The sequence below is a fragment of the Geodermatophilus africanus genome, assembly GCF_900107105.1.
In the GTDB taxonomy this organism is placed as follows: Bacteria; Actinomycetota; Actinomycetes; order Mycobacteriales; family Geodermatophilaceae; genus Geodermatophilus; species Geodermatophilus africanus.
On record NZ_FNOT01000012.1, the window covers coordinates 1 to 56433 of the forward strand.

The 56433-nt window shown below is 73.8% G+C and carries 60 protein-coding genes, 2 tRNA genes and 2 pseudogenes; 44 read left to right on the forward strand and 20 right to left on the reverse strand.

The features are described 5' to 3' along the window. Positions 1-230: 230 nt before the first annotated feature. The 3 genes and pseudogenes from BLW63_RS18715 to BLW63_RS28100 form a co-directional block, all read left to right on the forward strand. Positions 231-1346, forward strand: a complete 1116-nt coding sequence (locus tag BLW63_RS18715; protein WP_091159631.1) for an IS110 family RNA-guided transposase — start codon at positions 231-233, stop codon at positions 1344-1346. Between the two features lie 16 nt (positions 1347-1362). Next, positions 1363-1599: pseudogene (locus BLW63_RS28095) on the forward strand (integrase core domain-containing protein); the annotation flags it as partial. A gap of 11 nt (positions 1600-1610) precedes the next feature. Beyond that, positions 1611-2045: pseudogene (locus BLW63_RS28100) on the forward strand (relaxase domain-containing protein); the annotation flags it as partial. 138 nt (positions 2046-2183) lie between these two features. On the opposite strand, the gene BLW63_RS18730 reads toward BLW63_RS28100, so the two are convergent. Continuing rightward, positions 2184-2822, reverse strand: a complete 639-nt coding sequence (locus BLW63_RS18730; RefSeq protein ID WP_139263669.1) for an Asp23/Gls24 family envelope stress response protein — start codon at positions 2820-2822, stop codon at positions 2184-2186. Positions 2823-2827: 5 nt separating this feature from the next. After that, complete coding sequence (locus tag BLW63_RS18735) at positions 2828-3400, reverse strand: RNA polymerase sigma factor (RefSeq protein ID WP_091159637.1); 573 nt, start codon at positions 3398-3400, stop codon at positions 2828-2830. Between the two features lie 160 nt (positions 3401-3560). On the opposite strand from BLW63_RS18735, the gene BLW63_RS18740 reads away from it, so the two are divergent. From BLW63_RS18740 to BLW63_RS26975, 9 genes are all read left to right on the forward strand, one after another. Continuing rightward, positions 3561-4028: an Asp23/Gls24 family envelope stress response protein gene (locus BLW63_RS18740; protein WP_091159640.1), complete on the forward strand. Its 468-nt coding sequence runs from the start codon at positions 3561-3563 to the stop codon at positions 4026-4028. After that, positions 4025-4366 (forward strand): hypothetical protein, encoded by a 342-nt coding sequence (locus BLW63_RS18745; RefSeq protein ID WP_139263671.1) that lies wholly within the window; start codon positions 4025-4027, stop codon positions 4364-4366. The genes BLW63_RS18740 and BLW63_RS18745 overlap by 4 nt, the downstream gene beginning before the upstream one ends. A gap of 317 nt (positions 4367-4683) precedes the next feature. Further along, on the forward strand, positions 4684-4869 hold the full coding sequence (locus BLW63_RS18755) for a hypothetical protein (protein ID WP_091159642.1): 186 nt from the start codon (positions 4684-4686) through the stop codon (positions 4867-4869). Then, on the forward strand, positions 4866-5315 hold the full coding sequence (locus tag BLW63_RS18760) for an Asp23/Gls24 family envelope stress response protein (RefSeq protein WP_091159645.1): 450 nt from the start codon (positions 4866-4868) through the stop codon (positions 5313-5315). Before BLW63_RS18755 ends, BLW63_RS18760 begins: the two co-directional genes overlap by 4 nt. 22 nt (positions 5316-5337) lie before the next feature. Further along, the gene (locus BLW63_RS18765; RefSeq protein ID WP_091159647.1) at positions 5338-5865 is read left to right on the forward strand and encodes a DUF6286 domain-containing protein; all 528 of its coding nucleotides are present in this window, start codon (positions 5338-5340) and stop codon (positions 5863-5865) included. Further along, positions 5865-6437, forward strand: coding sequence for an alkaline shock response membrane anchor protein AmaP (gene amaP / locus BLW63_RS18770; protein ID WP_091159650.1), 573 nt, complete (start codon positions 5865-5867; stop codon positions 6435-6437). Before BLW63_RS18765 ends, amaP begins: the two co-directional genes overlap by 1 nt. 247 nt (positions 6438-6684) lie before the next feature. Continuing rightward, positions 6685-7134 (forward strand): PGPGW domain-containing protein, encoded by a 450-nt coding sequence (locus tag BLW63_RS18775; RefSeq protein WP_091159935.1) that lies wholly within the window; start codon positions 6685-6687, stop codon positions 7132-7134. 273 nt (positions 7135-7407) lie between these two features. Continuing rightward, positions 7408-7629 carry a hypothetical protein gene (locus BLW63_RS18780; protein ID WP_091159652.1) on the forward strand — a complete coding sequence of 74 codons (222 nt, stop codon included), beginning with the start codon at positions 7408-7410 and terminating at the stop codon, positions 7627-7629. A gap of 29 nt (positions 7630-7658) precedes the next feature. Next, complete coding sequence (locus tag BLW63_RS26975) at positions 7659-7835, forward strand: hypothetical protein (protein ID WP_170856857.1); 177 nt, start codon at positions 7659-7661, stop codon at positions 7833-7835. Between the two features lie 622 nt (positions 7836-8457). Here the strand turns inward: BLW63_RS26975 and BLW63_RS18785 are convergent. Further along, positions 8458-8530: transfer RNA gene (locus tag BLW63_RS18785), tRNA-Lys, on the reverse strand. Between the two features lie 177 nt (positions 8531-8707). Here BLW63_RS18785 and BLW63_RS18790 point away from each other — a divergent pair. The 4 genes from BLW63_RS18790 to BLW63_RS18805 all read left to right on the forward strand — a co-directional run bounded on the left by BLW63_RS18790 (position 8708) and on the right by BLW63_RS18805 (position 11816). After that, positions 8708-9883, forward strand: coding sequence for a L,D-transpeptidase (locus BLW63_RS18790; RefSeq protein ID WP_091159655.1), 1176 nt, complete (start codon positions 8708-8710; stop codon positions 9881-9883). Between the two features lie 63 nt (positions 9884-9946). Beyond that, positions 9947-10387: a hypothetical protein gene (locus BLW63_RS18795; protein WP_244522666.1), complete on the forward strand. Its 441-nt coding sequence runs from the start codon at positions 9947-9949 to the stop codon at positions 10385-10387. A gap of 68 nt (positions 10388-10455) precedes the next feature. Next, on the forward strand, positions 10456-11532 hold the full coding sequence (locus tag BLW63_RS18800; RefSeq protein ID WP_091159657.1) for a WD40/YVTN/BNR-like repeat-containing protein: 1077 nt from the start codon (positions 10456-10458) through the stop codon (positions 11530-11532). 2 nt (positions 11533-11534) lie between these two features. Next, positions 11535-11816: a MoaD/ThiS family protein gene (locus BLW63_RS18805; RefSeq protein WP_091159660.1), complete on the forward strand. Its 282-nt coding sequence runs from the start codon at positions 11535-11537 to the stop codon at positions 11814-11816. Between the two features lie 81 nt (positions 11817-11897). On the opposite strand, the gene BLW63_RS18810 is transcribed toward BLW63_RS18805, so the two are convergent. Next, positions 11898-12143, reverse strand: coding sequence for a hypothetical protein (locus tag BLW63_RS18810; protein ID WP_091159662.1), 246 nt, complete (start codon positions 12141-12143; stop codon positions 11898-11900). A 158-nt stretch (positions 12144-12301) separates the two neighbouring features. Here BLW63_RS18810 and BLW63_RS28640 point away from each other — a divergent pair, with 158 nt between their 5' ends. The 6 genes from BLW63_RS28640 to BLW63_RS18840 all read left to right on the forward strand — a co-directional run bounded on the left by BLW63_RS28640 (position 12302) and on the right by BLW63_RS18840 (position 18054). Then, positions 12302-13639 (forward strand): methyl-accepting chemotaxis protein, encoded by a 1338-nt coding sequence (locus tag BLW63_RS28640; protein WP_091159665.1) that lies wholly within the window; start codon positions 12302-12304, stop codon positions 13637-13639. Positions 13640-13800: 161 nt separating this feature from the next. Beyond that, positions 13801-13998, forward strand: coding sequence for a ferredoxin reductase domain-containing protein (locus BLW63_RS18820; RefSeq protein WP_244522667.1), 198 nt, complete (start codon positions 13801-13803; stop codon positions 13996-13998). A 299-nt stretch (positions 13999-14297) separates the two neighbouring features. Beyond that, positions 14298-14987 carry an ANTAR domain-containing protein gene (locus BLW63_RS18825; RefSeq protein ID WP_170856868.1) on the forward strand — a complete coding sequence of 230 codons (690 nt, stop codon included), beginning with the start codon at positions 14298-14300 and terminating at the stop codon, positions 14985-14987. A gap of 474 nt (positions 14988-15461) precedes the next feature. Continuing rightward, positions 15462-16445, forward strand: coding sequence for an ATP-binding protein (locus BLW63_RS18830; protein WP_091159669.1), 984 nt, complete (start codon positions 15462-15464; stop codon positions 16443-16445). Positions 16446-16553: 108 nt separating this feature from the next. After that, the gene (locus BLW63_RS28645; RefSeq protein WP_170856858.1) at positions 16554-17258 is read left to right on the forward strand and encodes a GAF and ANTAR domain-containing protein; all 705 of its coding nucleotides are present in this window, start codon (positions 16554-16556) and stop codon (positions 17256-17258) included. 64 nt (positions 17259-17322) lie between these two features. Continuing rightward, a complete protein-coding gene (locus BLW63_RS18840; RefSeq protein WP_211517180.1) occupies positions 17323-18054 on the forward strand; it encodes a GAF and ANTAR domain-containing protein in 732 nt (243 codons plus the stop codon). 374 nt (positions 18055-18428) lie between these two features. On the opposite strand, the gene kdpC is transcribed toward BLW63_RS18840, so the two are convergent. Genes kdpC through kdpF form a run of 4 tightly spaced genes read right to left on the reverse strand, consistent with a single transcriptional unit; the run spans position 18429 to position 22830 of the window. After that, positions 18429-19037 carry a potassium-transporting ATPase subunit KdpC gene (kdpC, locus tag BLW63_RS18845; RefSeq protein WP_091159678.1) on the reverse strand — a complete coding sequence of 203 codons (609 nt, stop codon included), beginning with the start codon at positions 19035-19037 and terminating at the stop codon, positions 18429-18431. Beyond that, the gene (gene kdpB, locus BLW63_RS18850) at positions 19037-21079 is read right to left on the reverse strand and encodes a potassium-transporting ATPase subunit KdpB (RefSeq protein ID WP_091159681.1); all 2043 of its coding nucleotides are present in this window, start codon (positions 21077-21079) and stop codon (positions 19037-19039) included. Before kdpB ends, kdpC begins: the two co-directional genes overlap by 1 nt. Positions 21080-21082: 3 nt before the next feature. Beyond that, positions 21083-22741 carry a potassium-transporting ATPase subunit KdpA gene (kdpA, locus tag BLW63_RS18855; RefSeq protein WP_091159684.1) on the reverse strand — a complete coding sequence of 553 codons (1659 nt, stop codon included), beginning with the start codon at positions 22739-22741 and terminating at the stop codon, positions 21083-21085. Then, positions 22738-22830, reverse strand: coding sequence for a K(+)-transporting ATPase subunit F (gene kdpF / locus BLW63_RS26270; RefSeq protein ID WP_139263673.1), 93 nt, complete (start codon positions 22828-22830; stop codon positions 22738-22740). Before kdpF ends, kdpA begins: the two co-directional genes overlap by 4 nt. 336 nt (positions 22831-23166) lie before the next feature. On the opposite strand from kdpF, the gene BLW63_RS18865 reads away from it, so the two are divergent. The 7 genes from BLW63_RS18865 to BLW63_RS18895 all read left to right on the forward strand — a co-directional run bounded on the left by BLW63_RS18865 (position 23167) and on the right by BLW63_RS18895 (position 29761). Then, complete coding sequence (locus BLW63_RS18865) at positions 23167-25704, forward strand: sensor histidine kinase (protein ID WP_091159938.1); 2538 nt, start codon at positions 23167-23169, stop codon at positions 25702-25704. Continuing rightward, a complete protein-coding gene (locus BLW63_RS18870; RefSeq protein ID WP_091159690.1) occupies positions 25701-26375 on the forward strand; it encodes a response regulator in 675 nt (224 codons plus the stop codon). Before BLW63_RS18865 ends, BLW63_RS18870 begins: the two co-directional genes overlap by 4 nt. 155 nt (positions 26376-26530) lie before the next feature. Further along, positions 26531-26734 carry a hypothetical protein gene (locus BLW63_RS18875; RefSeq protein ID WP_091159693.1) on the forward strand — a complete coding sequence of 68 codons (204 nt, stop codon included), beginning with the start codon at positions 26531-26533 and terminating at the stop codon, positions 26732-26734. 76 nt (positions 26735-26810) lie between these two features. Next, entirely contained in the window at positions 26811-27197 is a 387-nt protein-coding gene (locus tag BLW63_RS18880; RefSeq protein ID WP_091159696.1) for a DUF6394 family protein, read from the forward strand. Positions 27198-27585: 388 nt separating this feature from the next. Beyond that, positions 27586-28887, forward strand: coding sequence for a TrkH family potassium uptake protein (locus BLW63_RS18885; protein ID WP_091159941.1), 1302 nt, complete (start codon positions 27586-27588; stop codon positions 28885-28887). Further along, entirely contained in the window at positions 28880-29542 is a 663-nt protein-coding gene (locus tag BLW63_RS18890; protein ID WP_091159698.1) for a potassium channel family protein, read from the forward strand. Before BLW63_RS18885 ends, BLW63_RS18890 begins: the two co-directional genes overlap by 8 nt. A 27-nt stretch (positions 29543-29569) precedes the next feature. Then, positions 29570-29761 (forward strand): hypothetical protein, encoded by a 192-nt coding sequence (locus BLW63_RS18895; RefSeq protein WP_091159700.1) that lies wholly within the window; start codon positions 29570-29572, stop codon positions 29759-29761. Positions 29762-30470: 709 nt separating this feature from the next. Here the strand turns inward: BLW63_RS18895 and BLW63_RS18900 are convergent. The 3 genes from BLW63_RS18900 to BLW63_RS18910 form a co-directional block, all read right to left on the reverse strand. Further along, positions 30471-30932 (reverse strand): hypothetical protein, encoded by a 462-nt coding sequence (locus BLW63_RS18900; RefSeq protein WP_091159702.1) that lies wholly within the window; start codon positions 30930-30932, stop codon positions 30471-30473. A gap of 126 nt (positions 30933-31058) precedes the next feature. Next, positions 31059-31307: a putative antibiotic biosynthesis monooxygenase gene (locus BLW63_RS18905; RefSeq protein WP_211517182.1), complete on the reverse strand. Its 249-nt coding sequence runs from the start codon at positions 31305-31307 to the stop codon at positions 31059-31061. Positions 31308-31375: 68 nt separating this feature from the next. Beyond that, entirely contained in the window at positions 31376-32371 is a 996-nt protein-coding gene (locus BLW63_RS18910) for an NAD(P)/FAD-dependent oxidoreductase (RefSeq protein ID WP_211517183.1), read from the reverse strand. A 92-nt stretch (positions 32372-32463) separates the two neighbouring features. Between BLW63_RS18910 and BLW63_RS18915 the strand changes: the two genes are divergently transcribed. The 7 genes from BLW63_RS18915 to BLW63_RS27450 all read left to right on the forward strand — a co-directional run bounded on the left by BLW63_RS18915 (position 32464) and on the right by BLW63_RS27450 (position 39979). After that, positions 32464-33057, forward strand: a complete 594-nt coding sequence (locus BLW63_RS18915; protein ID WP_091159707.1) for a helix-turn-helix domain-containing protein — start codon at positions 32464-32466, stop codon at positions 33055-33057. Positions 33058-33201: 144 nt separating this feature from the next. Further along, the gene (locus BLW63_RS18920) at positions 33202-35967 is read left to right on the forward strand and encodes a winged helix-turn-helix domain-containing protein (protein ID WP_091159710.1); all 2766 of its coding nucleotides are present in this window, start codon (positions 33202-33204) and stop codon (positions 35965-35967) included. A gap of 139 nt (positions 35968-36106) precedes the next feature. Continuing rightward, positions 36107-36367, forward strand: a complete 261-nt coding sequence (locus BLW63_RS18925) for a hypothetical protein (RefSeq protein ID WP_091159713.1) — start codon at positions 36107-36109, stop codon at positions 36365-36367. 29 nt (positions 36368-36396) lie between these two features. Further along, complete coding sequence (locus tag BLW63_RS18930) at positions 36397-37149, forward strand: DUF4386 domain-containing protein (RefSeq protein WP_091159715.1); 753 nt, start codon at positions 36397-36399, stop codon at positions 37147-37149. Further along, positions 37146-38171: an NAD(P)-dependent alcohol dehydrogenase gene (locus BLW63_RS18935; protein WP_091159718.1), complete on the forward strand. Its 1026-nt coding sequence runs from the start codon at positions 37146-37148 to the stop codon at positions 38169-38171. The genes BLW63_RS18930 and BLW63_RS18935 overlap by 4 nt, the downstream gene beginning before the upstream one ends. Beyond that, positions 38168-39124, forward strand: a complete 957-nt coding sequence (locus BLW63_RS18940; protein ID WP_091159721.1) for an ABC transporter ATP-binding protein — start codon at positions 38168-38170, stop codon at positions 39122-39124. The genes BLW63_RS18935 and BLW63_RS18940 overlap by 4 nt, the downstream gene beginning before the upstream one ends. A gap of 333 nt (positions 39125-39457) precedes the next feature. Next, complete coding sequence (locus BLW63_RS27450) at positions 39458-39979, forward strand: ABC transporter permease subunit (RefSeq protein ID WP_211517184.1); 522 nt, start codon at positions 39458-39460, stop codon at positions 39977-39979. Here BLW63_RS27450 and BLW63_RS18950 read toward each other — a convergent pair. The 3 genes from BLW63_RS18950 to orn form a co-directional block, all read right to left on the reverse strand. Further along, positions 39922-40368 (reverse strand): hypothetical protein, encoded by a 447-nt coding sequence (locus BLW63_RS18950; protein ID WP_091159724.1) that lies wholly within the window; start codon positions 40366-40368, stop codon positions 39922-39924. The genes BLW63_RS27450 and BLW63_RS18950 overlap by 58 nt on opposite strands. 205 nt (positions 40369-40573) lie before the next feature. Then, positions 40574-40649: transfer RNA gene (locus BLW63_RS18955), tRNA-His, on the reverse strand. Positions 40650-40716: 67 nt separating this feature from the next. Then, positions 40717-41394 (reverse strand): oligoribonuclease, encoded by a 678-nt coding sequence (orn, locus tag BLW63_RS18960; protein ID WP_091159727.1) that lies wholly within the window; start codon positions 41392-41394, stop codon positions 40717-40719. Positions 41395-41540: 146 nt separating this feature from the next. Between orn and BLW63_RS18965 the strand changes: the two genes are divergently transcribed. Beyond that, on the forward strand, positions 41541-42731 hold the full coding sequence (locus BLW63_RS18965) for a hypothetical protein (protein ID WP_091159729.1): 1191 nt from the start codon (positions 41541-41543) through the stop codon (positions 42729-42731). A gap of 108 nt (positions 42732-42839) precedes the next feature. Beyond that, on the forward strand, positions 42840-44723 hold the full coding sequence (locus tag BLW63_RS18970; RefSeq protein ID WP_091159732.1) for a hypothetical protein: 1884 nt from the start codon (positions 42840-42842) through the stop codon (positions 44721-44723). A 109-nt stretch (positions 44724-44832) separates the two neighbouring features. On the opposite strand, the gene BLW63_RS18975 is transcribed toward BLW63_RS18970, so the two are convergent. Next, on the reverse strand, positions 44833-45426 hold the full coding sequence (locus tag BLW63_RS18975; RefSeq protein WP_091159734.1) for an SACE_7040 family transcriptional regulator: 594 nt from the start codon (positions 45424-45426) through the stop codon (positions 44833-44835). A 57-nt stretch (positions 45427-45483) separates the two neighbouring features. Here BLW63_RS18975 and BLW63_RS18980 point away from each other — a divergent pair, with 57 nt between their 5' ends. Beyond that, positions 45484-47097, forward strand: coding sequence for a carboxyl transferase domain-containing protein (locus BLW63_RS18980; RefSeq protein ID WP_091159736.1), 1614 nt, complete (start codon positions 45484-45486; stop codon positions 47095-47097). Between the two features lie 4 nt (positions 47098-47101). Here BLW63_RS18980 and BLW63_RS18985 read toward each other — a convergent pair whose 3' ends face one another. Next, positions 47102-47626, reverse strand: coding sequence for a ferritin (locus tag BLW63_RS18985; protein WP_091159739.1), 525 nt, complete (start codon positions 47624-47626; stop codon positions 47102-47104). Between the two features lie 98 nt (positions 47627-47724). Here BLW63_RS18985 and BLW63_RS18990 point away from each other — a divergent pair, with 98 nt between their 5' ends. The 4 genes from BLW63_RS18990 to BLW63_RS19005 all read left to right on the forward strand — a co-directional run bounded on the left by BLW63_RS18990 (position 47725) and on the right by BLW63_RS19005 (position 52203). Continuing rightward, positions 47725-47910, forward strand: a complete 186-nt coding sequence (locus BLW63_RS18990) for a hypothetical protein (RefSeq protein WP_091159741.1) — start codon at positions 47725-47727, stop codon at positions 47908-47910. 28 nt (positions 47911-47938) lie between these two features. After that, on the forward strand, positions 47939-49939 hold the full coding sequence (locus BLW63_RS18995) for an acetyl/propionyl/methylcrotonyl-CoA carboxylase subunit alpha (RefSeq protein WP_091159743.1): 2001 nt from the start codon (positions 47939-47941) through the stop codon (positions 49937-49939). Beyond that, positions 49939-51093 carry an acyl-CoA dehydrogenase family protein gene (locus BLW63_RS19000; RefSeq protein ID WP_091159746.1) on the forward strand — a complete coding sequence of 385 codons (1155 nt, stop codon included), beginning with the start codon at positions 49939-49941 and terminating at the stop codon, positions 51091-51093. The genes BLW63_RS18995 and BLW63_RS19000 overlap by 1 nt, the downstream gene beginning before the upstream one ends. Positions 51094-51348: 255 nt before the next feature. Next, on the forward strand, positions 51349-52203 hold the full coding sequence (locus tag BLW63_RS19005) for a cyclase family protein (RefSeq protein WP_091159749.1): 855 nt from the start codon (positions 51349-51351) through the stop codon (positions 52201-52203). Between the two features lie 31 nt (positions 52204-52234). Here BLW63_RS19005 and BLW63_RS19010 read toward each other — a convergent pair whose 3' ends face one another. From BLW63_RS19010 to BLW63_RS26980, 4 genes are read right to left on the reverse strand one after another with little or no spacing between them, the layout of a single operon-like run. Then, on the reverse strand, positions 52235-53362 hold the full coding sequence (locus BLW63_RS19010) for a glycerate kinase (protein WP_091159751.1): 1128 nt from the start codon (positions 53360-53362) through the stop codon (positions 52235-52237). A gap of 12 nt (positions 53363-53374) precedes the next feature. Next, positions 53375-54388 carry an NADPH:quinone reductase gene (locus BLW63_RS19015; RefSeq protein WP_091159754.1) on the reverse strand — a complete coding sequence of 338 codons (1014 nt, stop codon included), beginning with the start codon at positions 54386-54388 and terminating at the stop codon, positions 53375-53377. A gap of 41 nt (positions 54389-54429) precedes the next feature. Further along, positions 54430-54825, reverse strand: a complete 396-nt coding sequence (locus BLW63_RS19020) for a VOC family protein (protein ID WP_091159945.1) — start codon at positions 54823-54825, stop codon at positions 54430-54432. A 36-nt stretch (positions 54826-54861) separates the two neighbouring features. After that, on the reverse strand, positions 54862-55461 hold the full coding sequence (locus BLW63_RS26980) for a hypothetical protein (protein ID WP_170856859.1): 600 nt from the start codon (positions 55459-55461) through the stop codon (positions 54862-54864). 99 nt (positions 55462-55560) lie between these two features. Between BLW63_RS26980 and BLW63_RS26985 the strand changes: the two genes are divergently transcribed. Continuing rightward, positions 55561-56406, forward strand: a complete 846-nt coding sequence (locus tag BLW63_RS26985) for an ATP-grasp fold amidoligase family protein (RefSeq protein WP_170856860.1) — start codon at positions 55561-55563, stop codon at positions 56404-56406. The last annotated feature ends 27 nt before the right edge of the window (positions 56407-56433 follow it).

Sequence of the window (56433 nt, forward strand, 5' to 3'; positions counted from 1 at the left end):
CTACGACTGTGAGCATGAAGGGGTCGCTGCGGCGGCGGTCTGACCCCTGTTACGACCGGCCCTGTGGGTGCCTTCGCGTTGACGTGTCGACCGCCGTTGCAGCGACCCCCGGACCACTGGCCGGGCGGCCGTGACCTGATAGGAGCCTGATCGCAGCAGGTCCCATCGCAGTCCTGTCCGTCCCGCCCGACCAGCGGGATGCGACCGCGATCTGTGAGGAGACCTCGGCCATGACCAGGATGACCCTGCGCGCCGACGATGTCGTCGTCGGCGTGGACACACACAAGGACGAACACGCCGCGGTGCTGCTGGACGGGCACGGCGGCAGGCTCGCCGAGCTGATGCTGCCGGCCACCGCGGCCGGATTTGCCCAGGTGTTGACTCTCGCCCGCGGGCACGTCGGGCCGGCCGGGCGGCTGGTGGGCTTCGGCGTGGAGGGCACCGGCTCCTACGGGGCGGGGATCGCCCGCTACCTGCGCCGGCACGGACAGCAGGTGCACGAGGTCAACCGGCCTCCGCGTAAGGGAGAGCGGCGGCTGTCGGGCAAGAGCGACCTCATCGACGCCGAACACGCCGCCCGCCAGGTCCTCGCCGGGCTCACCCTCGCGGTCCCCAAGACCGCCAACGGGCAGAGCGAGTCGCTGCGGTTGCTCAAGATCGCTCGGGACACCGCGGTCAAGGCCCGCACCGCCGCCATGATCGCGCTCAAGGCCACGCTGGTCACCGCCGAGGAGGAGCTGCGCGCCCGCCTGGAACCGCTCACCGACGCCAAGCTCATCGCCGCCTGCGCGGCGCTCGACCCGGCGGGCGACCTGCGCGGACCGGACGCGGCGATGCGCCACGTGCTGGCCTCACTGGCCCGCCGGTGGCTGGCGCTGCACGAGGAGATCGCCGCGCACAGCCGCCACCTCAAGCAGCTCACGCAGGCCGCCGCCCCGCGGATGCTCGAGCTGGTCGGCGTCGGCTTCGACATCGCCGCCGAGCTGCTCGTCACCGCCGGCGACAACAGTGACCGAGTGCGCTCCGAAGCCGCCTTCGCCAAGATGTGCGGCGCCTGCCCCATCCCCGCCGGCTCCGGGCGCACCAACAGCCGCCACCGCCTCTACCGTGGCGGCAACCGGCAGGCCAACGCCGCCCTCTACCGGGCGGTCATCGTCCGCATGCGCTGGCACCAGCCGACCATCGACTACGTCACCCGCCGCACCGCCGAGGGCCTGTCCAAGCGGGAAATCATCCGCTGCCTCAAGCGCTACCTCGCCCGCGAGATCTACCGACGACTGCCACCTTCCGACATCGACCCAGTGCCCGTCACGAACCCCGACTCGACCGACCTCCGCGCCGCTTGACAGCTAAAGGAGCTTCAACGTCGCCGCCGAGTCCCTCATCGGCCTGTACAAGACCGAGCTCATCCGCCGCCGCGGCCCCTGGCGTGGCCTCGACGACGTCGAACTCGCCACCCTGGAGTACGTCGACTGGTTCAACCACCGCCGGCTGCACTCAGCCTGCGGCGACATTCCGCCCGTCGAGTGCGAGGACACCTACTACCGTTCGATCGCCGGCCTCACCGAGGACCTTCCGACAGAACCGAACCTCCACTGAACCCGGGGCGGGTCAGGGCGTTCAGTGCCCGGTCGGCGCAGATTGCCCGCAACCTGGACCGCTACGAATTCGCGTGGACCGCGGCGCATCCTGGTGAACGACCCGGGCCGGCGCTGCGGCGGGCCTGGGATGCTCGGGCGTGGGCCGACGACCGACCGGACAAGGTCGTCCCGCAGCCTGGCGAGGACATCACCACCCGGTGGCTCGGCGAGCTGGCCGCCCTCGGCTACCGCGATTGCGACCGAGCCGTCGACCTGATCCCCACCCCGATCGGCGCGTTGAACCGAGACGCGGCGGCGGAGCGGGTGCTGACCCGGCTGGCCGCCGGCCGCTCCGCCTGGAACGCCGCCGACGTCCGCGGTGAGGTGGAGCAGCTGATCGCCGCCGACGGGATCATCGCCGACCCGGCGCCGCGGACCGAGCTGGCCGAGGACCTCACTGGTCAACTCGGTCTGCTGCGAGATCGCGCCCGAAGCCGGCGACCGGCAGCTGCTCCGCACCGACGGGATCACTGAGGACTGGACCCCGGGACGGGGAGTACTCCGGCGGGCAGTGGCGGGCCGACTTCACCCGTGCCGCCGTGGTCAGCGACCCGGCATCCGGGTCCTGCCCGGTGGTGGCCGGACGTCGACGACAGTGACGTTCACCTGGGTTGTGACCAGGCCGGTCTGTTCGGCGATGTGGCGTGTGATGCGGTCGCGGACCGCGGCGGCGACCTGTTGTATGGGTGCTCCGAGGTCGACGGCGATCTGGACGTCGACGACGACGTGGTTGCCGGCGATCCCGATGTCGGTGGCGGCCTCCCCTGAGGTGCCGGCGACCAGGGCGGGGTCGGCCGCGGTCCCGGTCGGCGTCGCCACTCGTCCGCCGCCGAGGGCCAGGGTGACGTGCGGCACGGACTCGGCGGCCAGGCGGGCGACGGCGCCGACGACCCGTGCGGCGATGCGTGTCTGGCCGGTCGGGTCGGACATTACGGCGGACCAGTTGTTCCGGGACAGGTCGCGGATCTGGGCCATCACCGCCTGCAGCAGCCCGGCCGGGGCTCGCACGTCCTCGGCCGCGAGCTCGCGGACCGGCGCCCACAGGTCCTCGAGCTCGGCCAGGGCGGCGCGGCAGTGCGGGCAGGTCCGCTGGTGGGCGGCGTCGCGCGGGGCAGTGCCCTCGGCGACCTGGGCGAGCAGGTCGTCGAGGAGCACCCCGCAGGGGAGACGGTCACCGGACACCGGGGTCACCTCCATTCCTGCAGGGCGGTCGCCAGGGCCCTTCGAGCCCGGTGGGCCCGGACCTTGGTGGCGCTCTCGCTGAGGCCGAGGATGCGCCCGGTCTCGGCGTGGGTGTATCCGCTGAAGGTGCTCAGGACCAGAGGAGCACGTTGGTCGATCGGGAGGGACAGCAGGGCCTGGCGGACGGCGTCGCGGCGGTGTGCGGCGACGGCGAGGGTCTCGGCGGCCGGCGTGGAAGGCATGCCCGCCGCCTCCGCCTCCGGTAGTGGGTCGGTGGGGCGGCTGGCGCGGTGCGCGTTGTGGCAGCGGTTGATCAGGATGCGGGTGATCCAGGTGGAGAACCGGGCCTCGCCGTGGAAACCGGGCAGGTGCTGCCACGCCTGCAGGAAGGCCTCCTGGACGGTGTCCTGGGCGTCTTGCGGGTCCCCGGTCATGCGCACCGCCACCCGGTAGAGCTGGTCTTGGTACTGGCGGACCAGGGCGGCGAAGGCGTTCTCATCCCCCGCACGGGCCAGGTCGACCCAGCGGGTCTCCACGGGGTCGGCTGACCGGTCCGCGCTGACCGCCGCCTGGCTCACCGCACGGTCGCGTTGTGCGGGATCAGATTTTCCAAGATTAGCTGTAACCCTTCACGCTGCCCCCGTGTCGAACAAGGTGTGGGTCCGCACGGACGGCAGTGATCCTCGCCGTTGTCGACGACCTGTGCACGTCACCCCATCCAGGAGAAGAGGTTCAACCGTGACTCAGCCCTCCAGCAACACCGGCGGCAGCGCATCGTCGAGCGCCGTGGCGCAGGCGGTCCCGTCCGCGCTGCAGAGCAACCAGGGCACCACCACGATCGCCAACGACGTGGTGCAGAAGATCGCCGGTCTCGCGGCACGGGAGGTCGCCGGCGTGTATGCCCTCGGTGGCGGCACCGCGCGGGCCATCGGCGCACTGCGCGAGCGGATCCCGGGCGCTTCGCAGGCGATCGGCCAGGGCGTCACGGTCGAGGTGGGGGAGAAGCAGGCCGCGGTGGACCTGGACCTGGTCACCGAGTACGGCGTCCCGATCGCGGACCTGGCCCGTTCGGTTCGGCGGAACGTCATCGCCTCGGTCGAGGGGATGACCGGGCTGCAGGTCACCGAGGTGAACATCTCGGTCAACGACGTCCACCTGCCCTCCGACGACGACGAGGGCCCGCAGGAGTCTCCCCGGGTCCGGTGAGCACTCCGCCGAGCGTCGCGGCGGCCGAGGTGCTGGTGGAGGCCGGGACGGCAGACGCCATCGCCGCGGCCGTCGCGGCCTGCCCGGCCGTCAATTCCCTGCACGGTGGGGGACTCCGTCGGACGGCGACCTACCTGCCCGGGCGCATGGTCGAGGGCGTGCACGTCGACGAGGACCGTGTCCGCGTCTCCGTCGTCGCCGTCCAGGAGGTCCCGGTCGGCGTCGTGGCCGAGCAGATCCGCGCCGCCGTCGCGCCCCTCGTGCCCGGCCGGGCGGTCGACGTCCACATCGCCGACCTGCACCTGACCGAGCCGTCGCCGGCAACACCGCCGGCCTGATCGGCGTCCCGGGAGCCCGTGTTGCCGTCGTCCCCCCACCCTGCTGAGCGCCGCCGGCGCCGTGCCCTCCTCCGGGCCCACCACCCGGACCTCGGGGGTGACCCGGAGGCGTTCATCCGCGTCCTGGCGGAGCTGGAGACCGGTCGGAGGACGGCCCCACCGGCTCCCGGGGACGAGGTGCGCTTCGTCCGCCGGCCGCGTGGGCTCGCCCGTGTCGCCGCCTGGTGGGCGCACCGGCGGCGTCGGCGCCGGGAACCCCCACGCGTGATCTGACCTAGCGCTTCTGCTTCCCGTCCCGTTCTGTTCTGGAGGAACTCATGCCCCCCACCGTCGTCGGCTTGTTCAGCGGCCTGCTGCTCGGCCTGGCCTGGGTCATCGGAGGCTTCGACGCCTTCGTCGGTACCGCCGTGCTCGGTGTGATCGGGTTCGTGATCGGCAAGGTCGTCTCCGGTCAGCTCGACCTCACCCCCTACCTCGGCGGCGGCGGCCGCGGCTCCCGGTGAGCACCGCCGTCACCAGGGCACCCGACGACGCACCGATCGGCGCACCGCTCGCCGCCGAGGTCGGCAGTGCCTACCCACAGCTGGGTGACCCCGCGGAGCGGGGCAGCCTGACCATCGCCGACCGGGTCGTCGAGCGCGTCGCCGGATACGCCGTGACGCGGGTCGAGGACGTCAGCGCCGCCCCCCGCCGGCTGCTGGGGGTTCGTGTCGGAGGCGCTCGCGCCGACGAGGAGGCCTCCGTGGACGCTCGCGTCGACGGACACACCGCCACGGTCGACGCCACGATCGCCGTCGGCTGGCCCGCCTCCGTCCGCGCCGTGACCGCGCGGCTGCGCCAGCAGGTCCGCGAGGACGTCGAACGCATCACCGGCGTACGCGTGGCCCACATCGACATCGACGTGGTCAGCATGATCGCGCCGGCGGCCCGACGCCGCCGCGTGCAGTGACCGGGCGAGAGAGGAAGCGCACATGCACGTCGTGAACCGAGTTCTCGCCACCCTGCTGGCGCTCGCGCTGTTCCTCGGCGGGCTGCTGGCCATCGTCGAGATCATCCTGGCCGCCCTGGACCGCCCCGCCTGGCTCGTTCCCCACGAACAGTGGAGCAGCTGGGCGGCCGGGCAGACGTTCACCGACGGCATCATCCGCGCCATCCTCATCGGGCTCGCGATCCTGGGCCTGGTCCTGCTCACGATCGCACTGCGCCGGGGCAAGCCCGGCTCGCTGAGACTGCCCGCCCGCGCCGAGGGCGTCCGCGTCAGCGCGTCACGCCGCGGCATCGAGCGGTCGGTGGCCACAGCCGCACGACGTACCGACGGAGTGCGCTCCGTCAGTGCCAAGGCCGGACGCCGGGCCGTGCGGGTCACGGCGTCGACCGCGCTGCGCTCCACCGGGGACCTGCGGGAGCCGGTCACTGCCGCGGTGACCGAGCGGCTGGAGCAGCTCGGCCTCACCGGCGTCCTGCGTCCCAAGGTCTCCGTCTCCCGGAAGGGGTCGTGATGAGCTCACGCGTCAACGCGGTCAACCGCACCGTCGCCGCCCTGCTCGGCCTCGTGCTGCTCGCCGCAGGCGGGCTCGGCCTCGCGGTCAGCTTCGGTGCCTTCGGCAACAGCCGGCAGCCGGTCATCCCGCAGCCGATGCGGGACTACGCGAAGGACCAGTCCTGGTTCTGGTGGGCCGTCGCCGCGGTCTGCCTGCTCCTGGCCCTGCTCGGCCTGCGGTGGCTGCTGGCCCAGCTGCAGACCGACCGGGTCAGCCGCCTCGACCTCACCACCGACGACCGGGACGGCCGGACCACCGTCCACACCAGCGCGCTGACCGACGCGGTCGAGGCCGAGGTCGAGAGCCTGCGCGGCGTCTCCGGCGCCTCGGCCCACCTGCTGGACCGACGTGGTCAACGGCTGACCCTGGCCGTCGACCTGACCGACTACGCCGACATCGCCGAGATCCGGCATCTCCTGGAGGACCGGGTCGTGGGCCACGCACGCCAGGCCATCGACGACCCGGACCTCCCCGTCGACATCGAACTGCGCCCCGGCAGGACCCGCTCCGCCGGCCGCGGCGTCCTCTGACGACGTCTCCCAACGTCCGTGCGGTCGTGCCCGCTGGGCCGCGGACGGCCAGCGGTGGCGGGTGTGCCCCTGTTCCCGTGGGGTGGCCGAGGGTGCAGGCACCGGCACGGGCACCCCGCGCAGGGCCTCGTCGAGTCCGCTGCAGCCCCGTCCCGGCTGGGGCACGCCGCTGACGCTGCGGGCGGTCCCCGACACGTGGCCTGGCCGATGCCGCATGACAGCTCGGTGAGTGGGGCACCACCCAGTGGTGAAGACCGCTGTGGTCGCCGTCCTCGGCGGCTTGCTGACCCTCGCCGGGATCGCGCTGCTCGTGCTGCCCGGCCCCGGCTTCGTGTTGGTCGCTGTCGGTCTGGCGGTGCTGGCCACGCGGTTCTCCTGGGCGAAGAAGCCGCTGGACTATGCCAAGGACAAGGCGCAGCAGGGCGTCGAGGAGGTCGCCCAGAGCCTTTGGCGTGCCGCCGGGGCGGTGCTGGCCGCGCTGGTGCTGGTCGCGCTCGGCGTGCTCGCCCTGGCCGGGGTGGACCTGCCGTTCGTCAATGCGTTCACCGCAGTGGTGCTCATCTTGTCCGGACTCTTCCTGGTCGGGACGGTCGTCTTCGCACGTCGTCAGGAGAAGCTGGAGCAGGCCCGGGCGCACCGCCCGGCAGGTGCGCGGGGCACAGCCGGCGCCTACCGGGCCGCGTCACACGGCGACTGAGCACCGCCACTCAACCCGGTGGGGGACGGCGGCGAGCAACCCGGTCGCCACCTGCTCGACGGCGTGCCCGACCTTGAGCCGCCGATCGGCCCGCGGCGACGACCTGGGGGCTCACCGGCAGCCCGGCGGCGGTGGAGCGTTCATCGAGGAGGGCGGATGGCGCGGCGGTCACGCCCGGTGTGTAGCCCGGAGGGGTGGTCGGACACGGTCGGTGACTCGGCCGAGTGACACGCCGTGACCAACGCGTCATCGGCCTGGAGAAGCCTCTCAGCCGTGAGATACCGAGCGGCAGCGGCGCTGCCGTACTCCGACACGGCGCGAGCGACGGCCGGGCTCCGCGGGCGGCTGCGCATCATGGCCCGAGCCGACGGTGCCGCCCCTGACTGGTCCACCCTCATGGTGAAGGGCCCCGTGGAGGTCCCCGACCTCCGCGGCCGGGCCTGGTTCGAGTGGACGGCCACCGTGGAGGCGGACGCGTCTCACGGGTCGCCGTGAGCGCCGACCGATGTCCCGCGCATGTCACCGTGGCTCCCGGCCGGCGGGTGCGCTGCACCGGGCCCGTGGGGCACGGGCCGGCCGAGGACATGCACCAGGGGCTGCTGCGGGTGACGCTGCCCGACGGTCGCGAGCACGCCGCGTCGCTGGTCTGGAGCACGTCGCCGAGCCCCTGGGATGACGAGATCCTCGAGCGGGCGACGTAGCCGCCACCCGCGATGCCACGCTGCTCGGGGCCGCATCCTCGAGTGGGTGACTGTCGGGCTGCCCCCCGCAGTCGTCGACAGTCGTGCTTCAGGTGTTCATGCGCTCCAGGCAGGGGCAACCCCGGCTCGCCAGCCCGGGGGTGACGCTGGCTGGCAGGGGCCTCGGCTCGAGAAGTGGGCTGGGGCCCTCCCCACTGCCGGCGACCGTTGGTCGTGGTGGTGGGGGAACCGATGAGTGATTGGGTGACCTGGGAGGTCTGCCCGGGCTGCGGACGGACCGATGCCGTGGGATGGATCGACGACCGACTCGTCGAGTTCGAAGGCACCGCGGGGTGCCGATTGACCGCCGCACAACTGTCCAGCCTCGCTCAGCGGCGAGTCCCAGGCCCCCGGCATCCTGATGCGGGCGGGGAGCGGCAGAGGGTGGCCACGGTCACAGCTCCCGAAGCGGTTGCAGGAGCGCTGGTCCTCACAGGTTGCGCGTCCGAGGGTCTCGGGGTGCGCCGCTGAGGAGGCAGAGTTCTCCATGGGTTTTCCATGGCCTGGCGCGACGGTCGTAGCCAGTCGGCATGCCCAGGAAGCCTGTAATCGCAGGTCAAACGGTGGGTACGTGGGGAGTGGGTGCGCCATCAGGGACTCGAACCCCGAACCCGCTGATTAAGAGTCAGCTGCTCTGCCAATTGAGCTAATGGCGCGTGTCTTCCGGTTGCGCCGGGCGACAGCCGAGAACGATACCAGCGCCCTCCGGTCGGCCGGCGAGGTGGTCCCGCAGCTGCACGGCCGCTCCTGTCGCGACAGCGACGTGGACACTGGTGGGTCGTGCAACCGGTCGTCGCGGGATGACGGCTGCCTAGGACGCGGAGGACATTGCGATGCGGAGGACGTCTGCGCTAGTCACGGCGACGGCGCTGGTCCTGCTGGCCGGCTGCCAGGGTGGCGGTGACGACGCGGTCGCGGCGGCGCCGACCACCGCCGAGGCGCGCCTTGTCGCGGTGCAGGTCTCACCGGCCGACGGCGCGGTCGATGTCTCACCGCGGATCCCACTGGAGATCTCCGTCACGGACGGCGGGCTGACCGACGTGAGCGTCGTCGACGGCGCCGGGGCCGAGGTGCCGGGCTCGGTGGCCGACTCGGCCGAGGACCCCGCCGTCGACGTCTGGACGCCGGAGACCCCGCTCGACTACGGCGCCCGCTACACGCTGACCGCCACCGCCGCGGGGGAGGGCGCGGAGACCGCCGAGGCCGCGACCACCTTCACCACGGTCACCCCGCGGGCGCAGTTGACGCCGGCCATCGGCCCGCTCGACGGCCAGACGGTCGGCGTCGGCATGCCGATCCGCGTCTACTTCGACGAGCCGGTCGTCGACAGGGCCGCCGTCGAGCGCAGCCTCCGGGTGACCAGCTCGACCCCGACCGACGGCGTCTGGAACTGGTTCAGCGACACCGAGGTGCACTTCCGGCCATCGGAGTACTGGCCGGCCGACACCGACGTCACCCTCGACGCCGAGCTCTACGGCGTCGACCTCGGCAACGGCGTGTGGGGCGAGACCGACCGCACGATCTTCTTCTCCATCGGGGCGCGGCACGTGTCGATCGCCGACGCGGACACCCACCAGATGGAGGTCTACGACGGCGACCAGCTGGTGCAGACCTTCCCGATCAGCGCCGGCAGCCCGGACACCCCGAGCTACAACGGCGCGCACGTGGTCACCGAGCTGAACCGTCACCGGGTCATGGACTCCAGCACCTACGGCGTCCCGGTCGACAGCCCCGACGGCTACCGCACGCCGGTCGAGTACGCCGTGCGCATCTCCGACAGCGGCGAGTTCGTGCACGCGGCGCCGTGGTCGGTGCCGCAGCAGGGACGGGAGAACGTCTCGCACGGCTGCATCAACCTCTCCACCGAGAACGCCCGCTGGTTCTTCGACTTCTCGCAGCCCGGCGACGTCGTGGAGATCCGCGGTTCCGATGCCGGCACGCTGCGCTCGCCCGTCGACGACTGGACCCTCCCGTGGGAGGAGTGGCGGGCCGGCAGCGCGCTGACCTGAGCCGTTTCCCTGCGCCAGCCCTGGGGAATGATCACCTCGTCCCCCGAGCGCGAGGAGAGTGCCGTGGACACCTGGGTGATCGTGCTGATCGTCGTCGTCGTGGTGGCGCTGCTGGCCGCGCTGGCCCTGGCCATGGCCAAGCGCAACCGCATCAACGGCGCCCGCAAGCGGGAGCAGGCCCGCGACCACCTGCGCGAGGCAGAGCTGCGCAGGGCGCAGGCCGAGAAGGAGCAGGCAGCCGCCGAGGAGCAGGCGGCCCGCGCCCGGCGCGAGCGGGCCGAGGTCGAGGAGCGGACCCGGCTGGCCGAGCAGGAGGCGCAGGAGCGTGCGGCCCGGGCGGGCGAGCACGCCTCGGCAGCCGAGCAGCTGCGCGCCAAGGCCGAGAAGCTCGCGCCCGGTCTCGCCGACGGCCACCGCGACCGCTCCGCCGGCCCGGCCGGTCCCGACCAGCCCGCGGGGCCGGCCGGTCCCGACCGGCCCGCGGGCGGCGCCACCCGCCGGTGAGTTCCGGCTCCTCGGACGGTCTGACGTCCGAGGGGCCGACCGACGCCCCGCCGACCCGGAGGGGCGCCATGACCGACCTGCTCGCCATCGGCACGCGGAAGGGCCTGTGGCTGGCCCGCAGTGACGACGACCGCCGCACCTGGACGCTCGGCGAGCCGCACCTGCTCGCCCAGGAGGTCGCGGCCGTCTCGATCGACACCCGCGACCCGGTGCCGCGTGTGCTCGCCGGCATCCAGTACGGCCACTGGGGCCCGACCGTGATGCGGTCGGACGACCTCGGCGCCAGCTGGCAGGAGACCGAGACCGGCGCCATCCGCTTTCCGGAGGACACCGGCGCGGCGCTCGCCCGGGTCTGGCAGCTGCGCCCGGACGCCGCCGACCGGCCCGGCGTCGTCTGGGCCGGCTGCGAGCCGCACTCGCTGTGGCGCAGCACCGACGGCGGCTGCAGCTTCGATCTCGTCCGCGGGCTGTGGGACCACCCGCACCGGCCGACCTGGGAGCCCGGTGCCGGGGGAGGGGCGGTGCACACCGTGCTGCCCGACCCCGCCTCGGACCGGGTCACCGTGGCGATGAGCACCGGCGGCGTCTACGTCAGCGGAGACGGCCGGACCGGCTGGGCACCCCGCAACTCCGGCATCAGCGCCGTCTTCCTGCCCGAGCCGCCCGAGTACGGCCAGTGCGTGCACAAGGTCGCCGTCGACGCGGCCGGGCCGGACCGGATGTACGCGCAGAACCACTTCGGCGTCTTCCGCACCGACGACGCCGGCGGCACCTGGACGTCGATCGCCGAGGGGCTGCCCGCCGACTTCGGCTTCCCGGTCGTCGCCTCGCCGTCCACCCCGGGCACCGCCTGGGTGGTGCCGCTGGTCGCGGACGTGCAGCGGGTGCCGCCGGCGGGCCGGCTGCGCGTGCACCGCACCCGGGACGCCGGGGGAACCTGGACCGAGCTCGGGGCGGGACTGCCCGACGGTTGCTGGGCGGCCGTGGTGCGCGACGCCCTCTGCGCCGACGCGGGCGACCCGACCGGGCTCTACGTCGGCACCCGCGACGGCTGCGTCTACGCCAGCGCCGACGAGGGCGACACGTTCACCCAGGTCGCCGACCACCTGCCCGACGTGCTCGTCGTCCGCGCCGCGCGGATCTGACGGTGAGCGTCGAGGTGGTGCTGCCCGGCGTGCTGGCCGACCTCGCCGGCGGCACGCGGCACCTGCAGGTCGACCCCGGCGGCGGCACGCTGGCCGAGCTGCTGGACTCGCTGGCCGCCGTCCACCCGTTGCTGGAGCGGCGGATCCGGGACGAGGCCGGCGCGCTGCGGCGCTTCGTGAACGTCTACGTGGACGGCGACGACGTCCGGTACACCGGCGGGCTGGGGGCGCCGGTGGCCGACGGAGCCGTGGTCCAGGTGCTGCCGTCGGTGGCCGGCGGGTGAGCGGACAGGGGCGGGAGCCCGTCAGCGAGCGCCGGCGAGCGAGGAGCGGAGCCCCCCGCGGGGGCGAACGGGGTCGCTGGGTCAGAGGACGGCGAGCGCTGCGCACTCCGCGCACAGCTGCGAGTCGTCGTGCTCCGCCGGCGGCCACACGGTCTGCTCGTCCACCGCGACGTAGGCGCCGCACAGCGCCTTGCGGCTGCGGCCGTTGACCTTGCCGATGGTCGCGTGCGCCGGCCCGATCTGCCGCGGGACGAGGCCCTCCGCGCTGCCCACCGAGCCGACCATCACGACGGCGTGAGCGGTCCCGTAGGAGTAGGCGAGAGTCATGGCCCCAGCGTCGCCAGCGGGGGCCGGGTCGGGCCAGCACCCGGGGACCGCGTGTCCGGTGCACCCGTCCCACGGGTCGCTGCCGTCACACGGGTACGGCTCCCGGATCCGGGACCGGTTCGACTCAAGACCACCCGGTCAGGGACCGAAGAGGCGTCGTGACCACCACGGAGCCGCCCACGACGCACCTCGACGACGACGTCCGCAGCGGGGTCTGGGCGGCCGTCCCCCGCGGTGCCCAGCTCGACGCCCGCAGCTTCGCCGCCCGCCACCGCGTGACCACCGGGGTGCTCGCCGCCCACGTGCCCGCGCTGGTGCTCATCGGCCTGGCCCGCGGCGTGGGCGGGTGGCTGCTGTGGGGCCAGCTCGCCGTGATCGTCGTCCTGACGGTGCTCGGCCTGGTGCTGCGCGGCCAGGGCGCCCGGGCCGCTGCCGTGAGCCTGGGGCTGATGATCGGCGCCGACGTGCTGCTGCACGTCGGCGGCGGCCTCACCGACCTGCACATCTGGTTCTACGTGCTGCTGGCGCTGGTCGCGCTGTACCAGCTGTGGACGCCGTTCCTGCTGGCCGTCGCCTTCGTCGCCGTGCACCACACCGTCACCGGCATCTGGCTGCCGACCTCGGTGTCCACCACCCACCAGGCGCACGAGCACCCGCTGCTCTTCGCCGCCCTGCACGCGGCGTTCCTCCTGGTCGAGGCGACCTTCCTGACCTACGGGTGGCGGTTCGCCGAGCAGGCCGAGGCCGGGCGGCGGGCGCAGCAGCGGCGGGCGGAGGAGCAGCAGGTCGCCCAGGCCCGCGCGGAGGTCGAGCTGGCCGAGGAGCGGGCGCGCGCCGCCGACGAGGCCGCCCGGCAGGCGCAGGTGGCCGAGGAGCGCGCGCTGCGGCTCGGAGAGCGGATCTCCGGGCTCGTGGACGCCGGGCGCCGTCTGGACGGCAACGTCGCCACCGCCACCGAGGTGATGGAGGGGCTGCGCTCGGCGATCGCCGAGATCGCCGCCGCGGCCAGCGGGGCGAGCACCACCGCCCGAGAGGCGAGCGCGCGGTCGCGCACCGGCGCGGCGACCGTCGACCGGCTGGCCGGGACGATGGCCGAGATCGACCAGATCGCCGGCAGCATCTCCGCGATCGCCGACCAGACCAACCTGCTCGCGCTCAACGCCACCATCGAGTCGGCCCGCGCCGGCGAGGCGGGCAAGGGCTTCGCCGTCGTCGCGGGGGAGGTCAAGGACCTCGCGCTGGAGACCGCCCGGGCGACGGAGCGGATCCGCACCGTCGTCGACGCCGTCCGGCACGAGGTCGACACGGCCGGGACCGCGCTGGGCAGCGTCGAGGACGTCATCCGCGGCGTCGTCGACGCGCAGAGCACCATCGCCGCCGCCGTCGTGGAGCAGAGCGCGGCCACCGCCCAGGCGCAGGAGGCCATCGCCGGCGCCTCGCTCGAGGCCGCGCGCATGGCCGCCGACCTGCACCGGATCGTCGCCGACGAGCACTGAGCTGCCGGACCCCGCGCCGGGACGGACCCCGGCGGGCGCGGCTGTCCGGGCGGGCGCGGGATGGGCGGCGGGCGGCCGAGCAATGCAAGGGCCGTTGCGGGTGCGACACCAGGGGAGTGCTTCGTGTTGTCCGATCGAGCCCGGCGCTGCCGGTCGACGGCGTGCACGCCCGGACGATGGACGTCGGCGCGATCGACCTGCCCGGCGGGGCGGCCTACCACCTGTGCGGTCCGCTGCCCTTCATGCAGGCGGTGCGCAGCGCCCTGATCGACCGTGGGGTCGCGCCGAGGGACATCCAGTACGAGGTGTTAGGGCCCGACCCTGCCGTGCCGGTGAGGCCTGACCTGCGGAGCGGCTGATGCACCTCACTGGCTGCCAGCGGACGGTACGTGGCATCCCTGTGATCGGCTGTGATCGGGGCTGCGGGTGACACGTTCATGGCGCCGGCCGTCGAAAGGCGCGTACGGTCCACTCAGGCGCCGGGGGATGACCGCGCGTCGATTGTGCGTCAGACAGCGGCGTGCCCAACGCGGACCGATGAGGGGCCGCTACCGAGGTCACCAACCCCCGGTGTGATGAGACCGGAGGGCCCGCCGTGGCCGACAGCGACAACCCGCGACCCGCAGACCCCGTCGAGGCACTCGAGCGCCTGGGGCGGATGTCGCTGCGCGAGCTGTCGATGGAGAGCCTGCTGCAGACCGTGGCCGACCTGACCAAGGCGGTGATGCCCGGCCAGCCCGAGGCGTCGGTCCTGCTGCTGGTCGAGGACGAGCCCACCACGGTCGTCTCCACCGGCCAGCTCGCCACCGACCTGGACGAGAGGCAGTACGACCGGGGGGACGGTCCCTGCCTGCACGCCGCCCGCACCGGCGAGCTGACGGAGATCGCCGACACCCGCACCGACGACCGGTGGACCGACTACCTGGCGCGCGCCGTCGAGCGCGGCAACCTCAGCTCCCTGTCGATCCCCCTGTCCATCGACTCCGACGAGCAGGTCAGCGGCGCGCTGAACATCTACGCCCGCCGTCCGGACGCCTTCGACGCCGACAGCAGGTCGGTGGCCACCCGGTTCGGCCCGTACGCCGCGGTCGCCACCGGCAACCTGTACGCCTACCGGAGCGCCCGGGACACGGCAGACAACCTGCAGAAGGCGCTGGAGTCCCGAGCGGTCATCGACCAGGCGAAGGGCATCCTCATGGAGCGGTACAAGCTGACCGCTGACCGGGCGTTCCAGCTGCTGGCCCGAACCTCGATGAACAGCAACCGGAAGGTGCGCGCCGTCGCCGAGGACCTGGTGCACACCGGCCAGTACCCCAGCGTCGGCCTCCCGCCCAGCAGCAGCGCATAGCCGCCTCACCGGCTCCGAGCTGCGGGGCCCGTCAGCAGCCGCCAGGACCTCCCGGGGGGTCGTGGCGGTCAGGCCCCGCCGCTCCAGACCAGGGGCGGCGGGGCCGCCTCGTGAGGACCGGTCCGGTCGTCCGTCCCCAGTCGTCCGGTCCGTACCCACCGTGATGACCGCTGTCGGGAGGGGCCCCGAGCGCGTAGTGTCGGACGCTGGGAGCGGCGCAGCCGCTCGCGGGTGGCCCCGGACCCGGCGACCTCACCGGTTTCCTGGGGAGAACTCCGTGCGCGCCTCCGTCGACCTCGCCCCTGCTCGCGGCGAGGCGGGTCCACCGGTCCTCCGACACCGGGGTCGCTCGTCGCCGCCACGGGATGGTGGCAGCCCGTGGCGGCCCCCGCGCCGGCATCCGGACGCATTGCGGCTGCTCGACACCCACCGCGCCGACCGTCGCAGCGGAGCAGCGTCCGGCGTGAGGACGGCGTGATCACTCGGCAGCAGATCCGTGCCGTCCTGCACCACGGAGGACAGGTCATCGACCCCGCAGGCCACCCGGTGGGCCGCATCGTGGACGTGGTCCTGGGTGCGCAGACGAGCCAGCCGACGTGGGCGATCGTCGACTGCCATCTGTGCGGCGGGATCGAGGTCGCCGTCCCGCTCGCCCGGGCGCAACTCCTGGGCGGGTGCGTTCAGGTGCCCTACACGGCGGCTGACGTCTGCGGCGCTCCCCGCGCCAACGGGCCAGCCGGCCACCTCCACCTGCAGCCGGGGGAGGAGCTCGACCGGTACTACGCCGACCTGGACGACGGCGCCCCGGTGATGCCGCACCACCATGCCGACCGAGGCACGGCCGCGGCTCCCGTGCACACCACGGCCGGTCCTGGCGCGCCGGTGGTGGCCACCGACGGCCATCGGCGTGCGGACGGCGCGTCACCCGGATCCCTCCTCGTGGACTCCGGGGCCGACGCTCTCCCCGTCCTCCCCGGGCTCGACGTCCGCACCGGGAACGACGGACCCGCCGCCTACCCGGCGACCTCCTCCGGGCCCTGGCCGCCGGTATGGATCTCCTCGCCCGGACCACCGTGGTGGCACCGCCGGCACTGGCGCTGGCTGGCGGTCCCCGCGTCGATCCGGGCGATGCGCCTGGAGCTGCACCCCTTCCTCGACATGACCGGTCTCCCCGAGACCGAGCTCGACGACCTCGTCCTGGCCGCATCAGAGGCCGCCGCCAACGCCGTCGAGCACGCCCAGTTCTCCACCCTGCCCTTCTTCGACGTCCTCACGGAGGTCGGTGAGAACTCGGTCCGCATCGTCATCCAGGACCACGGTCGCTGGCGCACACCCACAGCCGCGGGCCACCGCGGCCGTGGTCTGCAGATGATGGGCGCTCTGGCCGACGCCACGCTCACCGTCGGGTCACGGGGCACGACGGCAGTCCTCCGCAACCGAACGAGGTCCCCCGGCTGACCCGCTGCCAGCGGTCGGCCGGGGCGAGGCGGCCGGGCCGCACCGGCCCTCTCGCGGACGGGCATGCTGATCGCCAAGCTGGCCTGGCACCGCGGGCAAGGAGGGGACGTGGCGTCGAGACGGGTGGCCGAGATCCTCCGGGCGGCCTGGGCCGAGTCCCCCGAGGGCACCGGCCTGCCGGCCAGCCTGGCCGCTGCGTGCGTCCGCTCCCTGTCGGTCAGCGGGGTGGGCATGGCGCTGATGACCGATCAGGGACCGGCGGGGATCATCGCCGCGACCGACGGCGCGGCGATGGAACTCGAGGAGCTTCAGTTCACCCTCGGCGAAGGGCCGTGCGTGGACGCCTCCCACAGCGGCCGCCCGGTACTGCAGCCGGACCTCGCCCGGACCGCGCCGCTGCGCTGGCCGGCCTTCGCCGGCGGCGCGCTGCAGGCCGGCGTCCGCGCCCTCTTCGCGTTCCCGCTACAGGTGGGCGCCATCCGGGTCGGCGTGCTCGACCTCTACCGGGACCGGGTCGGCCCGCTGTCGGCCGACGAGCTCATCGAGGCCCTGTCGTTCGCCGACGCAGCGACGCTGGTCCTGCTGAACGTGCAGGCCGGGTACCCGGTGTCGATGCCGGTCCCGGTCCTCGACGACCGGGCCGAGGTGCACCAGGCGACGGGGGTGGTCTCCGTCCAGGCCGGGGTCGGCCTGGCCGAGGCCCTGGTGCTGCTCCGGGCGCGGGCCTTCGCCGACGAGCGGCCCCTCGGGAACCTGGCGAGCGACGTCCTCGCGGGGACGGTGTCGTTCCGGAAAGATGACGACACTGGTTGACCGCAGGGTGTGGTGGCACGGACACGGGTTCGGACCCGGTCGACCGGGGCGGGAGGGAGTGACGGTGCGGGAACAACGCCTCGCGGAGGTCTTCGTCGAACTCGCCGACACCCTGGTCGAGGACTTCGACGTCGTCGACTTCCTGCAGACCCTCACCGAGCGCTGTGTCGAACTGGTCGACACCGACGCCGCCGGGTTGATGCTCGACGATCAGCGCGGCCACCTCCAGGTGGTCGCCTACACCGACGAGCCCACCCGACTGCTCGAACTGTTCGAGCTGCAGAAGGCCGAGGGTCCCTGCCTGGACTGCTTCGCCACCGGGCAGGTGATCGCGAACGTGGACCTGGCCGCTGTCAGGAGCCGGTGGCCGGTGTTCACACAGGCGGCCCTGCGGGAGGGGTTCGCCTACAGCCATGCCCTGCCGCTGCGGCTGCGGCGGCAGGTGGTCGGCGCGCTGAACCTGTTCACCGTCGAGCGGCGAGCGCTCAGCGAGGACCACCTGGCCGTCGCTCAGGGCATGGCCGACGTCGCCACGATCGGCCTGTTGCACGAACGGGCCCTGCGCGACCAGGTCGTCCTGGCCGAGCAGCTGCAGACCGCGCTGCACAGCCGGATCGTGATCGAGCAGGCCAAAGGGGTGCTGTCGGCTCGAGCCGGCATCGGCGTGGGGGAGGCGTTCACCCGCCTGCGGACCCACGCCCGGCGCACCGGTGAGCAGCTGACGGCCGTCGCGGAGGCCGTGGTGACCGGCACGCTGGACGACGGCGACCTCCGGCCGGTGATGGACCTGGCGTGAGCCGGAGGAGGCTGAACATCCCCATCACGCGGCTGTAGCTGGGGGTCCGCGAGGACCGGTTCCCCACCTGCGCGCCGGCGTCCTGCGTGGCGTCGCGTTCACTGCCGAGGACATCAGATGGATCGGCCGGATGCGGCCCGAGCTGATGGGAGGGCGCCGCGGCGGCCGTCAGATGGGTACACCGGGCGGGGTGGGGACGCCGGAGGGGCAGCAGACCGCTGCCGCCCCGGCCCGTCCCGAGCCGTCGGCGGAGATGATCGCCGGCTGGGCGCAGCTGAGCGCGCACCGGCCCGCACCCCGAAATGCGACGCGCCGCCACTGACCCTGACTGGTCGTCGACGACCAGTCAGGGTCAGCTGCGGCGGGAGCGGAACTCAGGCCTCGCCCAGTCCGTCCAGCGCCAGGTTGAGCTGGACGACGTTGACGTGGGGGGCACCGATGAACCCGAGGTCCCGGCCCGAGGTGTACTGAGCCACCAGGCTCGCCACCTCCGCGGCTGGCAGTCCGCGGATCGCGGCGACCCGGTCGACCTGGATGGCGGCGTAGGCCGGGGAGATGTGCGGGTCGAGACCGGAGGCCGAGGCGGTCACCGCGTCCGGCGGCACGTCGGCGGGGTCGACCCTGTTGAGGGCGGCCACGGCGGTGCGCCGCTCCTCGACCAGCGCGGCCAGCTCCGGTGAGTTCGGGCCGAGGTTGGAGCCGCCGGAGGCCGTGCCGTCGTACTCCGACGCCGACGGGCGGGGCTGGAAGTACTGCGGCAGCGGATCCTCGTCGGCGTCGCTGTAGGCCTGCCCGATGAGCGAGGAGCCGACGACCGCGCCGTTGGCCTTGACCAGCGACCCGTCGGCCTGGCCAGGTGCGAGCACCTGCGCCAGCCCGGTCACGGCCAGCGGGTAGACCAGGCCGAGCACGAGGGTGGCCAGGAGCAGGGCCCGAGCGGCGGCCACGTACTGCCGACCGGTGCGGGACAGGGGAGCGGACATCACGCGATCCCGGGGAGGAGGCTGACGAGCAGGTCGATGAGCTTGATCCCGACGAACGGCAGCACCGCGCCGCCGGCGCCGTAGACCAGCAGGTTGCGGCGCAGCATCGCCGAGGCCGACGCCGGGGTGTACCGGACGCCGCGCAGGGCCAGCGGCACCAGCGCCACGATGATCAGCGCGTTGAAGACGACGGCCGAGAGGATCGCCGACTGCGGCGAGGACAGCCGCATCACGTTGAGCGCGTCGAGCGTCGGGAAGGCGCCGGCGAACATGGCCGGCAGGATCGCGAAGTATTTGGCCAGGTCGTTGGCGATGGAGAAGGTGGTCAGCGATCCGCGGGTGATCAGCAGCTGCTTGCCGATCTCGACGATCTCGATGAGCTTCGTCGGGTTGGAGTCGAGGTCGACCATGTTGCCGGCCTCCTTCGCCGCGGTCGTCCCGGTGTTCATCGCGACCCCGACGTCGGCCTGCGCCATGGCCGGGGCGTCGTTGGTGCCGTCGCCGGTCATGGCGACCAGCCGGCCGCCGTCCTGCTCGCGCCGGATGAGGGCGAGCTTGTCCTCCGGGGTGGCCTCGGCCAGCACGTCGTCCACGCCGGCCTCGTCGGCGATCGCCCGGGCGGTGCGCTCGTTGTCCCCGGTGATCATGACGGTGCGGATGCCCATGCGGCGCAGCTGGTCGAACCGCCCGCGCATGCCCTCCTTGACAACGTCCTTGAGGTGGATGACCCCGAGCACCCGGGCGCCGGCGTCGTCGCACGCCGCCAGTGCCAGGGGAGTGCCGCCGGAGCCGGCGATCGCGTCGACGACCTGGCCGACCTCGGGCGCGACGGTCCCGCCCTGCGCGCGCACCCAGCCGGTGACCGCGGCTGCCGCGCCCTTGCGCAGCTGCCGCCCGTCCGGCAGGTCGACCCCGCTCATCCGGGTCTGCGCGGTGAAGGCGACGAAGCGAGCACCTGGGAGGTCTGAGCGCTCCCGCAGCCCGTAGGCCGTCTTCGCGAGGACGACCACGCTGCGGCCCTCGGGGGTGGCGTCGGCAATCGAGGCGAGCTGGGCGGCGTCGGCCAACTCCTTCTCGTCGGCACCGCCGACGGGCAGGAACTCGGTCGCCTGCCGGTTGCCCAGCGTGATGGTGCCGGTCTTGTCGAGCAGCAGCGTGCCGACGTCGCCGGCCGCCTCCACCGCGCGGCCGCTCATCGCCAGCACATTGCGCTGCACGAGCCGGTCCATGCCGGCGATGCCGATGGCCGACAGCAGCGCCCCGATCGTGGTCGGGATGAGGCAGACGACCAGCGCGATGAGGACGGCGGTGTCCTGCCGGGCGCCGGAGTAGATCGCCAGCGGCTGCAGGGTGACGACAGCGAGGAGGAACACGACGGTCAGCGAGCTGAGCAGGATGTTCAGCGCGATCTCGTTGGGCGTCTTCTGCCGGGCGGCGCCCTCCACCAGGGCGATCATCCGGTCGACGAAGGTCTCGCCGGGCCTGCTGGTGATCCGCACGACGATCCGGTCCGAAAGCACCGTGGTGCCGCCGGTGACGGCCGATCGGTCGCCGCCGGACTCGCGGATCACCGGGGCCGACTCGCCGGTGATGGCCGACTCGTCGACGCTGGCGATGCCCTCGACGACGTCGCCGTCGCCGGGGATGACCTGGCCGGCGACGACGACCACGGTGTCGCCGGGCTGCAGGCCGGCGGCGGGCACCTCACGGCCGTCGAGCAGGTGGGCGACGGTTGTCGTCCGTGCCTTGCGCAGCGTGGCGGCCTGCGCCTTGCCGCGCCCCTCCGCCACGGCCTCGGCCAGGTTGGCGAACAGCACAGTCAGCCACAGCCAGCCGGCGATCAACCAGCCGAACAGGGTCGGGTCGAGGACGGCCAGGACGGTGGAGAAGACCGAGCCGACCCAGACCACGAGGATGACCGGTTGGCGCACCAGGCCGCGCGGGTCCAGCTTGCGGACGGCACCGGCGACCGCCGGGCCGAGCTGGCCCGCACTGAGCAGGGACAGGGTGGACGCGGGGACGGGGCCCGTCGTGGAGGTCACTTCTCAGAGCCCTTCGGCGAGCGGTCCCAGCGCGAGCGCCGGGAAGAAGGTGAGGCCGACGACGACGAGCGTCACGGCGGTGAGCAGTCCGACGAACAGCGGGCGGTGCGTGGGAAAGGTGCCGGCGGTGACCGCGGTGCGGCCCTGCGCGGCCAGCCGTCCGGCCAGGGCCAGGACCAGCACGATCGGCAGGAACCGGCCGAACGCCACCGCCAGCCCGAGGGCCACATTGAAGAACGGCGTGTTGGCCGAGAGGCCGGCGAACGCCGAGCCGTTGTTGTTCGCCGCGGACGTGAAGGCGTAGAGCACCTCGGAGAGCCCGTGCGGGCCTTCGTTGAGCAAGGACGCCTGCCCGGCGGGCACCGCGATCGCCACCGCCGTGCCGATGAGCACCAGGGCGGGCGTGGCGAGCAGGTACAGCGAGGCGAGCGTCATCTCCCGCCGGCCCAGCCGCTTGCCGAGGTACTCCGGCGTCCGGCCGACCATGAGGCCGGCGACGAAGACGGCGACGACGGCCAGCACGAGCATCCCGTACAGACCCGAGCCGACGCCGCCCGGCGCGACCTCACCGAGCATCATGTTCAGCAGCACGACGCCGCCGCCGAGCGGGGTGTAGCTGTCGTGCAGCGAGTTGACCGCGCCGGTCGAGGTCAGCGTCGTCGCTGCTCCGAAGAGCGCCGACAGCGGCTCGCCGTAGCGCACCTCCTTGCCCTCCATCGCGGCCCCGGCGAGCTGCGTCGCCGTGCCGCCGGCCCGCGCCTCGAACCAGCTGACCAGCGTGATCGAGGCGGTGGCCAGCGTGGCCATCACGCCGAGGATCGCGTAGCCCTGGCGCTGGTCGCCCACCATCCGCCCGAACGTGCGCGGCAGCGCGAACGGGATCAGCAGCAGCAGGAAGACCTGGAACAGGGAGACCCAAGCGGTCGGGCCCTCGAACGGGTGCGCGGAGTTGGCGTTGTAGAACCCGCCGCCGTTGGTGCCGATCTCCTTGATCGCCTCCTGCGAGGCGACCGGGCCGCCGGGCAGGAACTGCGTCGCACCGGCCAGCGTGCTCACCTCCGTCCCGGAGGACAGGTTCTGTACCACGCCGCCCAGGACGAGGACGACGGCGCCGATCATGGAAAGCGGCAGCAGGATGCGGGTGACCGCGCGGGTCAGGTCGACCCAGAAGTTGCCCAGCCGGTCGGTCCGCGTGCGGGCGAAGCCGCGCACCACTGCGATCGCCACCGCGATTCCGGTCGCCGCGGAGACGAAGTTCTGCACCGCCAGCCCGGCCATCTGGACCAGGTGGCCCATCGTGGACTCACCGCTGTAGCCCTGCCAGTTCGTGTTGGTCACGAAGCTGACGGCGGTGTTCCAGGCCGAGCCGGGCTCGACGGCCGTCATGTCGTTGGACAGCGGCAGCCACAACTGCACCCGCTGCAGGAGGTACAGGAACAGGACGCCGATGACGGAGAAGGCGAGCACGCTGCGCAGGTGGACCGGCCAGCGCTGCTCACTGTCGGCGTCCACGCTCACCGCGCGGTACACCAGCTGTTCCACCCGCCAGTGCCGGTCGGTGGTGAACACCCGCGCCATCCAATCGCCCAGCGGGCGGTGCACCGCCACGAGCGCCGCCACGAGGAGCGCGACCTGCAGCCAGCCGGCCGCCGCGGCGCTCAACAGAACCGATCCGGGAAGAGCAGGGACGCCAGCAGGTACAGCACCAGCCCGGCCGCGACCACCAACCCCACGACGTCGAGCACGCTCACAGCCGCTCCACCCCGCGCAGCGCCAGCACCAGCAGTCCGAAGACCGCCAGCGTCAGGACCACGAACACCACGTCGGCCACGGCCGCACACCCTCGATCCGATCCCGGGCGGACGACTCGCCGCCGTCCGCAGAGCCGGACGCTAGGAGGGTCGGGCGCTCCCGACGCCGGCCCTGACGGCTTCCTGACGCCCCTCGACCCGTCCTTGACGCAGCCCTGACACGACGAGCGCTCCCGCGTCCCGACACGCGTCCTGTGGGGGAGGCGCCGATCTCTGACGAGACCTTGACGACCGGAGCAACCGGCAGCGGGCCGGTTCGGGGCGATCATGGACGGCATGCCACGCGGGATCCTGCGCATCTACCTGGGCGCCGCCCCCGGCGTCGGGAAGACCTTCGCCGTGCTGGGTGAGGCGCACCGTCGGCTGTCCCGGGGAACCGACGTGGTCGTCGGTCTGGTGGAGACCCACGGTCGTGCTCACACGGCCGAGCAGCTGGAGGGGCTCGAGGTCCTTCCTCGCGCCGAGGTCACCTACCGCGGGGCCACCCTCCTCGAGCTCGACGTCGACGCCGTGCTGGCCCGCCGTCCCGAGTTCGTGGTCATCGACGAGCTCGCGCACACCAACGCGCCCGGTTCCCGGCACGCCAAGCGCTGGGAGGACGTCGAGCAGGTGCTGGACGCCGGGATCAGCGTGCTGACCACGGTGAACGTGCAGCACCTCGAGAGCCTCAACGACGTGGTCGAGCAGATCACCGGCGTGCCGCAGCGGGAGACGGTGCCCGACGCCGTGGTGCGCCGGGCCGACCAGATCGAGCTGGTCGACATGTCCCCGGAGGCGCTGCGCCGCCGGCTGGCGCACGGCAACGTCTACGCCGCCGAGAGGATCGACGCGGCGATGGGGAACTACTTCCGGATCGGCAACCTCACGGCGCTGCGCGAACTCGCCCTGCTGTGGCTCGCGGACCGGGTGGACGAGGGGCTGCGGCGCTACCGGACCGAGCACGCCATCGACCACGTGTGGGAGGCGCGGGAACGGGTGGTCGTCGCCCTCACCGGCGGGCCGGAAGGAGAGACCCTGATCCGGCGCGCCGCCCGGATCGCCGCCCGCTCCGCCCGCGGCAGCGAGATCGACCTCCTCGCGGTGCACGTGCTCGCCGGCGACGGGCTGGCCGGCGCCTCGACCACGGCCCTGCAGCGGCAGCGGCAACTGGTCGAGGACCTCGGCGGCAGCTTCCACCAAGTGGTGGGCGACGACATCCCGCGCGCGCTGCTGGACTTCGCCCGCGCCGCCGGGGCCACCCAGCTGGTCATCGGCACCAGCCGGCGCGCCCGGCTGGCCCGGGCGGTCCGGTCGGGGATCGGCGCGGAGGTGGTGGCGCACTCCGGCGAGATCGACGTCCACCTGGTCACCCACGCGGCCGCCGGCGGTCGGGGGCTGCGCCTGCCGCCGTTGACCGGCTCGGTGGACCCCCGTCGCCGCTGGCTGGGCCTCGCCCTGACCGCCGTCGGCATCCCGGCGCTCACCGCCGTGTGCCTGGCCAGCTCGGCCGCACTGTCCCTGGCCAGCGTCATGCTCGTGTTCCTGCTGCTGGTCGTCGCCGTCGCGCTGGTCGGGGGGCTGTGGCCGGCGCTGGCCGCCGCGGTGGTGAGCAACCTGTCGGTGAACTGGTTCTTCACCCCGCCCACCGGGCGGCTGCACGTGGACCGCGTCGACAACCTGTTGGCCCTCGTGGCCTACCTGCTCACCGCGGTCGCGGTGGCCACCGTCGTCGACCGGTCGGCCCGCCGGGCAGCCGACGCCGCGCGGTCCCGGGCCGAGACGGCGATGCTGGCCTCGCTGTCCCGGTCGGTTCTCGCCGGTGAACGGGGGCTGCCGACGCTGTTGGAGCAGATCCGTGAGGCGTTCGGTCTGACGTCGGTGTCGATGGTCGAGGGCACGGACGGCGGTGAGCGGACGGTCGGCTCCTGCGGCGATCCCACCCCGCGGACCACCGACGAGGTCGCCATCACCGACTCCCTGGTGCTGCGGCTCTGCGGGCGCCCCCTGTCCGCCGGCGACCGCCGGGTGCTCGTCGCCTTCGCCGAGCAGGCCGCAGTGGCGCTCCAGCAGGGCCGGCTGACCGCGCAGGCGGCCGAGGCCGATCGCCTGGCGGCGGCCAACAGCATGCGGACCGCCCTGTTGGCCGCGGTCAGCCACGACCTGCGCACCCCGCTGGCCGGCATCAAGGCGGCCTCCTCGGCGCTGCGGTCGACGGATCTCGATCTGACCGACGCCGACCGCGCCGAACTCGTGGAGACGGTGGACGCCTCCGCCGACCGGCTCGCCGCCCTCGTGGACAACCTGCTCGACATGAGCCGGCTGCAGGCCGGCGCGGTCACTCCGGCCCTGGGCCCGTCGGACCTGCCCGACGTCGTCACCCGCGCGATGTCCTGGCTGGACGCCGACGAGCAGGCGCGGGTGCACCTGGACTGGTCCGACGACCTGCCCCCCGTCCTCGCCGACCCCGGTTTCCTCGAGCGCATCGTCGCCAACCTCGTCGGCAACGCCGCACGGCACGCTCCCCGCGGGCCCATCACCGTGTCGGGCGGCGGCGTGGACGGACGAGTCGAGCTCCGGGTGACCGACCAGGGACCGGGGATCCCGATCGCGGACCGGGACCGGGTCTTCGAGGCCTTCCAGCGGCTGGGCGACAAACCCTCCGGCCAGGGCGTGGGTCTGGGCCTGGCCGTCGCCCGCGGGCTCACCGAGGCGATGGGCGGCACGCTCATCGTCGAGGACACCCCTGGCGGCGGGGTCACGATGGTGGTGTCCCTCGGCCCGGCCGACGCCCGCTCGGACACCGTGCCGACGCCGGTACCCGCGAGCGCCCGATGACCCGGGTGCTGGTGATCGACGACGATCCGCAGCTGTTGCGCGCGCTGCGGATCACGCTGCGCGCGGCCGGGCACGACGTCGACACGGCTCCCGACGGCCGGACGGCCCTGCAGCAGGCTGCAGCGGTCCACCCGGACGTCGTCGTGCTGGACCTCGGCCTGCCCGACCTCGACGGCACGGAGGTGCTCGCCGGCCTCCGCCCCTGGTACACCGGCCCGGTGCTGGTGCTCTCCGCCCGCGCGGACAGCCAGGACAAGGTGCACGCGCTCGACGCCGGTGCCGACGACTACGTGACCAAGCCCTTCGACATGGGCGAGCTGCTCGCCCGGCTGCGCGCGGCGCTGCGCCGGGGGCCCAGCGAAGCAGCCGAGCCCGTCGTCACGACCGACCACTTCACCGTCGACCTGGCCGACCGTCAGGTCACGGTGGACGGCACCCCGGTGCGCCTGACCCCGACGGAGTGGGGACTGCTGGAGGCCCTGGTCCGGCACCCGGGGAGGTTGATCGCCCAGCGTCAGCTGCTGCAGTCGGTCTGGGGCCCGGCGTACGAGAAGGAGACCCACTACCTGCGCGTCTACCTGGCCCAACTGCGACGCAAGCTGGAACCGGATCCGGCCCACCCGCGCTACCTGCGCACCGAACCTGGGATGGGGTACCGCTTCACGCCCTGACGACCGCCCCGAACGGCAGCCGGCGCTAAGAAAATGTCAAGAACGGGCCCGTCATCAGCGCCTCCGCCGTCCGCCGCGCATCGTGGACGCAGGCCTGCGATGTCGTCGGCCGCCGAGACGGACGGGAGACGGTGACCGTGGGCTCGCCCGGAGCTGTGCCCGATACGGGAGCTCGACCGGGGCTCGTCAGGGGCATCCGGCCGCACGCGCACTTCGAGTGGTCGGAGGGCAACCCGCTCGGGCACCTGTTCCGGTACCTGCTGCTCGGCCGCGGCGACACCCCACCGGTGGTACGGGAGATCATCCGCGAGGCCGAACCGGATCCGGCCCGCCGGTCGGGCATCCATGTCGGCGGCTGACCGCGCACGACCGCGCCCCGCGCCAGGACGCACGGTCGTCGCCACATCGGACCGTGAGGCGAGATGAGGAGGTCGGGTGGACCTGCGGGAGGTGGTGTTCGGCTTCTTCGTCGTGCTGGCGGCAACGCTGAACTTCGGCTACTTCGTCGGCGACATCAGCGATCCCACGGTGCACCACCCGGCCGGGCTGATCGCCGCGGTGACGGTCAACCTGCTCACCACGATGCTCAAGTGGGGCGACCGCACGCAGCTGGGTGCCGTGCACCTGGCGACGAGTCTGGTCGCCGACCTGCAGCTGCTTGCGGCCCTCGCGGTCCTCGGCTACGCCGTCCTCCTCTCGACCGGGGGCATGACCGCGGCGACGACAGCAGTCGTCGTGTCGCTCTCCGGCGGTGCGCTCCTGGCCAACCTCGTCTCCGTCACGATCCTCGTCGTCGAGGTGGTCTCCAGACCGCGGCGGTAAGTGGTGGCGCGGTGCGCGCCGGTCGTCCTCCGCCGATCGAAGGAGGTCCGCGCGAAGCCGGGTTCGGCAGGAGCGCCGGCGTGCCCGGCCGGGAGCGCCGTGGGCGGCGTTGCCCGACCGCCGGTCACGACGAACAGCAGGGGAGAGGCGGGATGCCGGGGGTTCGTCCGCGCTGGGCGGTGGATCGAACGACGCGGCCCGGGATGTGCCGCGTGCGCCCCGGCGTCGCCGCGCGGCGGCGGCACCTCAGCGGCTGGCTGGCGACGTGTCGCCGTGACGCCGTGCTCGTGAGCCGTGGTAGCCGACCGGCCGACCCACGGGGACGCCGGTGATCGGCGGCAGGGCCGGCCACCCGCACCCCGCCCGCGGCTTCCGGCATCCGGGGCGAGTGATCGCCGTCGCCTTCGCCGCCGCGGTCGCGGTCGGCATTGGGCTGCTGTCGCTGCCGATCGCCACCGCCGGTCCGGGACGCGCGGACTTCCTCACCGCGCTGTTCCACGCAACGTCAGCGGTGTGCGTGACCGGGCTGGTCACCGTGGACACCGGCACCTACTGGTCCGGGTTCGGGCAGGCCGTGATCCTGCTGGGCATCCAGGCCGGTGGGCTGGGGATCATGACGCTGGCCAGCCTGCTGGCGCTGCTGCTGTCCCGGCGGCTGGGGCTGCGGGCGCGGCTGATCGCGCAGGCGGAGACGAAGGCGCTGTCCGCGGCCGACGTCCGCCGGGTCGTCCGCACCGTCGTGGTGTTCAGCCTGGCGACCGAGGCGGTGGTCGCCGCCGTGCTGGCGGTCCGCTTCGCCACCGGCTACGGCCAGTCGCTGCCGTCAGCGGCGTACTACGGGGTGTTCCACGCCATCTCCGCGTTCAACAACGCTGGGTTCGGCCTCGAGGCCGACAACCTCGTGCAGTACGTCGCTGACCCGTGGATCAGCTTGACCATCTGCGCCGCCATCATCGTCGGCGGGCTCGGCTTCCCGGTCGTCTTCGAGCTGGCCCGCGAGTGGCGCACGCCGAAGACCTGGTCCGTGTTGACACGGATCACCGTCGTCGTCACCGGCGCCCTGCTCGTCGTCGGCACCGTCGGCTTCCTCGTGGCCGAGAGCGGCAACCCCGGCACTCTCGGCCCGCTCAGCACCGGCGCGAAGGTGCTGGCCGCGTTCACGGCGGCGGTCATGCCGCGCACCGCCGGGTTCAACAACCTCGACATCGCCGCCTACCAGCCCGAGACGCTGCTGCTCACCGACGCGCTCATGTTCATCGGCGGCGGGTCCGCCGGCACCGCCGGCGGCATCAAGGTCACCACCTTCGGCCTGCTGGCCTACGTGCTGTGGGCCGAGATGCGCGGCGACCCCGACGTCGAGGTCGGCCGCCGCAAGGTGCCGGGCACCAACCAACGGCAGGCGCTGGCCATCGCGCTGCTGGCCATCGGCGTGATCGCCGTCGCCACCTTCCTGATGGAGGCGCTCACCGACTTCACCTTCGACCAGGTGCTGTTCGAGGTGATCTCCGCGTTCTCCACCGTCGGCCTGTCCACCGGCATCACCGCCGACATCCCGCCGGCCGGGCAGGTGCTGCTCGTGCTGCTCATGTACGTCGGCCGGATCGGGCCGCTCACCCTGGCATCCGGGCTGGCGCTGCGCGAGCGCGCCCGCCGTCACCAGCTCCCCGAAGAGAGGACCATCGTTGGCTAGCCACAAGGACCCCGTCGCCGTCATCGGCCTGGGCCGGTTCGGCCGCGCCCTGGCACTCGAGCTGGCCCGCGGCGGCACCGAGGTGCTCGCCGTCGACCACCGGCCCGACGTCGTCCAGAAGCTGTCCGGCCAGCTGGGCCAGGTCGTCGTCGCCGACTCCACCGACCCCGACGCGCTCACGGAGATCGGCATCACCGACTTCAACCGGGTCGTCGTGGCCATCGGCAACGACCTGGAGGCCAGCATCCTCACCACCGCGCTGCTGGCCGAGCTGGAGATCCGCGACATCTGGGCGAAGGCCGTCAACCGCCAGCAGGCGACCATCCTCGAGCGCATCGGCGCCCACCACGTCGTCTTCCCCGAGCAGGACATGGGCGAGCGGATCGCGCACCTGGTGGCCGGCCGGCTGTTGGACTGGGTAGAACTGGACCCCGAGTGGGTGTTCGCCAAGACCAAGCCGCCGCGGGAACTGGTCGGGGTGCCACTGGGGCAGTCCGGCCTGCGCAAGAAGCATCGCGTCACCGTGGTGTCGGTCAGACCGGAGAACGCCACGTCGTTCACGCATGCGGACTATGACACGGTGCTCACCTACGGCAGCGTCATCGTCATCGGCGGCCGCCCGACGGACGTCGAGCGGTTCGTGGAGCTGCAGTGAGCAGCGGCCGCGGCACCGTTGCCCGCCATGGGTGAGCCGGTGCGTGTCGCGCTCGCCGTCGTCCTGATCGTCGTCGGCGTCGTGGCGGCCGTGTACGCCGGCTACCTGCAGTACGCCGCCCTGCCCGAGGAGCACACCTTCGCGAAGGGCGGCAAGCGCCTGGCGCTCGCGCTCGGCGGCCTGGCGTTGATCGTCGGAGCGAGCGAGCTGCTGCCCTGACCCGGTCCGCGCGGCGGGTCTCTCTACATCATCGGGTGCTCAGGGCCGACGGCGGAGACCATCGCGGGGTGGCGCGGCTGCCTCGCGACTTCCTCCTGACGAGGGGCGGGGTGCCGGCGACCGTCGTCGACGGCGCCGGAACGGATGGAGGCCCCGGTCAGTCGCCTGACCGGGGCCTCCCGGTGGGGTGAGTGACGGGGCTCGAACCCGCGGGTGAGGCCGGTCCCGGGCCTGGTGGCCCGGCGAATGCGCAGGATAGCGGCCCCGCCGGACGCCCTGAGCGTCCCTGAGCGTCCCTGAGCGGGTCCTGGGCGCCCCCTTTGCCCCCCAGCCCGGGCGGCGGTGCGCCCGCCGGACGCGACACCTCCCGCCCCGCGGAGGACGCGATGGTCGAACTGTTGCCTACCTCGCACCGCCTCGGTGACGTGCACGCCGGCATCCTTACCACCGACGGCACGCAACTGCGGCTGCCCACGGGCGAGTGGCGGTCCCGGCGCACATGCGCCCGGCGCTCCGCCGGCAGCGCATCATGTCGGTGCTTCGCAACGGGCCGGCGGACTGCCCGCTGCTGACCCTGTTCGACCACTGCGTCACCGGGCGACCGTGACGATGGACAACGACGACCAGACCCCGGCGGAGGGCGAGCCCGAGGCCGGGCTGGCTGGCAGACCCGGGCGTAGCTGCGGGAGGTCGGTGGGGGCAGTCGGGATCAGACGGTCGTCCCGCGCCACGGGTCGCCCTTCGCCGTGACGTACCGCTGCCAGACGTACCGCCAGGGCGTGACGGCCACGATGATGATGACCGGCGCGAAGCTGACGATGATCTCGCTCATGGCCGGGTCAACGTCGCCGGCGAGCACCGCGGGCAGCGCCACGACGGACAGCCAGATCACCTTCCACAGGGTCTCGAACAGCAGGATCGGCAGTAGCCGCACCGGGTAGCGCAGTCCGAGGAGCGCCAGCAGCGACATGGCGGTGAGCAGGACGGCGACGACACCCTCGTACAGCGGGAAGTCGCGGTCGTAGCCGATGACGATCGGCCACTTCACCAGGGCGAGACCGACGCCCATCACCAGGTAGCCGATCCGCATCAGGTTCAGCCGCCAGGTCGGCAGGTCCGCGGGGGTGGCGGCCTTGCCCGTTGGGTCGAGGGCGGTGCGGGCGACGGTCACGGCGGTCTCCTCGGGTCGGTGTCGCGGCGACTTCCGCGGGCGTCGCTGAAGCTAGGAGCGGTCGCGGTGAGCGCGGATCACCACACGATGTGAGAAGGCGTGGTGATTTCGGCGCGGCGGCCGGGATCAGTGGGCGGGTTGGCGGGCGCGGAGCCGGTGCAGGCGCGGCATGAGGCCGTACATGACGATCGGGACCGCGAGGGTGGCGACGATGACGGTGCGCAGCACGACCGGGGTGCCGGTGAGCAGGCTGCTCAGCGCGAGGTTGAGCACGATCAGGGTCGGCAGCACGGCGAGCCAGATCATCAACGCCAGCTGGTGCTTCGACGGCGGCGGGACCGGCGTGGGCGTGCGGTGCGCGGGGTGGGTGGGCAAGGGGTTCTCCTCGTGGGTGTCGGGCCGGCACCGGCCGGTCGCCGGTCACGGAGATGGGGTGGATGCGGCTAGAGGCCGTGCCGGCGTTCGGCGAGCACGGCGGCGGTGAGGCGGGCCTCCGCCGCGGCGGAGAAGACGCCGCCGGCCGTGTGGTGCTCGTCGACCGCGCGCTCGATGTCCTCGGCGACCAGGTCGGCGTTGATCGCGATCCCGGCGGTGTTCCCTGCGCCGGCCGCGGCGATGACCTGCCCGCGCGGGTCGACGACGTTGCCGGCCGCCCAGACTCCCGCGGTGCTGGTCCGGCCGGTCGCGTCGACGGTGACGAACCCGGCGTCGTCGGTCCGGCAGCCCAGCCCGGCCAGCAGGCCGTCGGGGGGTGGGGTGTTGCCGGGGCGGAGGAACACCGCGGTCCGCGGCACCACCCGGCCGTCGGCCAGCTGGACGCCGGTCAGCCGGTCGGCCTCCACGACCAGCCGGGCCACCTCACCGAGCACGACCTGGATTCCGCGCGCCCGCAGCGCGACCCGCTCCAGGGCGGTCAGCGCGGAGGTGTGGGCGAAGAAGACCACGTCGTCGGACCACTGGCGGATCAGCTGCGCGTGCGCGACCGCACCCGGGCCGGTGTTCAGCACGCCGAGCGGGGAGTCGCGGACCTCCCACCCGTGGCAGTACGGGCAGTGCAGCAGATCCCGGCCCCACCGCTCGCGGACGCCGGGGATGTCGGGCAGCTCGTCGCGGACCCCGGTGGTGAGCAGGATCCGCCGAGCCCGGAGCACCCGGCCGCCGGCGAGCCGGACGAAGAAGCCTGGCTCGATGCCGACCACCCGGTCGGCCACGAGTTCGACGCCGTAGCCGGCGATCTCGGCCCGTCCGGCGGCCAGCAGGTCGGCCGGCGGCATCCCGTCGCGGGACAGGAAGCCGTGCATGTGCGCCGCGGGCGCGTTGCGCGGCGCCCCGGCGTCAACCACCGCGACCCGGCGCCGCGCCCGGCCGAGCACCAGTGCCGCGCTCAGCCCGGCCGCGCCGCCGCCGACCACTACCACGTCGTGAACCTTCGCCTCCATGGCGATCACCTCCGCGGCGAAGGTTCGCCGGGCCGGCCCGTCCGCGACAACGATCGTTGCCATTTCCGGGAACGGCTGGTGGGCTGGCCGGCATGCGGCACTCGGCGGCGATCGCGGCGGCGCTGGCCGAGGTGGGGCCGCGGCTGAAGCGGGTGCGCACCCAGCGCGACATCACCCTGACCGAGCTGGCTGCGGCCACCGGCATCTCCAAGAGCACCCTGTCCCGGCTGGAGTCCGGGCAGCGCAAGCCCAGCCTGGAGCTGCTGCTGCCGATCGCGCAGGCGCACCGGATCCCGCTGGAGGAGCTGATCGGCGCCCCGGAGGTCGGTGACCCGCGGGTCCGCTTCACCCCGCGGCAGCGCAACGGCCGCATCGTGGTGCCGCTGACCCGCAACCCCGGCGGGCTGCAGGCCTGGAAGACGATCATCCCGCCCGAGCCGGGCGAGCCCGAGCTGCGCACCCACGAGGGCTACGAATGGCTCTACGTGCTCGCCGGACGGGTGCGGCTGATCCTGGCCGACCACGACCTCACCCTGGGCCCCGGCGAGGTCGCCGAGTTCGACACCCGGCTGCCGCACTGGTTCGGGCCCGCCGACGACCAGCCGGTGGAGATCCTCAGCCTGCTGGGCCGTCAGGGGGAACGCATCCACGTCCGCGCCGCACCTCGGCGGGCCGACCGCCCCTGATCGTGCTGGGGTGGAGCGAAGAGCATCGACACCGTCCGTATCCGACTGCCACGATGCGTCCGCCGAGGCGACGGCACGTGCCGGCGACGCGGACGGCTGACATCGGGGCGGTGGCGACACCCCGGGGCCTGACCCTCGAGGGAGGTGGTCGTCACGGCCCCCCTGCTCACCACGAAGCTGCACGTGCCGCGGCGACGCCGAGGACTGGTGGCCCGCCCCCGGCTCAGCGAGCGGCTCGACCGGGGCGGCGACGTGGCGCTGACCCTCGTGTCAGCCCCGGCCGGGTTCGGCAAGACCACCCTGCTCACCGAGTGGCTGGCCACCGCCGACCGGCGATCGACAGCATGGCTGTCCCTCGACGACCGGGACAACGACCCGAACACGTTCTGGACCTACCTCATCGCCGCGCTGCAGACGGCGGTACCTGGCGTGGCAGCTGGCGCGTTCGCGCTGCTGCGGGAGCCGCACGCGTCGCTCGACGAGGTGCTCGCGACCCTGGTCAACGAGCTCGACGCGGCCCCCGACGACCTGGTCGTGGTGCTGGACGACTACCACGCCATCGCCACGCCGGAGATCCACGAGCGGATGGCCTTCCTGGTGGAGCACCTGCCCCCGCACGTACACCTGGTGATCGCCACCCGCGCTGACCCGGCCCTGCCCGTGGCCCGGTGGCGGGGGCGCGGCGAGCTCGTCGAGGTCCGCGCCGACGAGCTGCGCTTCACCGCCGAGGAGGCCGCGGCCTACCTCAACGAGGCGATGGGGCTGGCCCTGACCGCCGAACACAGTGCGGCGCTGGAGGCGCGCACCGAGGGCTGGATCGCCGCGCTGCAGTTGGCCGCGCTGTCCATGCAGGGCCGCGACGACCCCGCCGGCTTCATCGCCGGCTTCGCCGGCGACGACCGCTACATCGTCGACTACCTCGCCGAGGAGGTCCTGCAGCGCCAGCCCGACGACGTTCAGCACTTCCTCCTGCGGACCTCCATCCTCAACCGCCTGACCGGCCCGCTCTGCGACGCCGTGGTTGGCCGGGACGGCGGCCGGCCGATGCTGGCGGGCCTCGAGCGGGCGAACCTGTTCCTGGTCCCGCTGGACGACCGCCGCAGCTGGTACCGCTACCACCACCTGTTCGCCGACGTGCTGCACGCGCGGCTGCTGGCCGAGCAGCCCGACCGCGTGTCCGAGCTGCACCGGCGGGCCAGCGGCTGGCACGCCGAGCACGGTGAGCCGTCCGAAGCGATCCGGCACGCGCTGGCCGGCGGGGATGCCGAGCGGGCCGCCGACCTGGTCGAGCGTGCGATGCCGTCGGCGCGGCAGAACCGCCACGACACCACGCTGCGCCACTGGTTCAAGCAGCTGCCCGAGCACGTGCTGCGCAATCGGCCGGTGCTGCGCGCCGGCTACGCGGGCGCCATCCTGGTGCACGGCGAGCTGGATGGGGTGGAGGAGCACCTGCGCGACGCCGAGCGCTGGCTGGACTCGGTGGCGCCCGCCGACGCCGCCCCTCCGGACACAACGCCGGCCGCCACGGGCGCGGAGGACCCGGCGCTTGTGCGGGCCGTGCGCAGCCAGGTCGCGGTCTACCGGGCCGCGCAGGCCCGGATCACCGGCGACCTGGCCGGCACGATGACCCACGCGCAGCGCCTGCTCAACTTTGCCGACCCTCACGACCACCTGGTCCGCGGGTCCGCCGCCGGGTTGCTCGGGCTGGCGCACTGGAGCAGCGGCGAGCTGACGGCCGCCTACCGGTGGTGGAGCGACTCACGCGCCCAGCTGGAGTGGGCCGGGCACCACTCCGACACCCTCGGCGTCTCCCTCGCGCTGGCCGACATCCGCATCGCGCAGGGCCGGCTCGGCGACGCGATGGCCACCTACCAGGACGGGCTGGCCGTAGCGGCACGCCACGGCTCTCACACGCTCCGCGGCGCGGCCGACATGCACGTGGGGCTCAGCGAGCTGTGTCGGGAACGCAACGAGCTGGAGACCGCGCGGGAGCACCTGGCCGCCAGCACGCAGCTCGGCGAGCACGCCGGCCTGCCGCAGAATCGGCACCGCTGGCGGGTGGCGATGGCCCGGCTGCGGGAGGCCGAGGGAGACCTCGACGGCGCCGTCGAGCTGCTCGACGAGGCCGAGCGGTGCTTCGTTAGCGACATGTTCCCCGACGTGCGGCCGATCGCGGCGCTGCGCGCGCGGGTGTGGCTGGCCCAGGGTCAGCTCGGCAAGGCGTTCGACTGGACCCGCCAGGGCGGGCTGGACCCCGCCGACGACCTGTCCTACCTGCGCGAGTTCGAGCACGTCACGCTGGCCCGGGCGCTGCTGGCCGAGCACGCCACGTCCGGCGACCGGACTCCGCTGCAGCAGGCTACCGGGCTCCTGGATCGCCTGCTGGCCGCTGCGCGGGACGGCGGACGGGCCGGCACGGTCATCGAGCTGCTCGTGCTGCGGGCGCTGGCCCACCAGCACCAGGGCGACGTCCCCGGCGCGCTCGGCGCGTTGGAGCGCGCGCTGCAGCTCGCGGAGCCCGAAGGCTACGTGCGGATCTTCGTCGACGAGGGGCCGCCGCTGGCCGCGCTGCTGCAGGCGTGCGCGCGGCAGGGGGCCGCGCCCGGCTACGTTCGTCGGCTGGTGAGCGCCGGCGCCCCGGCCGGCGGCGGCATTCCGGCGCCGCGGGGCCCGGTCGAGCCGCTGAGCGCCCGCGAGCTCGAGGTGCTGCGCCTCCTGGCCACCGATCTGGACGGCCCCGGCATCGCCCGCGAGCTGTTCGTCTCGCTGAACACCCTGCGCACGCACACCAAGAACCTCTACGCCAAGCTCGGGGTGAACAGCCGCCGCGCCGCGGTCCGCCGCGGCGAGGAACTCAACCTGCTGGCCCGGCCCGACCCCCGCTCCGGCCGCGCGGTGGCCGACCGGTAGGCCCGGCTCGAATCACCACCCGGATCACCACACATGGTGATCCGCTCTCACCACTCCCGTTCCTACGTTTCGTCCGCACCGAAACGAACGCCGGAACACCGGGCCGCACCGCTGCCGCCGGCCCGGACAGGGGGACCCGATGACCAAGACCACCGGCGGCCCTCCGCCCAGCCCCAGCCGCTACGAGATCCGGCTGCGCGGCCGCCTCGACCCGCGATGGACCGCCTGGTTCGACGGGATGACCCTCACCACCGCCGACGACGGCACCACCGCCCTGCGCGGCCCAGTGACCGACCAGGCCGCGCTGCACGGCCTGCTGCAGAAGGTGCGCGACCTCGGGCTGCCGCTGCTCTCGGTCACCCCGCTCGACGCGGAGCACCCGCGCACCGTCACCACCTGACCCGCCACCACACCCGAAGGGACCCCGCCATGAGCATCAGCTCACCTCCCGCCGCGACGACCCGACCCGCGACGGACGCGATGCGACAGACCGCATTCCTCGGCGGCCTGCTGTACGTCATCACCTTCGCTGCCTCGATCCCTGCCGCCTTCTACTTCCTTGCCCCCGTCCTCAACAACCCGGACTACGTCCTGGGCTCAGGGTCCGACGCGCGCGTCATCACCGGCGGCCTGCTCGACGTGGTCACCGCCATCGCCGGCATCGGCACCGCGGTCGTGTTGTTCCCGGTGGTGCGGCGGCAGAACAGGACTCTGGCGCTCGGCTTCGTCACCTCCCGCCTGCTCGAAGCCGCGATCATCGTCATCGGTGTCGTCAGCCTCCTCGCGATCGTGACGTTGCGAAAGGAGTTCGCCGCAGCGCCCGGCGTCGACACGGACTCTCTGTCCACCACTGCCGCATCACTCGTCGCGGTCCGCGACTTCACGTTCCATCTCGGTCCGGGCTTCCTGGCGGCGGTGAACGCCCTCTTGCTCGGCAGCCTCATGTATCGCTCCGGCCTGGTTCCGCGCGTCATCCCGGTGATGGGCCTCATCGGAGCCCCGCTGCTCCTCGCGGCCAAGATCGCGACGGTCTACGGTGTCAACGACGACTCCACGATGTGGTCGGTGATCGCCCTGGCGCCGATCTTCTTCTGGGAGCTGTCGCTGGGCATCTACCTGATCGTCCGCGGGTTCCGGCCCTCCGCCGTCGCCGCCCTGCCGCCCGTGGAGGCCGTCCGATGAGGGCCGCGGTCTATCGCCGCTTCGGCGGGCCGGACACAGTCCGGGTCGACCAGGTCCCGCGGCCGACGGTCGGTACCGACGACGTCCTGATCCGTGTGCACGCGAGCACCGTCAGCGCCGCCGACCACCGAGCCCGCAGTCGCGAGGTGCCCCGCGGGCTCGGCCTGCTCGCCGCCATGGGGATTGGGCTGTTCCGGCCGAAGCGGCCAGTGCTCGGTTTCGACGTCGCCGGCGTCGTCGAGGCCGTCGGGGCGAACGTCACCGCCTTCGGGCAGGGCGACGAGGTGATCGCGATGACCGGCGCCTACTTCGGCGGCCACGCCGAGTACGCCCGGGTGCCAGGCGGCGCGGCGATCGCGCACAAGCCGCGGAACATGTCGTTCGAGAACGCGGTGACGCTGGTCTTCGGCGGACTGACCGCCCGGTGCTTCCTGCAGCAGGCCCACCCGGCACCGGGCGCGGCGGTCCTGGTGAACGGGGCATCCGGCGCGGTGGGCACGGCGGCGGTGCAGCTGGCCGCATACGCCGGCGCGCACGTGACCGGCGTCTGCAGCGGGGGGAACCGCGAGCTGGTCACCTCGCTGGGCGCCGACCGGGTGATCGACTACACCACCGAGGACTTCACGGCCGGGCCGGCCAGCTACGACGTGATCGTCGACTGCGTCGGCAACGACCCGTTCGAGCGCGTGCGGCACCTGCTGAAGCCGGGCGGTGCGCTGCTGCTGGTGATCACCGACCTACCCGGGCTGCTGCTCGCACCGCTGCGCAGCCGGCGGACCGGCCACCTGGTCACCGCCGACGTCGGCAGGCCCACCGCCGAGGACCTCGCGTTCCTGGTCGACCTCGCCGAGGCCGGCTCCTTCCAGGCGGTCCGCGACCGCACCTACGACCTCGCCGACGTCGCGGAGGCGCATCGCTACGTCGACACCGGCCGCAAGCGCGGCAACGTCGTCCTTCGCCTCACCGACGAGGAGCCGGCGCCGAAGTCCACCGCCCAGCAGACCGGGGAGGCATCGTCATGATCGAGGCGCAGGAGCTGACCAAGCGCTACGGCGGGAAGACCGCCGTCGACGGCGTCAGCTTCACCATCGCCCCCGGCTCGGTCACCGGGTTCCTCGGGCCGAACGGTGCGGGCAAGTCCACCACGATGCGGATGATCATGGGCCTGGACCGGCCGACGTCGGGCACCGTGACGGTCAACGGCAAGCCCTACGCCGAGCACCGCTCCCCGCTGTCCGAGGCCGGGGCGCTGCTGGATGCGAAGGCGGTGCACCCCGGCCGCAGCGCCCGCTTCCATCTGCGCACGATGGCCGCCACACACCACATCCCGGCCTCGCGGGTGTCCGAGGTGATCGAGATGACCGGCTTGGCCACGGTCGCCGGCAAGCGGGTCGGCGGGTTCTCCCTGGGCATGGGTCAGCGCCTCGGGATCGCCTCCGCGCTGCTCGGTGACCCGCGCACGCTCATCCTCGACGAGCCGGTCAACGGCCTGGACCCGGAGGGCGTGCAGTGGGTGCGCCGGTTGGTGCGGTCGCTGGCCGAGGAGGGCCGCACCGTGTTCCTCTCCTCGCACCTGATGAGCGAGATGGCGCAGACCGCCGACCAGCTGCTGGTCATCGGCCGCGGCCGCATCCTGGCCGCCGGCCCGGTGCAGCAGGTGATCGACTCGGTGTCCGGGGCGGCGGTGCGGGTGCGCAGCCCGCACGCGGCCGACCTCGCCGCACTCGTCGCCGCCGACGGGGCCGTTGTCAGCTCCCCGGAGCCCGGCGTCCTCGAGCTGGGCGGCATCGACGCCGCCCGCGTCGGCGACATCGCCTGCGCGCACGGCATCGCCCTGCACGAGCTCAGCCCGCGCAGCGCCAGCCTCGAGGAGGCCTACATGAGCCTCACCCAGGACGCGGTCGAGTACCGCTCCACCGCCACCCGCAGTACCGCTCCGCCGTCCACCGCTGCCTCGAAGGGGACGAACCGATGAGCACCACCGTCGCCGCTCCGGCCACCGAGCGTGGGCCTATCTTCCAGGCCGCCGTACCGGCCCATGCCACCTTCGCCGGAACCCTGCGGGGAGAGTGGATCAAGCTGCTGTCGTTGCGCTCCACCTGGTGGGTGCTGGCCGCCACCATCCTCCTGATCACCGGCATCTCGCTCGCCGTGGCCTTCTCCCTCGACGCCGTGGCCGCCGACCCGCCCACGGCGTCCGGACCCGCGACCGCCACCGGCGCCGAGGTGGTCTCTGGCGGCTTCCAGATGGGCATGCTGACCATCGCCGTGCTGGGCGCTACTGATCACCGGGGAGTACTCCACCGGCATGATCCGCTCGACGCTGGCCGCGGTGCCGACCCGCGTGCCGGTGCTCGCCGCGAAGGCGATCGTGCTGGCCGTCCTGACAGTGGTGATCGCCACAGTGAGCATCGCCCTGGCCTACGTCGTGACGATGCCGCTGCTGGCCGACCTCGACCTCGTTCCCGCCCTCGACCAAGCGCGGACCTGGCAGGTGTTCGGCGGCACGGTGTACTTCCTGGTGGCCGCCGGCCTGTTCGCGCTCGGCGTGGGCACGCTGCTGCGCTCGAGCACCGGTGCCATCACCGTGGCGCTGACCGTGCTCCTGCTCCTGCCTGGCGTGCTCAGCTTCATCAGCCTGAACTGGGTGCAGACGGTGGTGGACTACCTGCCGCTGCCGGCATCGGGAGCCTTCCTCGGCGGCGGCGAGGACTCACTGTCCTCGGCGGGCGAGGAGCTCAGCGCGGTCACCGGGTTGCTGGTCATCGCCGCCTACGCGGTCGTTCCGCTCGTCGCCGGGGCGGTGGTGCTCCGCCACCGGGACGCCTGACCGCGGCGTCTCGCGGCGGGCGCGCGTGACCCCCGAGGCCCCAGCCGGCGCCGGCTGGGGCCTCGGTGGCGCTTCTGGGGATCAACTGTCGTTCCGGAGACGCGTGTGTCGTTCGGCAGACAGCACTCGAGCAGAGCGGTCTCCACCAGACCGCGCTCGGCCAAGGCCGCCTGGAGCAGTGCGGTGGCTTCCAGCGGGTCGTCGGTGTCGAGTACCTGGCAGGCGGTGTGCAGGCCGAGCAGACCGAGGCCGGCCATGCCGACGAACTGCTCGGCCGCGTCGCGGCCGTAGAACTGGAGATAGGACCGCGCCGGCAGGCCGGCGACGCCGTTGCGCCAGTACACGCGGTGCCGGCGGCCGCGCTGCTCGATCCACGGGCCCGGGGACATGAGGGTTCATGGGATGTGCGGCGTGCGGTTGGTCGGGAAGGACCAGCCGCACCGTCGGGAGCTGCGCGCGGTACGTAGTCGCCCCGCCACTGCCCCCCGATCTGCCCCCCCAGACGAGGGGGCAGCGGGGGTCCGGCGGCCGCCGCGGACGGCGCCGGAACGGCTGAAGGCCCTGGTCAGCGAACCGACCAGGGCCTCCACCTCGTGGGGTGAGTGACGGGGCTCGAACCCGCGACACCCAGGATCACAACCTGGTGCTCTACCAGCTGAGCTACACCCACCACGTCTCCCGGACGGCCGCTCGTCGGCGGATCGTCCGGGGAACCGGCACCACGATACCGGAGACCCTCAGGCGTCCGACGCGGCCGGGGGTCCCTGCGGGGGCACGCCGGCGTCCTCGGCGGCGAACAGCTCGGCGAAGGACGCCGTGACCGTCGCGGCGGCCGCCTGCGCCTGGGACGTCGAGGGGCCCGGGCCGTCGACGAACAACGTCCGCCGGTAGTACGCCAGCTCGCGCACCGACTCGATGATGTCGGCCAGCGCGCGGTGGGCCAGCCCCTTCTGCGGCTGGGCGAAGTAGACCCGCGGGAACCAGCGGCGGGCCAGCTCCTTGATCGAGGAGACGTCGATCATCCGGTAGTGCAGGTGGTCGTCGAGCTCGGGCATGTCGCGGGCGAGGAAGCCGCGGTCGGTGCCGATCGAGTTGCCGCACAGCGGCGCCGTCCGCCGCTCGGGCACGAACCGCCTCAGGTAGGCCAGCAGCTGCTGCTCGGCCTCGGCGACGGTGAGCGTCGAGGCCCGCACCGCCTCGGTGAGGCCGGACTTGGCGTGCATCTCGGTCACGACGTCGGCCATGGTCTCGAGCGCGTCGTCGTCGGCGGAGATGACCAGGTCCAGGCCGGGGTCGAGGACGTTGAGCTCGGAGTCGGTGACCAGCACCGCGACCTCGATGAGCTTGTCCCGGGTGAGGTCCAGCCCGGTCATCTCGCAGTCGATCCAGACCAGGTGTCCCGCGCTGTCCGCCACGGGTTCCGACCCTACGTCGACCCCCAGGCGGCCGCCCGCACGGCAGGCAATACGGAACCCGCCACTCCCGTACCGCTCGGAAGCCGGGATCGTGCCCTGCGCGCCGCTAGGCTCCGCCGGACCGCCCCGAGCCCAGGAGTACCGCCGTGCCCCACGCCGCCCCCGTCGTCGACCGCGCGGCTCCGCCGGCCCCTGGCTCGGTGAGGGCCGCGGTCGCCCACCCGGTCGCGACCCTCCGGTGGCTGTGGCCGGCCTACGTCACGCCGGGCCGCCCCGGCCGCCCGACGACCCAGCAGGAGCTGCGCTGGATCTACACGGCCTGGCTGGGCGCCTTCCTGCTGAAGATGCTCGGCTCGTCGTGGGACGTCTCCTGGCACTTCCGGTGGCTGCGCGACGACCTCGCCCCGCCGCACCTGCTCAACTCCGCGGGCACCGTCGTCGTCGTCGCGCTCGTCCTCTTCTCCAGCTACACCGGCTACGGCGTCGACCGCCGGGCGCTGCGGCTGATGCAGGTGGGCACTGCGCTGTTCCTGGTCGCCGTCCCGGTCGACATCGTCAACCACCGGCTCAACGGGCTGGACATCACCAGCTGGAGCCCCAGCCACGCGCTGCTGTACATCGGGACGGCCGTGATGCTGGCGGGGGCGCTGCGCGGCTGGTGGCTGTACGCCGCGCCCGGCCGGGTGCGGGACGCCGTCGCGCTGGGCCTGTGGCTGTTCTTCGCGGAGAACGTGCTGTTCCCCAACCAGCACCAGGAGTACGGCGTCCTCTCGTTGCGGGCCTACGAGGCCGGCCGGACGACGGCCGAGCCGCAGCTGCTGGACTTCGCCGTCGCCCAGGCGCAGAGCCCGACGTCGTTCATGCTGCCGGTGCCGGCGTGGGTGCACCCGGCCTGGCTGCTGTGCGCCGGGCTTGTGACGCTCGTCGTCGTCCGGCGGGTCACCGGCCTGCGCTGGGCGGCCACGACGGTCGCGGCCGTCTACCTGGCCTACCGCGCCGCGATGTGGCTGGGCCTGGTGGCGATCGGCTTCCCGCCCTCGGTGCTGCCGCTGGCGCTGCTCGCCGGCGCGGTCGCCGTCGACCTCGCCGGAACCTGCCGGCTGCCCGGCTGGCTGGCCGGCCCGCTGCTCGCCGGGGTCACCTACCTGGCCGGCGCGGGGCTCGACGCGGTCGGCGCCCTGCCCCCGTGGGACTGGCGCCCGGAGGTCGTCGTCGCCACGGCGCTGGTGGCCACCCTGCTGTGGGCGCTGCTCGACGCGGTGGCCCGGAGCCGGTCGCTGGCCGCCTGGTGCGTGCCGCTCGACGAGCACGGGGAGCACGGCGCGCCGACCCGCTGAGCGTCCCGGACCGGCCCGTCACATGACGTAGCGTCGAGGCAGCCCCTCCCGGTGACCGCGCGACGACGCCGTCCCACCGGCCCTGCTCCCCGCCCCCGGAGGACCGACGTGCTCGCCCTGACCCCCCGGCCGCTGCAGACGGCGGGGGAGCGTGCGCTCTTCGCCGAACTGACCCGCTGGGACACCGGCGGCGCGGTCCGGGGTGCGGTCATGGCCTCCCTGCCGGTCCTCGACGGGCCGGTGGGCCGCCGGATCTCCGACGCGGTGCTCTTCGTGCCGGAGGGGCTGGCCGTCGTCCGCATCGCTGAGGTGCCCCGGCAGCGTGGCGTGGTCACCGCGCTGCCCGAGGGCTCGTGGACGGTCGGCCCCGAGGCCGGCCGCCCGGGCGAGGTGCTGCAGCTCTCCGGCGGCGGGTCCACCCCCCTGGACGGGCTGATGCGTGCCGGCATGGACACCGCCGTGCGGCTGCGCCGCGCAGGCCTCGAGCCCGGCCGGATCGCCCGCCTCACCGTGCTGGTCGGCGACCTCACCGGCCTGGTGCCCGCGGACGGCGACCTCGGCGAGGGTGACCAGGTCGCGCTGCTCGAGCCCCGCTCGCTGCTGCTGGGCATCGCCCGCTCGTCGCGCTACACCGGCGTGGCCAACCCCCGGCTGTGGACGACGGCCGACGTGCGCGCCGCGCTCGAGGCGCTCGAGCTCGACGGCCGGGTGCCCACCACCCAGGAGCTCAACGGCGAGGGCTTCCCGTACTCGCCCTACGTGCTCCGCACGCCCGAGCTGCTCGCCCCCGCCGCGATGGCGGCGGCGGTGTCGGGCGCCGAGCACCCGGTCCCGCCGGCGCCGCGCCACCCGGCACCGCACGCCGCCGCGCCGGAGCCCCCGCGCCCGCTGGTCGACCCCGCGGCGGCCGCGGCCGTGGCCGCCGCCGCGATCCGCGCGGACGAGGCGGCTGCCCGTGCCGCCGCCCCGGCCTGCACGCGCGCCCAGGACCTCGCCGTGGCGCCCGCGATCCCGGCGCCGGCCGCCGTGCCGTCCGGGGTCTCCGCGCCCCCCGTGCCGGCCGCCGTGCCGTCCGGGGCCTCCGCGCCCCCCGCGCCGGTGCCGGCCGCACGGGACACCCTGGTCGGGCCCACGGTCGGCCTCCGCGAGGAGTCCGGCGGCCTGGGCGGGTTGTTCGCCGCCGCCGAGCCGGATCCCCCTCAGTCGGTCGCCGTCGCGCCGGTCGCCGTCCCGCCGGTCGCCGTCGCGCCGGTCGCTCCCGAGCCGGCCGCCGCGTCGCCGGTCCACGTCGAGCCCCGCCCCGCCCCCTCCGCTGCCCGGTCCACCGGTGTCCCGCTCGTGGGACCGCGCCGGCGCTCGTGGCGGCGGACAGCGCTGCTGGCGGCGGTGGGCCTGCTGCTCGTCGTCCTCCTCGTGGTGGGCCTGACCTCGCTGTCCGGTGGCGACGACGGGGCGGCCGCCGACGCCTCGCCGGCCGGCGACGGGCAGGCCGTGGCCCTCGCCGACGCCGCGACGGGGCCGCAGCCCGGGCAGATCGAGACGGTGGACGGCCGCACCTTCGTCGCCCAGCGGGTCCAGACCGACCCCACCTGTGTCGGGAACAGCTACGGCGCGGTGGCGGACTTCTTCACCGCCACCGACTGCGCCGGTCTGGCGCGGGCGCTGTACTCGACCGAGGTCGGCGGCCGGCCGGTCGTCGTCTCGGTGTCGGTGGCCGACATGGGCGGAGCCGACGGGGCCCGGGCGCTGCGCACGCTCGCCGACCAGAACGGCAGCGGCAACGTGAGCGACCTGCTGCGCGAGGGCGTCCGCTACCCGGGTGGCCCCGAGCGGCTCTCCGGTGCGCAGTACGCCAGCGCCGTCTCCGGCAGCGCCGTGACAGTCGTCGAGACCGCCTGGGCGGGCACCGGGTCGACCGGGTCGACCGCCGACCTCGACGTCGTCGCCTCGAACGCGCTGGTGCTGCCGATGCCGCAGCCCACGGCCGGCTGATCGGCGACCTCCGCGACGATCAGCTGAGCTGACCGTTGCGGGTCCTGGCTCACGCCCAGTGGTGAGCCAGGACCCGCGATGACCAGCTCACCTGATCATCGGGGACGGCTCACGCGGTCGCGGCGGCCTCGGCCATGGCGGCGAGCAGCGCGGCCGTCCGTCGGCGGGGCAGCCGGCCGGCGCTGTGCGGGGTCGAGTTGACCAGCCCGAACACGGCGTGCGCGCGCACCCGGTTCGTGGCGGCGTCGGACTCCGGGTGCACCCGCCCCAGGACGTCGACCCACACCTCGACGTACCGGCGCTGCAGCCGGCGCACCTGCGCGGCCTCCTCGGCGGACAGCGAGCCGAGGTCGCGGTCGTGCACGGTGATCAGCGCGGGGTTGTCCAGCGCGAAGTCGACCTGGAAGGCGATGAGTGTGCGCAGCTGGGCCATCGGGTCGTCCCCGGTGGCGGCCACGCGGGAGGTGCCGCCCTCCAGCAGCCGCTCGCTGATGCGCAGCAGCATCTCGGCCAGCATCGCGTCCTTGCTGGCGAAGTGCCGGTAGATCGCCGGGCCGGTCACGCCGACCGCGGCGCCGACGTCGTCCACCCCCACAGCCCGCGAGCCGCGCTCGGCGAACAGCTGCGCGGCGGCCCGCAGGATCTGCTCGCGGCGCGACGGCCGGGCCGCGTCCGCGTGCAGCGCGGTGTTGGTGTCCGTCACGGCGGGGATGTTAACGGTCGTTGACCCCGTTCGTGAACCACCGTTAACATCCCCGCCGTGGACGCCCCCGTGCTGGCCGGCAGGCCGACGACCGACGGCGCGGCCGCCGCGCGCAACGCCGAGGCCCACGCCGCGCTCGCCACCGACCTGGCGGCGCAGCTGCGCCGGGTCGCCGAGGGCGGCGGTGAGCGGGCCCGCGAGCGGCACACCGCGCGGGGCAAGCTGCTGCCGCGCGAGCGGGTCGACGCGCTGCTCGACCCGGGCAGCCCGTTCCTCGAGCTCTCGCCGCTGGCCGCGCACGGCATGTACGGCGGCGAGGCGCCGGCCGCCGGGATCATCACCGGCATCGGCCGGGTCGCCGGCCGCGAGGTCGTCGTCGTCGCCAACGACGCGACCGTCAAGGGCGGCACCTACTACCCGATGACGGTGAAGAAGCACCTGCGGGCGCAGGAGGTGGCGCTGCACAACCGGCTGCCCTGCGTCTACCTGGTCGACTCCGGCGGCGCCTTCCTGCCGATGCAGGACGAGGTCTTCCCCGACCGCGAGCACTTCGGCCGGATCTTCTACAACCAGGCCACCATGTCGAAGGCCGGCATCCCGCAGATCGCCGCCGTCCTCGGCTCGTGCACCGCCGGCGGGGCCTACGTGCCGGCGATGAGCGACGAGGCGGTCATCGTCCGCGAGCAGGGCACGATCTTCCTCGGCGGCCCGCCGCTGGTCCGGGCGGCGACCGGCGAGGTCGTGACAGCCGAGGAGCTCGGCGGGGGAGACCTGCACAGCCGGGTCAGCGGGGTCACCGACCACCTGGCCGAGGACGACGCGCACGCGCTGCAACTGGTCCGCCAGATCGTCGGCACCCTCGGCCCGCGCGCGCCCCGGCCGTGGGACGTCGAACCGGTCGAGGAGCCGCTGCACCCGCCGGAGTCGGTCTACGACGTGGTGCCGCCCGACCCGCGCACGCCCTACGACGTCCGCGAGGTCATCGCCCGGCTGGTCGACGGCAGCCGCTTCGCCGAGTTCAAGCCGCTGTACGGGCAGACGCTGGTCACCGGCTTCGCCCGCCTGCACGGCCACCCGGTCGGCATCGTCGCCAACAACGGCGTGCTGTTCGCCGAGTCCGCGCTCAAGGGCGCGCACTTCATCGAGCTATGCGACCGGCGCAGCACCCCGCTGCTGTTCCTGCAGAACATCTCCGGGTTCATGGTCGGCCGCGACTACGAGGCCGGTGGCATCGCCAAGCACGGCGCCAAGATGGTCACCGCCGTCGCCTGCGCCCGCGTCCCCAAGCTGACCGTCGTCGTCGGCGGCTCGTTCGGCGCCGGCAACTACTCGATGTGCGGCCGGGCCTACTCGCCCCGGTTCCTGTTCACCTGGCCCAACTCCCGCATCTCGGTCATGGGTGGGGAGCAGGCCGCCTCGGTGCTCGCCCAGGTGCGCCGCGACGGCCTCGAGGCCCGCGGCGAGGAGTGGCCGGCCGAGGACGAGGAGGCGTTCAAGAAGCCGATCCGCGACCAGTACGAGACCCAGGGCCACCCGTACTACGCGACCGCCCGGCTGTGGGACGACGGCGTCCTCGACCCCGCCCGGACCCGCACCGTCCTCGGTCTGGCCCTGTCCGCCTGCGCGAATGCCCCGTTGGAGGAGGTTGGCTATGGCGTCTTCCGGATGTAGCCGCTCACGCCCCCGCGACCGGTGGCGCCGTGGGGTCGGCGGCCTCGGCGGTGACCTCGCGGAGCACGTAGTCCTCGATCGTCTCGAGGTCGTGGGTGGAGCGCTTCACGATGGTGAGCAGGTCGCTCATCTTGCTGACCTCCTCGATCTGCTCCTTGATGAACCACTGCATGAACTGGTCCGAGGCGAAGTCGCTCTCCCGCCGCGCGACGCCGATCAGCGCGTTGATCTGCTCGGTGACCCGCTTCTCCTGCTCCAGGGCCAGGGCCACGGGGGCGACGACGTCGGCGAACTCGTTGACCGGGGCGGGGATGCCCGGGATGCGCACGGGCGCGTCGGAGTCCAGCAGGTACTTGACCATCATCATCGCGTGCTCGCGCTCCTCGAGCGCCTGGTCGAAGAAGAGCTGCGCCGTCCGCGGCATGGTCAGCTCGTCGAAGTAGACGGCGCACGCCACGTACTGCTGGTGGGCGGCGAACTCGTTGCCGATCTGCGTGTTCAGCAGCTCGACGAAGGCAGGGGCGGCCATCGGGTCTCCCGGACGTGTGAGGTGGCGTTCACCGGACGCTATCCGGTGACACGCCGGTGCCCGTGGACCGCCCAAGAAGGCGAGGCTAACCTCACCGCGTGGCCAAGTCCGGGCGCATGCCGAAGAAGAAGTGCTGCGAGGACAAGCCGCGCTGCAAGCGGTGCCCCCTGCGCGCCCTCGCCGAGGGGACGCTGCCGCCGGGCTACACGGTCAAGAAGCGCCGCCTGGTCAAGCTGGACAAGGCCGGCAAGGTGCTCGCGAAGAGCACCCGCAAGGCGGCCTGACCGCACCCCCGGCGGGGGGTGTTGAGCCGTGTTCGACACCGTCCTGGTCGCCAACCGCGGCGAGATCTCCGTCCGGGTGGTCCGCACGCTGCGGGCGATGGGCATCCGCTCGGTCGCCGTGTACAGCGCGGCGGACGCCGGCGCGCGGCACGTCCGCGAGGCCGACGTCGCCGTCCCGATCGGTCCGTCGCCCGCGGCGCAGAGCTACCTGTCGATCGAGCGGGTGCTCGACGCCGCTGCCCGCACCGGCGCCCAGGCGGTGCACCCCGGCTACGGCTTCCTGTCGGAGAACGTCGAGTTCGCCCGCGCCTGCGAGAAGGCCGGGGTCGTCTTCATCGGCCCGCCGGTGGCCGCGATCGAGGCCATGGGCGACAAGATCCGCGCCAAGCAGACGGTGATGGCCGCCGGCGTCCCCGTCGTCCCCGGGCGGACCGAGCCGGGCATGTCGGACGACGAGGTCGCGGCGGCCGCGGTCGAGGTCGGCTTCCCCGTGCTGCTCAAACCCAGCGCGGGCGGCGGCGGCAAGGGCATGCGGGTGGTGCGGGCCGAGGCCGAGCTGCGCGACGCGATCGCGGCCGCCCGGCGCGAGGCCCGCGGCTCCTTCGGCGACGACACCCTGCTCGTCGAGCGCTACGTCGGCTCCGCGCGGCACGTCGAGGTGCAGGTGCTCGGCGACGCGCACGGCACCGTCGTCCACCTCGGCGAGCGGGAGTGCAGCCTGCAGCGCCGGCACCAGAAGGTCATCGAGGAGGCGCCGTCCCCGCTGCTGGACGCCCCCACCCGCGCCGCGATGGGCACCGCTGCCGTGGAGGCCGCCCGGGCCGTGGGCTACACCGGCGCCGGCACCGTGGAGTTCATCGTCGACGCCGAGCGGCCGACCGACTTCTTCTTCCTCGAGATGAACACCCGGCTGCAGGTCGAGCACCCGGTCACCGAGCTGGTCACCGGCCTGGACCTGGTCGAGCTGCAGGTGCGGGTCGCCGCGGGGCAGCCGTTGCCGTTCACCCAGGACGACGTCCGCCTCGACGGGCACGCCATCGAGGCACGGCTCTACGCCGAGGACCCGGCCCGCGGCTTCCTCCCGCAGACCGGCACCGTGCTCGGCCTGCGCGAGCCGGCCGGGCCGGGGGTGCGCCTGGACAGCTCGCTGGCCGTGGGTTCGGTCGTCGGCACGGACTACGACCCGATGCTGGCCAAGGTGGTCGCCTGGGGCCCGGACCGGGACACCGCCCGCGCCCGCCTGGTCGGCGCGCTCGGGCACACCGCCGTCCTCGGGGTGCCGACCAACACCGCGTTCCTCCGGGCCCTGCTCACCGACCCCGACGTGGTCGCCGGGCGGCTCGACACCGGGCTCATCGAGCGCCGCGGCGACGCGCTGACCGCCGCCGAGCCGGTGCCGCCGTCCGCGTACGCGGCCGCCGCGCTGTACGAGCTGCTCGAGGACGAGCCGACCGGTCCGGTCGTCGACCGCTGGGACGTCCCCGACGGCTGGCGGCTGGGCGAGCCGGCCTGGACGGTGCGCCGGCTGCAGGCCGCCGGCGGTGACCCGGTGACCGTGCGGGTGCGGGGCCGGGCGGCCGACGCCGAGATCCGGGTCGGGGACGTCGACCCGGTGCGCGCCTCGGCGTCGAGGGACGGCGACGAGCTGACCGTGACCCTCGGCGGCGTCACCGCGCGGTACGCCGTCGTCCACTCCGGCGGGGAGCTGTGGCTGGCCGCCGACGGCCGGGTGACCGCGCTGCGCGAGCACGAGCGGCTGCACGCCGCCGCCGAGGGCGCGGCCGGGGACGGCGCCGTCACCGCACCCATGCCCGGGACGGTGACGCTGGTGCAGGCCGCGGTCGGCGACCGGGTCGAGGCCGGGGCGCCGCTGCTGGTGGTCGAGGCGATGAAGATGGAGCACGTGCTGACCGCACCCCTCGCGGGGACGGTCACCGAGCTCGGCGTGACGGCCGGCCAACAGGTCCGGCTCGACGAGCGGGTGGCCGTGGTGATCCCACCGGCCACCTCCCCTGAGCAGGAGACGTGATGCTGGACTACCGGCTCGACGAGGAGACCGAGGCGCTGCGCAAGGTCGTGCGCGAGTTCTCGCACGACGTGATCGCACCGCAGATCGGCGCGTTCTACGAGGCCGACGAGTTCCCCACCGCGATCGTGCGGCAGATGGGTGAGCTGGGCCTGTTCGGCCTGCCCTTCCCCGAGGAGTACGGCGGGTCGGGCGGCACCTACTTCACCCTCTGCGTCGCGCTCGAGGAGCTGGCGCGGGTCGACTCGTCGGTGGCGATCACCCTCGAGGCCGGCGTCTCGCTGGGCGCGATGCCGATCTACCGGTTCGGCACCGAGGAGCAGAAGCAGCAGTGGCTGCCGCGGCTGTGCAGCGGCGAGGCGCTGGCCGCCTTCGGGCTGACCGAGCCCGGTGGCGGCTCGGACGCCGGCGCGACCCGCACCACCGCGCGCCTGGAGGACGGCCACTGGGTGGTCAACGGGTCGAAGGCGTTCATCACCAACTCGGGCACCGACCTGACGGAGCTGGTCACCGTCACCGCGGTCACCGGCACCCGTCCCGACGGCGGCAAGGAGATCTCGGCGATCGCGATCCCCTCGGGGACGCCGGGCTTCAGCGTGGGAAAGCGGTACTCCAAGGTCGGCTGGAACGCCTCGGACACCCGGGAGCTCTCGTTCACCGACTGCCGGGTGCCGGCGGAGAACCTGGTGGGGGAGCACGGCCGCGGCTACGCGCAGTTCCTCTCCATCCTCGGCGAGGGTCGGATCGCGATCTCCGCGCTGGCCGTCGGGCTGGCGCAGGGGTGCGTCGACGAGTCCGTGAAGTACGCGGCGCAGCGGGAGGCGTTCGGGCAGCCGATCGGCCGCAACCAGGCGATCCAGTTCATGATCGCCGACATGGAGGTGCGCGCCTCCACCGCGCGGCTGGCCTACTACCGGGCCGCCGAGAAGATGCTGCGCGGCGAGCCGTACGGGCGCGAGGCCTCCATCGCCAAGCTGTACAGCTCCGAGGCCGCGATGGACAACGCCCGTTACGCCACCCAGGTGCACGGCGGCTACGGGTTCATGAACGAGTTCCCGGTCGGCCGCTTCTACCGGGACGCGAAGATCCTGGAGATCGGCGAGGGCACCAGCGAGGTGCAGCGGATGCTCATCGCCCGCGACCTCGGCGTCGGCTGAGGAAGGACCACCCTCCCCCACGCCTCGCAGACTCAGGCGGAGGGCCCCTGAAGGGTGGCCGCTGTCCCGTCGAGATCGCCGGTCCCGCACGCTCCGGACCCCGGAGCCGTGCGAGATCGGCGATCTCACCGGGTCACGTCGGGAGCCGCTCGGCACCGCGCAGCGACGGGCGGTCCCGCGGCCGGTCCGAGGGCTATGGTGCGCGGGCGCCCGAGCCCAGGGCAGCCCGATTCCACGGGGACGACGGAGCCGCGCATGTGCACGGAGCACACCGGCAGGGTGGCGCAGCAGCACCGCGACGGGACCGGGGCCGGGTTCTCCCGGCGGACAGCGCTGGTGGGTGGAGCGGCCGCGGCCGTGACCGCCGCGCTGACCGGAACGGCTCGGGCCGAGGACCGGACAACCAGAGGTCCGAACTGGGGCAGACGCGGCCTGTGCGACCTCACGCACCCGTTGACCACGAGCCTGCCGATGTTCCTGCCGACCGAGACGCCGTCGCGCCGCACCGCCGTGACGATCGAGCAGAACGGCTACTACCAGCAGGAGTGGCGCGTCTTCGAGCACACCGGCACCCACGTCGACGCGCCGGGACACTTCACGCCGGGCGGTCGCCTCGCGCCCGAGCTGCGGATCGACGAGCTCGTTACGCCCGCCGTCGTCATCGACATCAGCACGCGCGCCGCGGACGACCCCGACACCGTCGTGACGATCGACGACGTCCGCGCGCACGAGGAGCGCCACGGCCGCATCCCGGACGACGCCGCCGTCCTCATGGACTCCGGCTGGGGCAGCCGGATCGGCGATCCGGAGGCCTACCGCGGCGCGGACGCGGCGGGGACGCTGCACTTCCCCGGCTTCGGTCCGGACACCTGCGAGTGGCTGCTGGCACACCGGCGCATCCGCAGCCTCGGTGTCGACACGCTCAGCCTCGACCCGGGCGTGTCCACGACCTTCGACACCCACCTCCTGCTCAGCGGCGCCGACCGCTACGGGATGGAGAACCTCGCCCACCTCGACCGCCTCCCACCCACGGGCGCGACGATCGCGGTCGGCCTCATCCCGTTCGAGGAGGGGTCGGGCGGTCCCGCGCGCGTCTTCGCCTCCTGGTGAACCTCGGGGTGGCCCGGCAGCACGCGCCCCGTCAGGTCGGGAGCCGCTCCTCCGCGATCCGGCGGGCCAGCCGCTCCAGCAGCGGGCCGGCCTCGGTCATGCAGCGGTCGGGGTCGGGCTCGAGGTCGGTGAGGGCGTGCGCGGCGTCGATGCCGGCCGCCCGCAGCGCCGCGTCGTCCAGCTCCCGGCGCCCGCACACCGCCACCACCGCGGGGACGCCGGCCGTGCGGGCCCGGCGGGCGACGCCGACCGGCGCCTTGCCACGCAGGCTCTGCCCGTCGAGGGACCCCTCACCGACGACGACCAGGTCGGCGCCGGCCGCCAGCCGCTCGAAGCCGAGCAGGTCCAGCAGCAGGTCGATGCCCGGCCGCAGCTGCGCCCCGAGGACGGCGAGCGCCGCGAACCCGACCCCGCCGGCGGCGCCCGCGCCCGGCTCGTCCCGCAGGTCGTGGTCGGTGGCCTCGGCGACCGCGTCGGCCAGCCGGGCCAGGCAGCCGTCGAGGAAGGCGACGTCGTCGGGGTCGGCGCCCTTCTGCGGGCCGTAGACCGCGGCCGCGCCCGAGGGGCCGGTCAGCGGGTTGTCGACGTCGCAGGCCACGACGACCTCGGCACCGCACAGCGCGGCGGCGACCCCGCCGACGTCCACGCGGGCCAGCCGCTCGAGTCCGGCACCGCCAGGCCCCACCGGTGCGCCGTCCGCGTCGAGCAGTTGGGCGCCGAGGGCCTGCAGCAGCCCGGCGCCGCCGTCGGTGGTGGCGCTGCCGCCGATGCCCAGGACCACCCGGCGGGCGCCCCCGGCCAGCGCCGCGGCGACCAGCTCCCCGGTGCCGCGGCTGGTGGCGGTGCGGGGCGCGAACCGGCCCCCGGGCAGCCGACCCAGCCCCGAGACGTCGGCCATCTCGACGACGGCGACGTCGCCGAGCCGGGCGTAGGCGGTCTCCACCGGCTCGCCGGTCGGGCCGGACGCGGTCACCGGGACCGCCTCGTAGCCCGCGGCGAGCGCGGCGGCGAGCGTGCCGTCACCGCCGTCCGCGACGGGCAGCCGGCTCACCGCCACGTCCGGCCGCCCGGCGGTGAGCCCGCGCGCGACCGCGTCGGCCACCTCCGTCGCGGTCAGCGATCCCTTGAACTTGTCCGGGGCGACGAGGACGCGAGGCACTCGGCGATCCTGTCAGGCCGTGACGTCGACCAGCACCTTGCCGACGGCACCGTCCTCGACCGCGCGGTGCGCCTGCGCGGTCTCGGCCAGCGGGAAGATGTGCAGCGGCAGGCCGGCGTCCTCACCGACCCGCACCGCGCCGTCCAGGACGGCGGCGTTGACGTCCTCCACGGCGATCGCCTTGGCGCGGTCGGGCTCGGTGTAGACGAGGACGAACTGCCAGCGCGCGTTGGCGTTCATCTGGGCGCGGACCGGCACGGTGACCTCCGCGCCGCCGTCGTCGGCGTACATGGCCACCGCCCCGTGCAGGCCGATCACCTGAGCGTCGACGGCGGCGTTGGTCGCGGCGGAGACCTCGACGATCGCGTCCACGCCCTTCGGCGCGACCTTGCGCACCTCGGCCACGACGTCCTGCCGGCGGTAGTCCACGACGTGCGAGGCGCCGGCCGCGGCGGCCAGTTGCGCCTTGCGCGGGCTGCTGACCGTGGCGATCACCGTCGCGTCGGCCCAGCGGGCCAGCTGGATGGCGGCGTTGCCGACCGCGCCGGCCCCGCCCTGCACGAGGACGGTGTGCCCGGTCAGGGCGCCCGGCCCGAGCCGGTCGGGCAGCGACTCGGCGACGGTCAGGCAGCGGTGCGCCGTGAGGAACGGGATGCCCAGCGCCGCGCCGAGCTCGAAGGAGGGCCCGGCGCCCAGCAGCACCACCTGCCGCGCCGGGACGACGGTGTACTCGGCCGCCGTCCCGTGCGGGCGCTGCCAGGCCGCCTCCCAGACCCACACCCGCTCGCCGACCAGCACCGGGTCCACACCCTCGCCGACGGCGTCGACCGTGCCCGAGCCGTCCTGGTCGGGCACCTGGCCGTCGGCAGCGGGTGGGGCGGTGCGCCGGCGCTTCCAGTCGGTCGGGTTGACGCCCGAGAAGGTCAGCCGCACCCGCACCTCGCCCGGGCCGGGCTCGGGGTCCGGGCGCTCCACCAGCTGCAGGACGTCGGGGTCGCCGTTCTCGGTGTAGACGATGGCTCGCACGGAACCGTCCTACCCGGTCAGGCTCAGCCCCGCGCGGCGGCTCAGGCCAGGTTGAGCTGCCAGGAGACGCCGAAGCGGTCGTTCACCCAGCCGAACCGGCGGCTGAAGCCGTGGTCGCCGAGCTCCATCAGCACGGCACCCCCCTCGGACAGGCCCGCGAACAGCCGGTCCTGCTCCTCCTCCGACGCCGTCTCGACCCAGATCGAGAAGGACGGCGTGAAGGTGAAGTCGTGGACCGGCGGGCTGTCGAAGCAGCGGAAGACCTGCCCGGCGATCGAGAGGCTGGCGCCCTGCACCGTGCCCTCGACGCCGGCACCGTCGGCCCCCCACCGGGTGAGCTCGAGGACGCGCGCGTCGTCGAACAGCGACGTGTAGAGGTCGAGCGCGGGCCCCGCGTCGCCCTGGAACATGAGGAACGGCAACACCTGCTTCGGCATGGCGATCACCGTAGGGGGAGCTGCTGACAGGAGCGCTCAGCCCAGTCGGTCGGCGACCGCGGCCAGGTGGTCGTCGACCACCCGGGAGACGGGGTCGCCTCCGGTGGCGACGACGAGCACGACCACCTCGTCGGAGCGCACCAGCCGGGTCTCGCGGACAGACGCATCCGGTCCGGGGACCTCGGTGCGGATCCGGACGCCGGTCCAGCCAGATCCCGCCCAGTCGTCCACCGACCGGACGACCCGGCCACCCGGTCCGGCATCGGGGGACGGTGGTGCCGACGCGCAGTCCGGCGCCTCCGCCTCCGCCTGGGCGAGGATGGCCGCGGCGACCATCGGCACCGACGTCGCCCAGGCGTACAGGTGCAGGGTCACCTCCCCGGAGCTGTGGCCGGCGGCCACCGGCTCCCCGAGCGCGGGGTCGAGCCGCGGTGCCGGGGTGCCCGGCGCGGTGGTGCACAGCTGCCAGGGCGGCGGCGGTGCGTCGACCCGTCGGGAGCCGGGGAGCTCCCCCGACAGCGCCGTCTCGAGGTCGGGCGGGCCGCCGGGGGACGCGGTCCCCGCCACGGTCGAGGTGCAGGCGCCCAGCACGACGGCGACCGCGGCTCCGGCCCACCCCGCTGTCGCCGTCCGCATCGCCGTCCCCCTCCCGGCAGGCGCTACCCCTGCGGCGCAGGTGGCACGCGGACCGCGTCTCGCGTTGCCGGTCGCGGTCCCGGCTGTTGGGGTTGCGGGGTGCTCGTCCCGCGCTCCGGCGTCCTGCCCTCGCCGGTGCGCCGGACCCTGCTGTACCGGCAGGCCACCGGGCACCTGCCGCCGCTGCTGGGGCCGCGCACCTTCACCGAGAAGCTCAACTGGCGGATCACCCTCGACCGTCGCGAGCTGCTCGCGCCCACCTGCGACAAGCTGGCGATGAAGGAGCACGCCAGCCGGCTGGCGCCCGGCCTGGTGCGGGTCCCCGAGACGCTGTGGTCGGGCACGGACGTCGGCGAGCTGGTGGACGTCGACCTGCCCGCGCACTGGGTGCTCAAGCCCAACCACTCCTGCATCCGCCGGCTGTTCGGCCGAGGCCCGGCCGACGTCGCCGAGCTGCGCCGGCGCACCGCGGGCTGGGTGGGGGAGCGGTACTGGCGCAAGAGCGAGGAGTGGGCCTACCGGCGGGCGCGGCCGTGCCTGCTGGTCGAGGAGTTCGTCGGTCTCCCGGGCGTGGTGCCGGCCGACCTCAAGGTGCTCGTCGTCGGCGGCGAGCCCCGTCTGGTGGAGCTGCACACCGGCCGGGACGGGGATCACCGCGCCCGGCTCTACTCGCCGGAGTGGGGGCCGCTGCCCTGGACCATCGGCTACCGGCCCGGTCCGGACGCCGACCCGCCCGAGCGGCTCGACGACCTGCTCAAGGCCGCCACCGCGCTGGCCGACGGCTTCGACATGCTGCGGATCGACTGCTACGAGGCGGACGGCGAGCTGTGGTTCGGCGAGCTCACCCCGTACCCGGGCGCGGGGCTGTCCCCGCTGGAGCCCGACCTCGACGCCTGGCTAGGCGACGCCTGGACGCGCCCGCCGCTGCGGCACACCCGCGGCTGAGCCCGGCGAGTTCGGCGATCTCGCACG

Coding starts and splice junctions, on each gene's coding strand:
- BLW63_RS18715 (WP_091159631.1), top strand. CDS start 231: ATGACCAGGATGACCCTGCGCGCCGACGATGTCGTCGTCGGCGTGGAC.
- BLW63_RS18755 (WP_091159642.1), top strand. CDS start 4,684: ATGCCCCCCACCGTCGTCGGCTTGTTCAGCGGCCTGCTGCTCGGCCTG.
- BLW63_RS18765 (WP_091159647.1), top strand. CDS start 5,338: ATGCACGTCGTGAACCGAGTTCTCGCCACCCTGCTGGCGCTCGCGCTG.
- amaP (WP_091159650.1), top strand. CDS start 5,865: ATGAGCTCACGCGTCAACGCGGTCAACCGCACCGTCGCCGCCCTGCTC.
- BLW63_RS18790 (WP_091159655.1), top strand. CDS start 8,708: ATGCGGAGGACGTCTGCGCTAGTCACGGCGACGGCGCTGGTCCTGCTG.
- BLW63_RS18800 (WP_091159657.1), top strand. CDS start 10,456: ATGACCGACCTGCTCGCCATCGGCACGCGGAAGGGCCTGTGGCTGGCC.
- BLW63_RS18810 (WP_091159662.1), bottom strand. CDS start 12,143: ATGACTCTCGCCTACTCCTACGGGACCGCTCACGCCGTCGTGATGGTC.
- BLW63_RS18825 (WP_170856868.1), top strand. CDS start 14,298: ATGTCGCTGCGCGAGCTGTCGATGGAGAGCCTGCTGCAGACCGTGGCC.
- kdpC (WP_091159678.1), bottom strand. CDS start 19,037: ATGTCCGCTCCCCTGTCCCGCACCGGTCGGCAGTACGTGGCCGCCGCT.
- BLW63_RS18865 (WP_091159938.1), top strand. CDS start 23,167: ATGCCACGCGGGATCCTGCGCATCTACCTGGGCGCCGCCCCCGGCGTC.
- BLW63_RS18870 (WP_091159690.1), top strand. CDS start 25,701: ATGACCCGGGTGCTGGTGATCGACGACGATCCGCAGCTGTTGCGCGCG.
- BLW63_RS18895 (WP_091159700.1), top strand. CDS start 29,570: ATGGGTGAGCCGGTGCGTGTCGCGCTCGCCGTCGTCCTGATCGTCGTC.
- BLW63_RS18910 (WP_211517183.1), bottom strand. CDS start 32,371: ATGGAGGCGAAGGTTCACGACGTGGTAGTGGTCGGCGGCGGCGCGGCC.
- BLW63_RS18915 (WP_091159707.1), top strand. CDS start 32,464: ATGCGGCACTCGGCGGCGATCGCGGCGGCGCTGGCCGAGGTGGGGCCG.
- BLW63_RS18925 (WP_091159713.1), top strand. CDS start 36,107: ATGACCAAGACCACCGGCGGCCCTCCGCCCAGCCCCAGCCGCTACGAG.
- BLW63_RS18930 (WP_091159715.1), top strand. CDS start 36,397: ATGAGCATCAGCTCACCTCCCGCCGCGACGACCCGACCCGCGACGGAC.
- BLW63_RS18935 (WP_091159718.1), top strand. CDS start 37,146: ATGAGGGCCGCGGTCTATCGCCGCTTCGGCGGGCCGGACACAGTCCGG.
- BLW63_RS18940 (WP_091159721.1), top strand. CDS start 38,168: ATGATCGAGGCGCAGGAGCTGACCAAGCGCTACGGCGGGAAGACCGCC.
- BLW63_RS27450 (WP_211517184.1), top strand. CDS start 39,458: ATGATCCGCTCGACGCTGGCCGCGGTGCCGACCCGCGTGCCGGTGCTC.
- BLW63_RS18950 (WP_091159724.1), bottom strand. CDS start 40,368: ATGTCCCCGGGCCCGTGGATCGAGCAGCGCGGCCGCCGGCACCGCGTG.
- BLW63_RS18985 (WP_091159739.1), bottom strand. CDS start 47,626: ATGGCCGCCCCTGCCTTCGTCGAGCTGCTGAACACGCAGATCGGCAAC.
- BLW63_RS19000 (WP_091159746.1), top strand. CDS start 49,939: ATGCTGGACTACCGGCTCGACGAGGAGACCGAGGCGCTGCGCAAGGTC.
- BLW63_RS19005 (WP_091159749.1), top strand. CDS start 51,349: ATGTGCACGGAGCACACCGGCAGGGTGGCGCAGCAGCACCGCGACGGG.
- BLW63_RS19020 (WP_091159945.1), bottom strand. CDS start 54,825: ATGCCGAAGCAGGTGTTGCCGTTCCTCATGTTCCAGGGCGACGCGGGG.
- BLW63_RS26980 (WP_170856859.1), bottom strand. CDS start 55,461: ATGCGGACGGCGACAGCGGGGTGGGCCGGAGCCGCGGTCGCCGTCGTG.